This window comes from Nonomuraea aurantiaca, assembly GCF_020215705.1.
Taxonomy (GTDB): domain Bacteria; phylum Actinomycetota; class Actinomycetes; order Streptosporangiales; family Streptosporangiaceae; genus Nonomuraea; species Nonomuraea aurantiaca.
On record NZ_JAIWNB010000019.1, the window covers coordinates 1 to 55734 of the forward strand.

Annotated in this window: 57 protein-coding genes (1 of these 57 only partly in view); 24 read left to right on the forward strand and 33 right to left on the reverse strand. The window is 70.7% G+C overall.

Going from position 1 to position 55734, the window contains the following annotated elements; translation table 11 throughout:
- Positions 1 to 91: 91 nt before the first annotated feature.
- Together LDL49_RS35645 and LDL49_RS35650 are read right to left on the reverse strand one after the other, a co-directional pair.
- Positions 92 to 481 carry a hypothetical protein gene (locus tag LDL49_RS35645; RefSeq protein ID WP_225297909.1) on the reverse strand — a complete coding sequence of 130 codons (390 nt, stop codon included), beginning with the start codon at positions 479 to 481 and terminating at the stop codon, positions 92 to 94.
- A 118-nt stretch (positions 482 to 599) separates the two neighbouring features.
- Complete coding sequence (locus LDL49_RS35650) at positions 600 to 1325, reverse strand: helix-turn-helix transcriptional regulator (protein WP_225297911.1); 726 nt, start codon at positions 1323 to 1325, stop codon at positions 600 to 602.
- Between the two features lie 62 nt (positions 1326 to 1387).
- Between LDL49_RS35650 and LDL49_RS35655 the strand changes: the two genes are divergently transcribed.
- Together LDL49_RS35655 and LDL49_RS35660 are read left to right on the forward strand one after the other, a co-directional pair.
- Positions 1388 to 2284: an NAD(P)H-binding protein gene (locus LDL49_RS35655; RefSeq protein WP_225297913.1), complete on the forward strand. Its 897-nt coding sequence runs from the start codon at positions 1388 to 1390 to the stop codon at positions 2282 to 2284.
- A gap of 152 nt (positions 2285 to 2436) precedes the next feature.
- Positions 2437 to 3903, forward strand: a complete 1467-nt coding sequence (locus tag LDL49_RS35660; protein WP_225297915.1) for a sialidase family protein — start codon at positions 2437 to 2439, stop codon at positions 3901 to 3903.
- 113 nt (positions 3904 to 4016) lie between these two features.
- Here the strand turns inward: LDL49_RS35660 and LDL49_RS35665 are convergent, their stop codons facing one another.
- The gene (locus LDL49_RS35665; protein WP_225297917.1) at positions 4017 to 4712 is read right to left on the reverse strand and encodes a FadR/GntR family transcriptional regulator; all 696 of its coding nucleotides are present in this window, start codon (positions 4710 to 4712) and stop codon (positions 4017 to 4019) included.
- A gap of 207 nt (positions 4713 to 4919) precedes the next feature.
- On the opposite strand from LDL49_RS35665, the gene leuA reads away from it, so the two are divergent.
- Positions 4920 to 6596, forward strand: a complete 1677-nt coding sequence (gene leuA, locus LDL49_RS35670) for a 2-isopropylmalate synthase (protein ID WP_225298290.1) — start codon at positions 4920 to 4922, stop codon at positions 6594 to 6596.
- Here the strand turns inward: leuA and LDL49_RS35675 are convergent.
- The 3 genes from LDL49_RS35675 to pyrF all read right to left on the reverse strand — a co-directional run bounded on the left by LDL49_RS35675 (position 6593) and on the right by pyrF (position 8318).
- Entirely contained in the window at positions 6593 to 6991 is a 399-nt protein-coding gene (locus LDL49_RS35675; RefSeq protein WP_225297919.1) for a hypothetical protein, read from the reverse strand. The two genes, leuA and LDL49_RS35675, sit on opposite strands and share 4 nt — an antisense overlap.
- Positions 6992 to 6998: 7 nt before the next feature.
- A complete protein-coding gene (locus tag LDL49_RS35680) occupies positions 6999 to 7178 on the reverse strand; it encodes a hypothetical protein (protein WP_225297921.1) in 180 nt (59 codons plus the stop codon).
- Between the two features lie 333 nt (positions 7179 to 7511).
- On the reverse strand, positions 7512 to 8318 hold the full coding sequence (pyrF, locus tag LDL49_RS35685; RefSeq protein WP_225297923.1) for an orotidine-5'-phosphate decarboxylase: 807 nt from the start codon (positions 8316 to 8318) through the stop codon (positions 7512 to 7514).
- 136 nt (positions 8319 to 8454) lie between these two features.
- Here pyrF and LDL49_RS35690 point away from each other — a divergent pair, with 136 nt between their 5' ends.
- Entirely contained in the window at positions 8455 to 8931 is a 477-nt protein-coding gene (locus tag LDL49_RS35690) for a DUF2283 domain-containing protein (protein ID WP_225297925.1), read from the forward strand.
- On the opposite strand, the gene LDL49_RS35695 is transcribed toward LDL49_RS35690, so the two are convergent.
- On the reverse strand, positions 8914 to 9948 hold the full coding sequence (locus LDL49_RS35695; RefSeq protein ID WP_225297927.1) for a LacI family DNA-binding transcriptional regulator: 1035 nt from the start codon (positions 9946 to 9948) through the stop codon (positions 8914 to 8916). The genes LDL49_RS35690 and LDL49_RS35695 overlap by 18 nt on opposite strands.
- Before the next feature lie 67 nt (positions 9949 to 10015).
- Here LDL49_RS35695 and LDL49_RS35700 point away from each other — a divergent pair, with 67 nt between their 5' ends.
- Together LDL49_RS35700 and LDL49_RS35705 are read left to right on the forward strand one after the other, a co-directional pair.
- Positions 10016 to 10810, forward strand: a complete 795-nt coding sequence (locus tag LDL49_RS35700; protein WP_225297929.1) for an HAD-IIB family hydrolase — start codon at positions 10016 to 10018, stop codon at positions 10808 to 10810.
- A gap of 195 nt (positions 10811 to 11005) precedes the next feature.
- A complete protein-coding gene (locus LDL49_RS35705) occupies positions 11006 to 11377 on the forward strand; it encodes a hypothetical protein (protein WP_225297930.1) in 372 nt (123 codons plus the stop codon).
- Between the two features lie 81 nt (positions 11378 to 11458).
- On the opposite strand, the gene LDL49_RS35710 is transcribed toward LDL49_RS35705, so the two are convergent.
- Positions 11459 to 12157: an endonuclease V gene (locus LDL49_RS35710; protein ID WP_225297933.1), complete on the reverse strand. Its 699-nt coding sequence runs from the start codon at positions 12155 to 12157 to the stop codon at positions 11459 to 11461.
- 12 nt (positions 12158 to 12169) lie between these two features.
- On the opposite strand from LDL49_RS35710, the gene LDL49_RS57430 reads away from it, so the two are divergent.
- Positions 12170 to 12295 carry a hypothetical protein gene (locus LDL49_RS57430; protein ID WP_263655930.1) on the forward strand — a complete coding sequence of 42 codons (126 nt, stop codon included), beginning with the start codon at positions 12170 to 12172 and terminating at the stop codon, positions 12293 to 12295.
- 124 nt (positions 12296 to 12419) lie between these two features.
- Here the strand turns inward: LDL49_RS57430 and map are convergent, their stop codons facing one another.
- On the reverse strand, positions 12420 to 13199 hold the full coding sequence (gene map / locus LDL49_RS35715; protein WP_225297935.1) for a type I methionyl aminopeptidase: 780 nt from the start codon (positions 13197 to 13199) through the stop codon (positions 12420 to 12422).
- Positions 13200 to 13286: 87 nt separating this feature from the next.
- Here map and LDL49_RS35720 point away from each other — a divergent pair, with 87 nt between their 5' ends.
- Together LDL49_RS35720 and LDL49_RS35725 are read left to right on the forward strand one after the other, a co-directional pair.
- Positions 13287 to 13556 carry a helix-turn-helix domain-containing protein gene (locus LDL49_RS35720; RefSeq protein WP_225297937.1) on the forward strand — a complete coding sequence of 90 codons (270 nt, stop codon included), beginning with the start codon at positions 13287 to 13289 and terminating at the stop codon, positions 13554 to 13556.
- Positions 13557 to 13748: 192 nt separating this feature from the next.
- A complete protein-coding gene (locus LDL49_RS35725; protein ID WP_225297939.1) occupies positions 13749 to 14834 on the forward strand; it encodes an alpha/beta hydrolase in 1086 nt (361 codons plus the stop codon).
- Between the two features lie 8 nt (positions 14835 to 14842).
- Here the strand turns inward: LDL49_RS35725 and LDL49_RS35730 are convergent, their stop codons facing one another.
- Positions 14843 to 15049 (reverse strand): hypothetical protein, encoded by a 207-nt coding sequence (locus tag LDL49_RS35730; RefSeq protein WP_225297941.1) that lies wholly within the window; start codon positions 15047 to 15049, stop codon positions 14843 to 14845.
- Positions 15050 to 15495: 446 nt separating this feature from the next.
- Between LDL49_RS35730 and LDL49_RS35735 the strand changes: the two genes are divergently transcribed.
- Both LDL49_RS35735 and LDL49_RS35740 read left to right on the forward strand, forming a co-directional pair.
- Positions 15496 to 17103 carry an AMP-binding protein gene (locus LDL49_RS35735; RefSeq protein WP_225298292.1) on the forward strand — a complete coding sequence of 536 codons (1608 nt, stop codon included), beginning with the start codon at positions 15496 to 15498 and terminating at the stop codon, positions 17101 to 17103.
- A gap of 57 nt (positions 17104 to 17160) precedes the next feature.
- Positions 17161 to 17901 (forward strand): sulfite exporter TauE/SafE family protein, encoded by a 741-nt coding sequence (locus tag LDL49_RS35740; RefSeq protein WP_225297943.1) that lies wholly within the window; start codon positions 17161 to 17163, stop codon positions 17899 to 17901.
- Positions 17902 to 17950: 49 nt separating this feature from the next.
- Here LDL49_RS35740 and LDL49_RS35745 read toward each other — a convergent pair whose 3' ends face one another.
- The 17 genes from LDL49_RS35745 to LDL49_RS35825 form a co-directional block, all read right to left on the reverse strand.
- Entirely contained in the window at positions 17951 to 19438 is a 1488-nt protein-coding gene (locus LDL49_RS35745; RefSeq protein WP_225297945.1) for an ATP-binding protein, read from the reverse strand.
- Between the two features lie 423 nt (positions 19439 to 19861).
- A complete protein-coding gene (locus LDL49_RS35750; RefSeq protein WP_225297947.1) occupies positions 19862 to 20158 on the reverse strand; it encodes a hypothetical protein in 297 nt (98 codons plus the stop codon).
- Positions 20159 to 20203: 45 nt separating this feature from the next.
- On the reverse strand, positions 20204 to 20506 hold the full coding sequence (locus LDL49_RS35755) for a cupin domain-containing protein (RefSeq protein ID WP_225297948.1): 303 nt from the start codon (positions 20504 to 20506) through the stop codon (positions 20204 to 20206).
- Positions 20507 to 20524: 18 nt separating this feature from the next.
- The gene (locus tag LDL49_RS35760) at positions 20525 to 23263 is read right to left on the reverse strand and encodes an AfsR/SARP family transcriptional regulator (protein ID WP_225297950.1); all 2739 of its coding nucleotides are present in this window, start codon (positions 23261 to 23263) and stop codon (positions 20525 to 20527) included.
- An 86-nt stretch (positions 23264 to 23349) separates the two neighbouring features.
- Positions 23350 to 24864, reverse strand: a complete 1515-nt coding sequence (locus LDL49_RS35765; protein ID WP_225297952.1) for a M4 family metallopeptidase — start codon at positions 24862 to 24864, stop codon at positions 23350 to 23352.
- Positions 24842 to 26887, reverse strand: coding sequence for a lycopene cyclase family protein (locus LDL49_RS35770; protein WP_225297954.1), 2046 nt, complete (start codon positions 26885 to 26887; stop codon positions 24842 to 24844). Before LDL49_RS35770 ends, LDL49_RS35765 begins: the two co-directional genes overlap by 23 nt.
- The gene (locus tag LDL49_RS35775) at positions 26881 to 27849 is read right to left on the reverse strand and encodes a polyprenyl synthetase family protein (RefSeq protein ID WP_225297956.1); all 969 of its coding nucleotides are present in this window, start codon (positions 27847 to 27849) and stop codon (positions 26881 to 26883) included. Before LDL49_RS35775 ends, LDL49_RS35770 begins: the two co-directional genes overlap by 7 nt.
- Complete coding sequence (locus LDL49_RS35780) at positions 27842 to 29419, reverse strand: hypothetical protein (RefSeq protein WP_225297958.1); 1578 nt, start codon at positions 29417 to 29419, stop codon at positions 27842 to 27844. Before LDL49_RS35780 ends, LDL49_RS35775 begins: the two co-directional genes overlap by 8 nt.
- Positions 29416 to 29904, reverse strand: a complete 489-nt coding sequence (locus LDL49_RS35785; RefSeq protein ID WP_225297963.1) for a hypothetical protein — start codon at positions 29902 to 29904, stop codon at positions 29416 to 29418. Before LDL49_RS35785 ends, LDL49_RS35780 begins: the two co-directional genes overlap by 4 nt.
- The gene (locus tag LDL49_RS35790; protein WP_225297965.1) at positions 29901 to 30800 is read right to left on the reverse strand and encodes a cutinase family protein; all 900 of its coding nucleotides are present in this window, start codon (positions 30798 to 30800) and stop codon (positions 29901 to 29903) included. Before LDL49_RS35790 ends, LDL49_RS35785 begins: the two co-directional genes overlap by 4 nt.
- A 952-nt stretch (positions 30801 to 31752) precedes the next feature.
- Positions 31753 to 32283, reverse strand: a complete 531-nt coding sequence (locus tag LDL49_RS35795; RefSeq protein ID WP_225297967.1) for a 2'-5' RNA ligase family protein — start codon at positions 32281 to 32283, stop codon at positions 31753 to 31755.
- Positions 32284 to 32361: 78 nt separating this feature from the next.
- Positions 32362 to 33039 carry a type 1 glutamine amidotransferase gene (locus LDL49_RS35800; protein ID WP_225297969.1) on the reverse strand — a complete coding sequence of 226 codons (678 nt, stop codon included), beginning with the start codon at positions 33037 to 33039 and terminating at the stop codon, positions 32362 to 32364.
- A gap of 63 nt (positions 33040 to 33102) precedes the next feature.
- Positions 33103 to 33930 carry a bifunctional 5,10-methylenetetrahydrofolate dehydrogenase/5,10-methenyltetrahydrofolate cyclohydrolase gene (locus LDL49_RS35805; protein WP_225297971.1) on the reverse strand — a complete coding sequence of 276 codons (828 nt, stop codon included), beginning with the start codon at positions 33928 to 33930 and terminating at the stop codon, positions 33103 to 33105.
- Between the two features lie 95 nt (positions 33931 to 34025).
- Positions 34026 to 34634 carry a cyclodeaminase/cyclohydrolase family protein gene (locus LDL49_RS35810; RefSeq protein WP_225297973.1) on the reverse strand — a complete coding sequence of 203 codons (609 nt, stop codon included), beginning with the start codon at positions 34632 to 34634 and terminating at the stop codon, positions 34026 to 34028.
- A gap of 34 nt (positions 34635 to 34668) precedes the next feature.
- Positions 34669 to 35163, reverse strand: coding sequence for a hypothetical protein (locus LDL49_RS35815; protein ID WP_225297974.1), 495 nt, complete (start codon positions 35161 to 35163; stop codon positions 34669 to 34671).
- A 32-nt stretch (positions 35164 to 35195) separates the two neighbouring features.
- Positions 35196 to 36200 (reverse strand): LacI family DNA-binding transcriptional regulator, encoded by a 1005-nt coding sequence (locus LDL49_RS35820; RefSeq protein ID WP_225297976.1) that lies wholly within the window; start codon positions 36198 to 36200, stop codon positions 35196 to 35198.
- Between the two features lie 45 nt (positions 36201 to 36245).
- Positions 36246 to 37547 (reverse strand): rhamnulokinase, encoded by a 1302-nt coding sequence (locus LDL49_RS35825; RefSeq protein WP_372470510.1) that lies wholly within the window; start codon positions 37545 to 37547, stop codon positions 36246 to 36248.
- Positions 37548 to 37715: 168 nt separating this feature from the next.
- Here LDL49_RS35825 and LDL49_RS35830 point away from each other — a divergent pair, with 168 nt between their 5' ends.
- The 9 genes from LDL49_RS35830 to LDL49_RS35870 all read left to right on the forward strand — a co-directional run bounded on the left by LDL49_RS35830 (position 37716) and on the right by LDL49_RS35870 (position 48523).
- Entirely contained in the window at positions 37716 to 39212 is a 1497-nt protein-coding gene (locus tag LDL49_RS35830) for a sugar ABC transporter ATP-binding protein (protein WP_225297980.1), read from the forward strand.
- Complete coding sequence (locus tag LDL49_RS35835; protein ID WP_225297981.1) at positions 39209 to 40240, forward strand: ABC transporter permease; 1032 nt, start codon at positions 39209 to 39211, stop codon at positions 40238 to 40240. Before LDL49_RS35830 ends, LDL49_RS35835 begins: the two co-directional genes overlap by 4 nt.
- Positions 40233 to 41189 (forward strand): ABC transporter permease, encoded by a 957-nt coding sequence (locus tag LDL49_RS35840; protein WP_225297983.1) that lies wholly within the window; start codon positions 40233 to 40235, stop codon positions 41187 to 41189. The genes LDL49_RS35835 and LDL49_RS35840 overlap by 8 nt, the downstream gene beginning before the upstream one ends.
- Entirely contained in the window at positions 41186 to 42259 is a 1074-nt protein-coding gene (gene rhaS / locus LDL49_RS35845) for a rhamnose ABC transporter substrate-binding protein (protein WP_225297986.1), read from the forward strand. The genes LDL49_RS35840 and rhaS overlap by 4 nt, the downstream gene beginning before the upstream one ends.
- 97 nt (positions 42260 to 42356) lie before the next feature.
- Positions 42357 to 42668, forward strand: coding sequence for an L-rhamnose mutarotase (locus LDL49_RS35850; RefSeq protein ID WP_225297987.1), 312 nt, complete (start codon positions 42357 to 42359; stop codon positions 42666 to 42668).
- A 27-nt stretch (positions 42669 to 42695) separates the two neighbouring features.
- Positions 42696 to 43841, forward strand: a complete 1146-nt coding sequence (rhaI, locus tag LDL49_RS35855; protein WP_225297989.1) for an L-rhamnose isomerase — start codon at positions 42696 to 42698, stop codon at positions 43839 to 43841.
- On the forward strand, positions 43841 to 45883 hold the full coding sequence (locus tag LDL49_RS35860) for a bifunctional aldolase/short-chain dehydrogenase (RefSeq protein ID WP_225297991.1): 2043 nt from the start codon (positions 43841 to 43843) through the stop codon (positions 45881 to 45883). Before rhaI ends, LDL49_RS35860 begins: the two co-directional genes overlap by 1 nt.
- A gap of 122 nt (positions 45884 to 46005) precedes the next feature.
- Entirely contained in the window at positions 46006 to 47421 is a 1416-nt protein-coding gene (locus LDL49_RS35865) for an L-fucose/L-arabinose isomerase family protein (RefSeq protein ID WP_225297993.1), read from the forward strand.
- Between the two features lie 85 nt (positions 47422 to 47506).
- A complete protein-coding gene (locus LDL49_RS35870; RefSeq protein WP_225297994.1) occupies positions 47507 to 48523 on the forward strand; it encodes an SMP-30/gluconolactonase/LRE family protein in 1017 nt (338 codons plus the stop codon).
- A gap of 108 nt (positions 48524 to 48631) precedes the next feature.
- On the opposite strand, the gene LDL49_RS35875 is transcribed toward LDL49_RS35870, so the two are convergent.
- From LDL49_RS35875 to LDL49_RS35890, 4 genes are all read right to left on the reverse strand, one after another.
- Positions 48632 to 49351, reverse strand: a complete 720-nt coding sequence (locus LDL49_RS35875; RefSeq protein ID WP_225298294.1) for an SDR family NAD(P)-dependent oxidoreductase — start codon at positions 49349 to 49351, stop codon at positions 48632 to 48634.
- 5 nt (positions 49352 to 49356) lie between these two features.
- Entirely contained in the window at positions 49357 to 50034 is a 678-nt protein-coding gene (locus LDL49_RS35880) for a VC0807 family protein (RefSeq protein ID WP_225297995.1), read from the reverse strand.
- Positions 50031 to 50657: a TetR/AcrR family transcriptional regulator gene (locus LDL49_RS35885; protein WP_225297996.1), complete on the reverse strand. Its 627-nt coding sequence runs from the start codon at positions 50655 to 50657 to the stop codon at positions 50031 to 50033. The genes LDL49_RS35880 and LDL49_RS35885 overlap by 4 nt, the downstream gene beginning before the upstream one ends.
- Before the next feature lie 100 nt (positions 50658 to 50757).
- On the reverse strand, positions 50758 to 51267 hold the full coding sequence (locus LDL49_RS35890) for a TetR/AcrR family transcriptional regulator (RefSeq protein ID WP_225297997.1): 510 nt from the start codon (positions 51265 to 51267) through the stop codon (positions 50758 to 50760).
- Between the two features lie 77 nt (positions 51268 to 51344).
- Here LDL49_RS35890 and LDL49_RS35895 point away from each other — a divergent pair, with 77 nt between their 5' ends.
- Complete coding sequence (locus LDL49_RS35895; protein ID WP_225297998.1) at positions 51345 to 52142, forward strand: NAD(P)H-binding protein; 798 nt, start codon at positions 51345 to 51347, stop codon at positions 52140 to 52142.
- Between the two features lie 77 nt (positions 52143 to 52219).
- Here LDL49_RS35895 and LDL49_RS35900 read toward each other — a convergent pair whose 3' ends face one another.
- A complete protein-coding gene (locus tag LDL49_RS35900) occupies positions 52220 to 52795 on the reverse strand; it encodes a DoxX family protein (protein ID WP_225297999.1) in 576 nt (191 codons plus the stop codon).
- 238 nt (positions 52796 to 53033) lie between these two features.
- Here LDL49_RS35900 and LDL49_RS35905 point away from each other — a divergent pair, with 238 nt between their 5' ends.
- Both LDL49_RS35905 and LDL49_RS35910 read left to right on the forward strand, forming a co-directional pair.
- Positions 53034 to 53654, forward strand: coding sequence for a TetR/AcrR family transcriptional regulator (locus tag LDL49_RS35905; RefSeq protein ID WP_225298000.1), 621 nt, complete (start codon positions 53034 to 53036; stop codon positions 53652 to 53654).
- A 14-nt stretch (positions 53655 to 53668) separates the two neighbouring features.
- Positions 53669 to 54490, forward strand: a complete 822-nt coding sequence (locus LDL49_RS35910; RefSeq protein ID WP_225298001.1) for an NAD(P)H-binding protein — start codon at positions 53669 to 53671, stop codon at positions 54488 to 54490.
- A gap of 113 nt (positions 54491 to 54603) precedes the next feature.
- On the opposite strand, the gene LDL49_RS35915 is transcribed toward LDL49_RS35910, so the two are convergent.
- Positions 54604 to 55329 carry an alpha/beta fold hydrolase gene (locus tag LDL49_RS35915; protein ID WP_225298003.1) on the reverse strand — a complete coding sequence of 242 codons (726 nt, stop codon included), beginning with the start codon at positions 55327 to 55329 and terminating at the stop codon, positions 54604 to 54606.
- A 160-nt stretch (positions 55330 to 55489) separates the two neighbouring features.
- Here LDL49_RS35915 and LDL49_RS35920 point away from each other — a divergent pair, with 160 nt between their 5' ends.
- Positions 55490 to 55734 carry the start of a helix-turn-helix domain-containing protein gene (locus LDL49_RS35920; protein ID WP_225298006.1) on the forward strand. Its footprint extends 577 nt past the window's final position, so only the first 245 of its 822 coding nucleotides appear in the window; its start codon is at positions 55490 to 55492; its stop codon lies beyond the right edge, outside the window.

Consider the following 55734-nt stretch of genomic DNA (forward strand, 5'->3'; position numbering starts at 1 on the left):
CTGGAAACGGAGCAACGAACCTGGCCACGGTCACTGGGGTGGCACAACCGACCGGGAAACCGGCGGAACATGAAGGCCCCAGGCCCTACCGTCAGGAGACGCCACCGCGCCAGCCCCCGACCCTACACGGGTTTGGGTGGCTTCGCCCAGCGTGACGGCCGAGTGATTTGTTGATCGCGGGGCCGAATTCCGGGATGGGGAACGTGCGCCGCTTGTCCGCGCCCACCTGCCCGTTGGGGCCGCGGTCGGTGACCATCCAGTAGTCCCCGCGCCGCTCGGCCGGGAACAGTCCGCTGCCGATCCCGCCCAGCTTGACCCCGCGATCATCGGCGATGGACCGCTGCAGGTCCTTGAGGGGTACGGGCGGGATGCTCACGTCCTTGACCACCACGGGCCGGGGCGCGGCCTCGGCCAAGGAGGGGGCGGCGGTGACCGCCGGGCCCACGACGAGCGCCAGACCCACGAGTACGGGACGGAACATGGCACGGCCTTCCACACCCGGCGAATACGAACGTCCTGGCCCTAATGACGTCTAACGTCCAATCGTTGAAGCGCCGATGAACAGGCCCACCCGAAAGCCGCCGCGACCGCCTGAGCTCTCAGCCCTGGGGTCGACGGCCGAAGTCCGTGGCGAGCCAGGTCGCGAGGTCGTCGGCCGGCTGGCCGCGGTCGCCGGACCCTGGTTCGCCCGCCTCCGGCTCCCGCACGCGGTCGAGGCGGAACACCCGCCAGTCACCGGCGTCGAGGTCGTGGGCGAGAACGTACCAGCGTCCGCGGGTGTAGATGCACCGCACCGCCTCCACCCGCCGCCGGCTGGCGGTCCCGTGCCGGTCGCGGTAGCCGAACCGCAGCACGAGGTCCTGATCGGCCGCGCGGAGCAGCGCCGCCAGGGTCGAGGGTTCCACGCCCCCGCGCTCGCCCTCGATGTTCTCGCTGCCCGCCGCGGCGGTGTCCAGGAGGGTGCGCAGCCGCCACGGGAGCACCTGCGACAGCTTGGCCAGCGCCCGGTGCGCGGCGTCCCCGGCGAGGATCCCCTCGACCATGCGCAGGGCCGCCACCAGAGCCACGACCTCGTCGTCCTGGAAGACCAGCGGCGGCATCCGGTGCCCTGGCCGCAGCGCGTAGTGGCCGCCCGGCCCGGGCCGGCTCTCGACGGTGTAGCCGAGCCGCTGCAGGCGGGCCACGTCGCGACGCACGGTGCGGGTGCTGACCTCGAGCCGCCCGGCCAGATCGGCAGCCGACCAGCTCGGCCGGGCGGCCAGCAACTCCAGCAGCAGGAGGGTCCGTCCGGCGGGATCGCCGTCGGCAGGGTCGAACTCGGTCATGGCTCCAGTGTCACCACAATCGCGGACAGGATCCGGCCACATCTACTCGTACGGTGGACGTCATGGAGATCGCTATCACAGCACCGTCCGGCAACGTCGGCCGCTTCCTGGTCGGTCACCTGGTCCGCGCCGGCGTCCGTCCGCGGCTGCTGAGCCGCCACCCCGAGCAGCCCCGCGCGACCTGGGGCGACCTCGTCGACGCCCGCGAGGTCGACCTGCGGGACGCCGCGGCCGTCACCGAGGCGACCCGCGGCGTCGACGCGCTGTTCCTGGTCGTGCCGCCCGGCGAGGCCGACGACCCCGTCGCGGCGTACGCCGAGGTCGGCGAGATCGTCGCCGCCGCGGTCGCCGAGAACCACATCTCCCGCACCGTCCTACAGAGCAGCGTCGGAGCGGAGCTCCGCGAGGGCGCCGGTGAGATCGACGGGCTGGCTCGCGCCGAGGAGGCGCTGGACCGGGTCGTCGCCAAGCACGCCGGACTCGCTGTCACCCACCTGCGGTGCGGCTACTTCTTCAGCAACCTGCTGTTCGAGCTCGACAGCATCCGTTCGGGATCCGTGGCCGTGCTCCTGCCCACCGGCGCGCCGTTCTCCTGGGTCGCTCCGGCCGACATCGCCGCGGTGGCCGCGTCCCTGCTGCTGCGCGCCGACTGGTCGGGACGCCGGGTGCAGGCCGTGCACGGACCGCAGGACCTGTCCTGGGACGATGCCCTGACCGTGGTCGGCGACGTCCTGGGCCGCAAGGTCACCGCCCACCGCGTCGCCGACGACGAAATGCGCGCCACGCTGGCCGGTGCCGGCATGTCCCCGGCGCAGGTCGAGGCCATCATGGGCATGTCGACCGGACTGCGCGACGGATTCGTTCCGGAGCAGCCGAGGACCCCCGTGACCACGACCGACACGACGCTCGGAGCATGGGCCTGGGCCGAACTCCGGCCTGCCCTCGACGCGACCGGGTGACAGGGGGCTCGAGGCTTGGCGATCATTCGGCAGACGAAACTGATCTTGTGCCGGTAACCTTCCCTGCGTCGTTCGCCGCCCGCCGGGGAAATGCACATTCCCCCGGCGGGCCGGTGACGTCTTCATCAACACAACGAAGATGAGGAATGCTCGTGATCCGACGCTTCAGGGTTCTGTTACCCGCAGCGGCCATCCTGCTGGCCGGCACCGTCGCGCAGCCCGCTGCCGCGGACGGCGCCGCGACCGGCGGGCCCGCCATCATCCGGCCGGTCTCGGGTACCAGCCCGCTGCCCGCAGGCTGCGGACTTCCCCCGGCTGACGGCTACACCCTGAACCCCAACACCGAAGTCCTGCCCATGCTGGCGCGGGACCCGAACCGTCCGCAACACCTCGTCACGGTGTACCAGCAGGATCGCTGGAACCGGTACGGCAGCAACGGCGCGGTCACCGCCGTGTCGGACGACTACGGCCTGACCTGGCAGAAGTCGCAGAACCTGCCCGCCTTCTCCCAGTGCAACGGCGGCACGAGTGCCAACGGCGGAGACTACGCCGTCACGACGGACAACTGGGTCACCGTCACGCCATCGGGTGCCGCGGTGGCCGCGTCGTTGTCGATGTCGCGCGCCGGCGACGTGACCGCCATCCTGGTGGCCCGCTCCGGCGACGGCGGCCGGACCTGGGACAAGCCCGTCACCCTGCAGCGGGACGACAATCCGCAGTTCTTCAACGACCGCCCGTCGGTGACCGCGGACCCGTATCACCCGGGCGTGGTCTACGCGGTGTGGGACCGCATCGACGACCAGTCGACCAGCACCACGCCGAACTGGGTACAGCCGATCTACCTGGCCAAGTCGACCGATGACGGACGCACCTGGACCAGCAGCAAGGTGTACGACGTGCCCACCAACAGCGGCGTCATCGGCACCCAGCTGGTGCCGCTGCCGGACGGGACGCTGCTGATCGGCATGCACCACGAGACGATCACCGACGGCTCCACCCAGGTCATCCGCTCGACCGACGGCGGCAAGACCTGGTCGGCGCCGACGCTGAACGTCCCGGCCCCGCTCGCGGTGGGCCCCCGCATCCCGGACCCCGACAACTCGGGTGACCCGGTACGCAACGCCGCCCTGCCGCAGCTGGCCGCCCAGCCGGGCACCCAGGTGGTCAACGCCGTCTGGCAGAGCCAGGAGGCCGACGGCACCTTCCACGTGGCCTACTCGCGCTCGGCGGACGGCGGGAAGACGTGGTCCGCCCCGGCCCACCTGGACAAGACGCCCACCGGTTCCGCCGCCGTACCGATGGTCGCCGTGTCCAAGTCGGGCACCGTGGCGGTCACGTACTACGACTTCCGCAACAACACGTCCGACCCGGCCACCCTGCCCACTGACCTGTGGGCTGTGACCTGCTCGAGCGGCTGCGCGAAGCCGGGAGCGTGGCGTGAGCAGCACATCGAGGGGCCGTTCGACGCGCGGAAGGTCCCCTTGACGAGCGTGGGACGACTGCTCGGTGACTACACCGGCCTCGTCTCGGTCGGCAACGCCTTCACGGCCGTGTACGGCGTCTCCACCGGCGATGCCGCCAACCCGGTGGACCTGCACAGCGCGATCTTCACCGGCTGAGCGGTCGTACGCCGCCGGCGGGGTCCGGGCAGACCGGGCCCCGCCGGCGGGACGCGGGGGCGGGCGCCCCGGATCGGCGTAGTCCACGGTCGATCCCCGGCCGGGCGCTTACGTCAGGCCTCGTCGCGATGGAGCAAGGCCAGCGTCTGTTCCAGCTCCGTCTGCAGGATGCGGCTCGCCGCCTCCCCGTCCCCCCGCCTGATGGCCTCCACCAGCGCGGCGTGCGTGTCGTCGCCGGGGTTGGGGTCGGCGTGCCGCAGGCCCAGCAGCTCCACCACGTCCACCAGCCGTCCCCGCAGCCTGGGGGCGAACTCGGCGAACAGGTCGTCGAGCACCGGGTTGCGCGCCGCCGCCACGACCGCCGCGTGCAGCGCGATGTCCGCGTCCACGAAACCCCCGTCGTCGCCCCCGGCCGCCGCCCGGCGCGCCTGCAGGGCTGCCTCCATTGAGGCGAGGTCCTCGTCGGTACGGCGGGTCGCGGCCAGGCGGGCGGCCTGGGTCTCGACCATCATCCGCACCTCGTAGACGTCGGTGATCGCGGCCCGGCGGAGGCGGGTGGGCCAGTCGGCGGCCGGTTCGGTGGCGATGACGAACACGCCGCTGCCCTGGCGGGCCTGCACCAGCCCGGCGCCCGCCAGCGCGCGCAGCGCCTCGCGCACGGTGGAGCGGCCGACGCCGAGGGTCTTGGCCAGAGCGTTCTCGCCGGGGAGCCGGGTGCCGACCGGCCAGTGCCCGCCGGTGATCTGCTCGCGCAGGTGCTCGGTGGCCTGTTCGACCAGCGGACTGGGACGGAGGGTGCCGAGCGGCATCGCGGGTTTACCTCTCAGGTTGTCTGAGGACCTGTGTTGTGGTTAGTGTACCCGGCATGACGTCACGTGGTCTCCTTCTCGGCCGCCGCGGCGGGGCCTGAACGACCGGCACCCCGCCGCGGTGGCTCCGCAGTGCCGGTCGAACCTCAGAAGAACGACCGGGAAGGAAACCCCGTGCACGACTGGAACCCGCAACGCCCCAGCGCCATGCCGTACCACCGCTACCAGCCCGCCCACCGGCGCGTCGAGGTGCCGCTGACCGAGCGCGGCTGGCCCGCGCGGCGCATCGAGCGGGCCCCGCTGTGGGTGCCCGTGGACCTGCGCGACGGCAACCAGGCGCTGGCCGAGCCGATGGACCCGGCGCGCAAGCGGCGGATGTTCGAGCTGCTGGTGGCCATGGGCTTCAAGGAGATCGAGGTCGGCTACCCGTCGGCCAGCCAGACGGACTTCGACTTCGTCCGCGACCTGGCAGCGCCGGGGGCGGTGCCGGAGGACGTGACGATCGTCGTGTTCACGGCCGCCAGGCGCGACCTGATCGAGCGGACCTTCGCCTCCGTCGAGGGACTGCCGCGTGTCGTCGTCCACCTCTACACGGCGACCGCTCCCGTCTGGCGTGACGTCGTGCTCGGTCATGACCGGGAGGCGTTGCGCGCCCTCATCAAGGACGCGGCCGCGCACGTCGCCCGCCTGGCCGACGCCCGTCCGGGGCCGCCGATCAGGTACGAGTTCTCGCCCGAGGTGTTCAACCTCACCGAGCCCGACTACGTGCTGGAGGTGTGCGACGACCTGACGGCCCTGTGGGAGGCGAGCCCGGACCGCCCGGTCATCCACAACCTGCCCGCCACGGTCGAGACCGCCACCCCGAACGTCTACGCCGACCAGATCGAGTACATGCACCGCCACCTGGCCCGCCGCGACTCGGTGATCCTCTCGGTGCACCCGCACAACGACCGCGGTACCGGCGTCGCCTGCGCGGAGCTGGCGCTGCTGGCCGGGGCGCAGCGGGTCGAAGGCTGCCTGTTCGGCAACGGCGAGCGCACCGGCAACGTCGACCTGGTCACGCTCGCGCTCAACCTGCACTCGCAGGGCGTCGACCCGATGCTGGACCTCTCCGACATCGACGCCATCCGCCGTACGGTCGAGCACTGCAACCGGCTGCCCGTCCCCGACCGCCACCCGTACGCCGGTGACCTGGTCTACACCGCCTTCTCCGGCACCCACCAGGACGCCATCGGCAAGGGCCTGGCCCACCACGCCAAGCGGGCCGCCGAGCTGGGCGTTCCGGTGGAGCAGGCGCCCTGGGAGGTGCCGTACCTGCCGATCGACCCCGCCGACGTCGGCCGCGATTACCAGGCCGTGATCCGCGTCAACAGCCAGCCGGGCAAGGGCGGCATCGCCTACCTGCTCAGTACCCACCAGGGGCTCGACCTGCCGCGACGGCTCCAGATCGACTTCTCGGCGGTCGTCCAGCGGGCCACGGACGGCAGCGGCGCGGAGATGACGGCCGAGGAGCTGTGGCGGCTCTTCCAGGCCGCCTACCTGGATCCGGCGGACGACGGGCCGTACGCGCTCGCCGGCTGGAGCACCGCCGAGAGCGAACCGGGGGTCCACGCGTTCGCCGGCACCCGGCGCGATGACGGCGGTGAGCTGCGGGGGACCGGCAACGGTCCGCTGTCGGCGCTGGCCGGCGCGCTGGGCGGGGTCGACATCCTCCACTACGCGCAGCACGCCACCGGGCCGGGTCAGGACAGCCAGGCCGTCGCCTACGTGGAGGCACGCGTGGGCGAGACGGTCCGGTGGGGAGCGGGCCGCGACACCTCCGTACTGACCGCCTCCGTCCGCGCCCTGCTCGCCGCCGTCAATCGAGCGGCACGACCTGCTTAAGCCACGCGGCGCGGCTTGGGGACCAGGTTCAAAGTCGGGGAGAACCGTCCCTCACAGCCCGGCACCGCGGTCACGTGCGCCGAGACCTCGGTCTCGCTCTGGACCCTGATGCTGGCGATGTAGAACGGCGTGAGCAGCGGCTGCGGCCGCCGGCGACCGAGGCTCAGGTAACCGAAACGGAACCACTGCGGCGTCAGCCGGGTGTCCTCCATGCCGGCGAAGGACTCCGCCACCCGGGCCGCGACCTCCCGCGCCGCCTGGGCCGGCGTCCGTACCTCGGGCTCGGCGACCGTCGCGCCGCCCCCGTCACCGGCGAAGCGGCGGGTCGACACGCTCAGCGACGTCACGCCGCCGCTCGCGCCCAGCTCCACGGTGGACGACGCCCTGCCGTACACCGGAAGATCACATACGTAATGCCGGAACGAGCCGAGCGCCCGGCAGCTCCGCGTCGCCGGGGTCGTTCTCGAAGAGGTCCTCGGACGGCGGCAGGTCGAGATGCACGGTCATCGAGCCCGACGCGTGGAACCCCACGGCCCGCAACCGGCCCGGCAGCCACACCGTGGTCCGATCCTGGTGGGTCACCGTCTCCAGGGAGGGGGGCGGCGCCGTCGCGCAGACCGGCGACGGCCAGGACGAGCTCCTCCAGGCGGCGCTGGACCGTGCGCGGCTCGGGTACGGCGAGCCCCAGCACGCTCACCGTGGCGGGCACCTCCCCGGCCATCGAGGCCAGCTCTTCGGCGAGATCGTCGGCGTACGGGAAAGCGGGCATGAGGGCTCCTCGACTCCGGCTGTTCTGATCAGCCCGGGACCGGCTGGGCTGAGGCCACCGCGTCAGAACCTCAATGATCAGTACGCCGGGGCACGAACCGCGTCAGGACGGAACCTAGGGATGTCCCTAGTCCGGGAGCGAGCCCGTCAGGAGGACAGGTGGTGGGCGCAGTCGTCGCGGTAGCGCAGCACCAGCTCGCGGATCCGCTCCGGATCGGCGAGCACGGCCCGCGACACCGACGGGACGACCGCCTGGCGTACAGGACCGAACAGCCGGGCCAGGTCGGCCGGAGCGGCGCCCTGCGCGCCCAGGCCCGGCGCCAGGATCGGGCCGTTGAGCTGCTCCAGCGGATGCTCCAGCGACGGGAGGGTGGCGCCGATCACGACGCCGACCGGACCCAGCGGGGCCCGGCCCGCGTTCGCCGCCGCGGCGCCCGCGAAGATCTCGCCCGCGACCGCCGTCTGCAGCGCGACGGCCTCCGGGTTGGAGGTGCGCGCCAGGACGAAGACGCCCGCGTCGTTGGCGATCGCCGACGTGATCGCGCCCTCCAGCGAACCGAACCCGAGGTAGGGGCTGAGCGTCACGGCGTCGACCGCCAGCGGGCTGCCCCGGTCGAGGTACGCCTCGGCGTAGGCGGCCATCGTGCTGCCGATGTCGCCCCGCTTGACGTCGAGGATCACCACCGTGCCCGCCTCACGCAGGTCGGCGATGACGCTCTCCAGCACCGCGATGCCCCGGCTGCCCCAGCGCTCGTAGAAGGCGGACTGCGGCTTGACCACCGCCGCCACGTCACCGATCGCGTCGACCACGGTACGGCTGAACCGCTCCAGCCCGGCCGGGGAGTCGTCGAGCCCCCACGCGTCGAGCAGCGCCGGGCTGGGGTCGATGCCTACGCAGAGTGGGCCGTACTTGTCGAGCCTGGACCGCAACCGTGTCCCGAACGACTCATTCACCACTGGACTCCCCTCGCGACGTACGCAGACTAACGGCGCCGGTCCGAGGCGGGAAAGCTTTTCGACCATGGCGATATGGGCCGCCTCTTCTCGCCTCCAGTCTTCCAGAGTTCGCCTCCGGGGTAGATCAGCTGACATGTACGAGATCGCCCACCGCACACTGACGCTGCGCACCGAGCCGCTACGCGAGGCCGTCGTCACGATCGGGCTGCCGATCGAGGAGCCGACGGGGGAGTGGTCGTGCCCCTACCGGATCGACGGGCTCGCCGGGTGGGAGCACGATCGCAAGGTCAGCGGCGTCGACTCGCTCCAGGCGCTCGAACTCGCCATGACCATGGTGCGGGCCGCGCTCGCCGGCTCGCACGAGGCCAAGGAAGGGCTGCTGAGCTGGGACGAGGAGCCTGCCGACGGACGCGAGCACACGGTGTACGTCCGGTGGGAGAAGGAACACGACGTCGCCTATATCGCGATGAAGCACGAAATAGTGCCAGGAGAGGCGGTGCGGCAGACCCTCTCGGAGGATGTCGTGCTCGACTACGCGGAGTCGGGAGAGCTGCTCGGCGTGGAACTCCTCAACGCGACCACGACGATGCCGTCAGAGATGCGCCTCTGAGAGGTCGGCGGCGCGGGTGGAGCCGCGTACGACGAGTTCGGTGGCGAGTTCGACATGGCGGGAGTCGATTTTCTCGCCCGCGGCCAGGCGCAAGGCGGTGCGCAGGGCGACGGCGCCCATCTCGCGCAGCGGCTGGCGTACGGTGGTCAGCTGCGGCGAGGTCATGGTCGCGAGCTCGGTGTCGTCGAAGCCGACGACGCTGAGGTCTTCGGGGACGCGCAGGCCACGGGCCCTGGCGGCCTGGATGGCGCCGAGGGCGCTCTCGTCGCCGGCGGCGAAGACGGCGGTCGGCGTGGGGTCCAGGTCCAGCACGGCGGCCCCTTCCTGCAGCCCGTGGGGATAGCAGAAGCCCCCCGTGCGCACATATTCGGGAGGTACGGGCACGCCCGCGGCTTCCATGGCGGCGCGGAAGCCCTGCATGCGTGCCTGGTTGACGGCCGTGGTCGCGGGTCCCCCGAGGTAGGCGATGCGGCGGTGGCCGAGGTCCAGCAGATGCTGCGTGGCGGACAGACCACCGGCGAAGTTGGTGCAGCCGACGCTGCTCACGGGGGCGTCCGGCAGGTTCAGCGGGTCGATGACGACCACCGGTAAGCGGACGCGCGACAGCGCGGCGAGCTGGGCCGCGGTCGGCCCGTTGGTAAGGGTGATCACCGCCCGCCGCCCGGCGGCGACCAGGTCGCGAGCCCAGGATGCGCCGCCGCCGGCCAGGTCTTTCGTGCCGGTGACGACGACCGCCACACCCGACTCGGCACCGGCCTCGATCGTGCCCTTGACGACCTCGGTGGAGTAGGCGCACATGTCGTCCAGCCACATCTCGACCGTGGCCGACCCGTCCGCCCGGTCCGGGTGCGACGAGCGCGGGACGTAGCCGTGTTCCACCAGCAGGGACTGCACCAGCGTACGAGTGTCAGGCGCGACTTCGCGGCGGCCGTTGAGCACCTTGGACACGGTGGCCACGGACACGCCGGCCGAAGCGGCGACGGTGGCCAGCGTGGTACGCCTGGGATGGCTCGGCATGAATTCCTCCCTAACGCCCGACATATACCCCAAAGAGGCGCGGAGCCGCACCGGATTTAATGGTGAAGTGATCCCACCCCGCATCGTGGCAACAGACCTTGACGGCACTCTCCTCGACTCCACCGGCTCCGTGTCCCCGCGTACCCGCCGCGCCCTGGGGCGCGCCCGCGACGCCGGAGCGGACATCGTGTTCGTCACCGCCCGGCCGCCACGCGGCGTGGACCCGATCGCCGCGATGGCGGACGTCACGGGCACCGCGGTCTGCAGCAACGGCGGCATCGTCTACGACCTGGACACCCGCGAGATCACCAGCATGTACGCACTCGACCTCGCCGCCGCGAGGAAGCTGATGGAGACGCTCCGCGAGGCCCTGCCCGGCGTCGCCTTCGCGGTGGAGACGGGTCGGCAGGTCCTGGTCGAGCCCGCCTACACCAGGCGCATCCTCCCGGACCTGCCCTTCACCCGCGAGGTCACGGACGCCTGCGAGGAGGGTGAGCCGGTCGTCAAGCTGCTGGCCTGGTCGGCGACGCACGCGGTGGACGAGATGTTCACCGCCGCCGTGGTGGCCGTCGAGGGCCAGGCCGAGGTGACGCACTCGGGCGGCAGCGGGCTGCTGGAGATCAGCGCTCCCGGGGTGACGAAGGCCGGCACGCTGGCCCGGCTGTGCGAGGTGCGGGGGGTGGACGCGGCCGAGGTGGTGGCGTTCGGCGACATGCCCAACGACCTCGCGGTCCTCACCTTCGCCGGGGCGGGGTACGCGATGGCCAACGCGCACCACATGGTGATGGCGGCCGTCGAGCGGCGCACTTTGTCCAACGACGACCACGGGGTGGCCGCGGTCCTGGAACGCCTGTACGCCTGACGACGCTTGTGATCCGGTTGTTTCGCCAGAGCATGCATCCGCATGGGCTGGGTGTGCCTGCCTACGGGAGATCAGCGAAGGTACGGGCCTCGCCGTGTACGCCTCCTGGCGTACAGAGGATGACGACGGGCGTCGGATGCCGCGGTGTCGTGACGGCAAGATCCTTGAGACCTCACGAGGTCAAAGGAGAAGCGAGTGGTAACTCAGGCCGCCAAGGGGACCGGATATCTGACCGGGTTCAAGATCATTACCGCACTGAACACGCTGGCGGTGCTCTTCCAGGCCGTGACGGCGGGCCAGCTGCTCAGCGGGGCGTCGGCGGGGGCGCACGACATGGGGGCCGGGGCCGTACACGTGCTGGGGCTGGCGCAGCTCGTCGCGGCCATGCTGGTGTGGCGGCCGGGGCGTGGGGCGGGATGGCCCGTGCTGGTCGGGCTGGCGATCCTGCTGCTCGGGTTCGTGCAGTCGGCGGTGGGTGGGGCGGGTGTGCTGACCGTGCACGTGCCGCTCGGGATGGCGGTCTTCGGACTGAGTGTGTGGCTGCTGGTCTGGGCTTGGCGCCGCTGACTGGGATGCCGTTGCCCGGATCGCCGGTGAAAGGTGATGGTCGGTCACGGGTGATCGCCGGTTACCGGTCGTTGCCGCCGGCTACAGGTCGCCGTGTCTGGCCAGGTGATCGGCCTTGCGGATGGGCTCCGGCAGGCGGTGGTACGGCGAGAGCCGCAGGACCTCGGCGCAGGCCGTGTCGAGGGTGATGCGGTGGCCCTGCGACACGTACACCGGCTTGACGTTCGGCTGCGTACGCAGGGCTCGGCCCACGGTCGAGCCGTCCAGCTCGATCGGCGTCCATGCGCCCCGAGCGGGGTCCGGGGCGTCGTGGGTGCCGACGAAGTGGGTCTTGCCCACGCCGATCGCGGGCAGCCCGGTGAGCACGCCCAGGTGGCAGGCCAGGCCGAACCCGCGCGGATGCGCCAGGCCGTACCCGTCGCAGACCAGCAGGTCAGGGGTGACGGTGAGCCGTTCGAGCGCCTCGACCAGCGCGGGCAGCTCACGAAAGGCGAAGAGCCCCGGCACGTACGGAAACCGCGCCTTGCCACGAACCACCACTCGCTCGACCACCACGAGATCGCCCGCCACGTCCTGTGTGTGGTCGTCCGTGGCGGCGGTTGCGGAGAGCACCACCACGGCGGCGGCTACCTCGTCCTCACCGTGGTAGTGCACGTCAAGTCCCGCCACCAACGTGAACGAGGTCGGGCCGGTCAGCTCGACGTGAAGCCGGAGGCGCTCCTGGATCGCCTCCGCCTCCGCGGTACTCGTCGGCCAGGGGTGAAGCTGGTTTACCCGCACATGGTCCAACCTATGCCCGTCGGTTCCCAGGGTGTCACCGTCACTGGCAACGGCGTGGAACTACGCCTCGGCGAGGAGCCGATCATCGTTCCTACGGCTTTCGGGGACCTGCTCGAAGAGCTTCTCAACCACGGTTAGACGTCGTCCTGATGGATGAGCCTCCCCGAAGCGAATAGCGCATTCTGTGGCCTCCACCCCTGGCGGTAGTTCGGGTCGTCGGCGAACTGCAGCGTCAGGGACCGAACATGCGGGCACGGCACGTCTACCCGCACTCAGCCATGCGGCGGGTGAGCACCAAGGGGGCGTCCTCGGTGATGGCTACCGTGTGCTCGGAGTGGGCCGTGCGCGAGCCGTCCGCCGACCGAATGGTCCAGCCGTCGGCGTCGTAGACGATCCGGTCGGTCGTGCGGGCGAACCAGGGTTCGAGCGCGAGGGTCAGGCCCGGCCGGAGCGTAAGGCCGCGCCCTGCTCGGCCCCTGTTCGAAACGTGGGGCCCCTCGTGCATGGTGCGGCCAATGCCGTGGCCACCGAACTCGGTGTTGACCGGGTAGCCGTAGTCGTGGGCTACCGCCCAGATGGCCGCCGAGATGTCACCCAGGCGATTGCCCGGACGCGCCACCTCGATCGCCGCCTCCAACGCTTCCTCGGTGGCGCGGATAATGCGTAGGTCCTCCTCGGCGGCGGTCCCGACGACGACCGTGCGCGCCGAGTCGGCCACCCAGCCGTCGACGCTGACCGCGAGGTCCGCGCTGAGTACGTCGCCGTCACGCAGTGTGTAGTCGTGGGGTATTCCGTGCAGGACGGCGTCGTTGACCGACAGGCAGATGACATTGCGGAACGGGCCGTGTCCGAAGGACGGCGCGTAGTCCCAGTAGCACGACTCCGCCCCGGACCGTTTGATCATGCCGCGCACGTGGTGCTCCAGGTCCAGGAGATTGACGCCCACGTCGGCGAGCCGGCCGACCTCGGAGAGCACCTCGGCGACGAAGCGCCCTGCCACGTGCATGCGTTGGATCTCCGCAGGCGTCTTCAGTTCAATCATGATTACCTCGCTTCACAGGATGCTGGTATTACTATACCGGCACCCTGATGCTTGCAGGTATAGTAATACCAGCCCTATTCTGGGGGCATGGTCCGCCAGCCGCTCACACCTGATCAGATCGAAGCCGGCAGGCGTCTCGGCGCCCTGCTGCGTCACGCGCGAGCGGGACGCGACCTGGCGGAAGTCGCGCACGCGGCCGGCATCTCGCCGGAGACCCTGCGCAAGATCGAGACCGGACGACTGCCCTCTCCCGGATTCGGCACGATCGTCTGCCTCGGCGAGGCGCTCAACGTGCCGATTCAGGCGTTGGCAGCTATCTGGCGCGGCAACGACCTACCGCTGGAAGTCGTCTCGTAGCCGCTGTCGCGCCCGCCCACGGAGTCCCGGTGGACGCCGGCCGGTGGGTTACCGGCACCGAGGCTCCCGATGCTGGGTGCCGTTGTCGATGGCCTCCGCCTGGAATCGGGACGTATCGCCCGGCATCCTCATCCTAACGAGGCGAGGTCGAATAGCGGACCAGTGGCGGCAGGTTCTGTAGTGTCGGGAATCGTGAGGGATGTCCTGGTGGTCGCCGGCCCAGGGCTGGTCGCCGACGCCGCGCTGCTCAGCGAGACCGCCGAACGCGCGTTCGCCGCCCTCGGCGTCTCCGGTGCGCTCGTGCACGCTCGTGACGCGGCCGAAGTCATGGCGTGTACGGCGGGCGGCGACGGTGAGTTGTCCGCCGCGGCCGTCGTGGTGGTTCCGGGGCCGGTGGATGAGGTGCGGCGGCTCATGAAGCAGTGCCTCGGGCCGCTCGTGTGGCTGGATCTCGCCCGAGTGGACGGGGCTGAGGTGGGGGAGGGGGCCACGCACGTTCACGGGCGTGGCGTCGAGGGGTTGATCTGGGCGATTCGGCATGCCGTACACCGTCTGCGCCATCCGCGGACGCGGATCGCGTACGGGACGCATCGTGATCAGTGGGGTGAGCTGTACCTTCCCGAGGGGGTGGGGGACAGGCCGGCTGTCGTGGTGCTCGTTCATGGCGGGAACTGGCGGTCGAACTGGGCGGCCGATCTCATGGACGCGCTCTGCCTCGACCTCGTCGGCCGCGGGCACGCCGTGTGGAACCTCGAATACCGGCGTCCCGACCTGCACGGGTGGTGGGCGACCACCGCGGATGTGGCCGCTGGGCTGGCCGCGCTGGCGACCGTGGACGCGCCGATCGACCTCGACCGGGTCGCCGTCGTCGGTCACTCGGCGGGGGCGCAGCTAGCCCTCTGCGCGGTGGCCGACGGGGCGCGGGTTTCGCTGGTCGTGTCGCTGGCGGGGATGCTCGACCTCGTCGAGGGCGACAGGCGCTGGCTCGGCTCCGGCGCGGTCGCCGCCGCCCTCGGCACAGCCTCCCGTACCGGTCTCGAGGTCGGTACGGCGAGTCCGCTGCTCAGGTTGCCGTTGCGGGTCCGCCAGCTGATCGTCCAAGGGTCCGGCGACGAGCTGGACCTGGTGGACTTCGCGCGCCGCTACGCCAGGGCTGCCCGGGAAGCCGGAGATGACGTGACATATCTGGAAATGTCTGGCGACCACTTCGCGGTGATCGACCCGCGTGCCCCGATCTGGCGCACCACCGCCCTCGCCATCACCGATGCCCTCCGATAACCCGAACTTCACTCGACTCGCCAATCCTCCTCGCGCGGTGGATAGGTGAAGGTCTGGGTGTCAGCCCAGCCCTCCGCGACGATGTGGTAATCGTGCGCGCCTTGGCTGGCGGTGTGGTCAGGGCCGATGTCGACCCTGTCGGCGGTCGACCAGGCTCCGTTGATCTTCTGTTCGATGACGTAGAGGAACTCGTTGAAGCCCAAGGAAGAGGACACGAACGTGTTGACGATGGTGAGAGAGCGGCGACCGCCGTCAGGGTGGGCGGGATCTCGATGATCTGCTCCCGCCATTTGTAGGTGATGTCGCCGGGCAGTTGCCGCCACGACCCGCCGGATTCCCGTTGACGGTGATGGTGGCGTATTGCCGGGCGACGCCCGCATCCAGGCGGCGGATCAGCCGCACACCGCTGTTGGCGGGATCGACGGTCGCGGTGAACCGGCTCGACCCGCCGGCGCTGAACGCACGGGTACGTGCCGGCCTCCGTGGTGCACACACCGAGCGCCTTCGACGCCGACTCCGGCAAATACGGCCTGCGCCGGTGCTGAACCCGCGCCATCTGAACCGGTGAGCCCCGCACCACCACGGCGACGACGTGACCGCCGCCGTGGTGGTGCGCAGGAGGGTCTGGTGCGTACGGCAGGACGAGGCCGACACTGTGGACATGCAGTCGTACTCCAGCGCCACCGCGCCGACCCCCCTCCTGGGCGAGACGATCGGCGAGAACCTCGAACGGACCGTCGCGGCCTTCGGCGACCGGGAGGCCCTGGTCGACGTCCCCACCGGACGCCGATGGACCTACGCCGACCTCGACGCCGACGTGAACCGCCTCGCGCTCGCCCTGCTGGCCAAGGGCATCGCGAAGGGCGACCGGGTGGGCATCTGGGCGCCCAACCGCGCCGAGTGGGTGCTCGTGCAGTACGCCACGGCGAAGATCGGCGCGATCCTGGTCAACGTCAACCCGGCCTACCGGAGCCATGAGCTGGAGTACGTCGTCAAGCAGTCGGGCATGCGGCTGCTGATCAGCGCCCAGACGCACAAGACCAGCGACTATCGCGCGATGGTCGAGGAGATCGGCTTCGCGGACACCGTCTACCTGGACGATCCGGGCTGGGACGCGCTCCTGGCCGAGACCGTCGCGGAGGACCGGCTGCGGGCCCGCATGTCGGAGTTGTCGTGCGACGACCCGATCAACATCCAGTACACCTCCGGCACCACCGGCTTCCCCAAGGGCGCGACCCTGTCGCACCACAACATCCTCAACAACGGCTATTTCGTCGGCGAGCTGATCCACTACACCGAGGCCGACCGGGTCTGCCTGCCGGTGCCGTTCTACCACTGCTTCGGCATGGTCATGGGCAACCTCGGCGCCACCTCGCACGGGGCCTGCGTGGTGATCCCCGCGCCGAGCTTCGAGCCGGAGGCGACGCTGCGGGCCGTACAGGACGAGAGATGCACGTCGCTGTACGGCGTGCCGACCATGTTCATCGCCGAGCTGGGGGTGGCGAGGGGGTACGGCCTGAGCACGCTCCGGACCGGCATCATGGCCGGGTCGCCCTGCCCGGTCGAGGTGATGAAGCGCGTCGTCAGCGAGATGAACATGCGCGAGGTCGCCATCTGCTACGGCATGACCGAGACGTCCCCGGTGTCCACGATGACCAGGTCCGACGACGACCTGGCCCGCAGGACCGAGACCGTCGGCCGGGTGCTGCCGCACGTCGAGGTGAAGATCGTGCAGCCGGAGACGGGGCTGACCGTGGCGCGCGGCGAGCCCGGTGAGCTGTGTACGCGCGGGTATTCGGTCATGCTCGGATACTGGGACGAGCCGGACAAGACCGCCGAGGCCATCGACGCCGCCCGCTGGATGCACACCGGTGACCTGGCCACCATGGACGACGACGGCTACGTCAACGTGGTCGGGCGGATCAAGGACATGGTCATCCGCGGCGGGGAGAACGTCTACCCGCGAGAGGTCGAGGAGTTCCTGTACCGGCATCCGGACGTCGCGGACGTGCAGGTGATCGGGGTGCCGGACGAGAAGTACGGAGAGGAGCTGATGGCCTGGGTCATCATGCGGGAGGGCGCCGAGCCGCTGACGGCCGAGGCGGTCAGGGAGTTCTGCGCGGGACGGCTGTCGCACTTCAAGATCCCGCGGTACGTCCACGTCGCGGACGCCTTCCCGATGACCGTCACCGGGAAGATCCGCAAGGTGGAGATGCGCAAGCAGTCGGTCGACCTGCTCGGGCTGGGCGACGGCGAAACGGCGTCCTGACGGCCCCGCGCCTACCCGGCTCGTCATGACAAAACGGACACGGCCTAGCATGGTCGGGTGATCATCGGTGATGTGCTCGGCCTGCTCGGGATAGGTGTAGCCGCCGGCGTGATCAGTACGGTGGTGAGCCTGGCGTCGATCGTCTCCTACCCGGCGCTGCTGGCGTTCGGCCTGCCGCCTCTGACGGCGAACGTCACCAACACCGTCGCGCTGATGTTCACCAGTGTGGGCGCGGCGATCGGGTCACGGCCGGAGCTCGCGGGGCAGGGCGGCCGGGTGCTGCGGCTGGGCTGGGTGACCGCGCTCGGCGGGGCGACGGGCGCGTTGCTGCTGCTGGTGACTCCGGCGCGGACGTTCGAGCTGATCGCTCCGTGGTTGATCGCGGGAGCCTCACTGCTGCTGGTCCGGCGGCCGACCGTCAAGCCGGGCGGTGAGCACGGGGTGTTGCTGCGGGTGGCGCTGTTCGTCGTGTCGATCTATGTCGGGTACTTCGGGGCGGCGGGCGGGATCCTGATGTTCGCGGTGCTGGCGGGCTTTCTCGACCAGTCACCGGCCCGGCTGAACGCGGCGAAGAACATGCTGTCCGGGCTGGCGAACGCGGTGGCCGGGCTGGGGTTCGCGCTGTTCGGGCCGGTGGACTGGGGGGCGGCGGCGCCGCTGGCGGCCGGGTTCCTGCTGGGCGGGTGGCTCGGGCCGAAGATCGTCCGCCGGATGCCCGGCCAGAGCCTGCGCTATGTGGCGGCGGCGTGCGGGGTGGCGGTCGCGATCAAACTCGGCTACGACTCGTACGTGGGCTGACGATCGCGAGCACGCGGCATGCTGCTGGCCCAGCAGAACCAAGGCAGTATTAGACACGCAGAAGGGTGATCTGGCGGCCGGACGGTGTGGTCGCCTGGTCGAAGCCGCCGCGTTCCTTCCAAGATGGGGCTTCGGGGCGGCGGTCGAAGATGACCAGGACGCCGCTGGTGAGGGTGAGTCGGTCGAGGTAGCGGTCGAGCTGGGCCAGACCCTCGGATTTGGGGTCGTCTGCGCCGGGTCGCCACACCTTCAGTTCCATGGCCTCGCGTTGCATCAGCCATTCGCCGTCGGGGCCCCTGTACGGCCAGCGAACGAAGACGTCGAGGCGTTTGGTTCCGGCGGCGTATTCGCGGTCGAGGTAGCCGCCGCCGTTGACGAGGCGGTGCAGGAAGGCCATGAGGATGATCTGGCAGGCGGCCTCGTGGTATCCCTCCTGCTGGATGAGGACTTCGCCGTGTTCGCGCCAGAACACGACGAACTCCTCCAGCAGGCGGGGCAGGTCGAACCGGCCGTCGGGGAGCACGAAGCTGTGCGGGTCGGCGCGCACGTACTGTTCCGACACGTCGCCGAGCACGCGCAGGATGACTTCCCGGTAGATCGGGTTGGCCACCTCCATCGGAGGCTTCTGCTTGATCAGGCCCAGATCGCGGACGTAGGACAGGTCGTCGGAGAAGGTGAGCTCGGCATGGGGGAAGTCTCCGCTCACGATCGGTTCCATCACCCGTTTGACCCGGGGCTCGTGCAGCCGGGCCGCCAGGGAGTCCAGGTGGGTGGCGCGGGCCCGGATCAGCCGCTCCTTGGCGTCCTCCACCTGCCCGTCACTGATTGTCCCGGCCACCCCCATTTCGGTGATGATCTCATCAGCGAGGGCATTGACCAGCCAGGGTTGTCCCTGGGTCAGTTCGAAGACGCGGTCCACCGCGTCCTTGGTGAACTCCTGGCCGGTCGCCTGGGTGTGCTGGTCGTAGAGTTCGGCGATCTGATCGGTGGTGAAGTCGCCCAGACGCAGCGATTTGCGGATGATGTTGAACGGGCTGGCCGCGTTGTACCGGTCGGGGGCGCCGCCGGAGGCCACCTTGTAGTCACGCAGGTCGCGCAACCCGCACAGCACCACTGACGCGGGGAACGGATAGCCATCCGGCCGTATGTTGTGACCGTCGCGAAGCTGGCTGAGGACGCTGACCAGGCTCTCGCCCTGCAGGGCGTCGATCTCGTCGAGGAACAGCACCACCCGGCGCGGGCAGCGGCGACACCACGCGCTCAGCGCCTTACCGAACCGGGTGCCCACCTGCTCCTCCGGCCAGGAGTCCGGCGGCAGCAGTCCGTCGGGCCATCCCGACAAGTCGGCGGCCCTGCGGAGCGAGTCCAGCAGGATCGTCTCCGTGGCGGCGACGTCGTCGCTGAAGATCTTGGCGCGCTCGCAGGAGAACGACAGGGCGGCGATGTCGCCCTCGGCGGCTAGGTCGGAGGCCAGGGTACGCAGCATGGTCGTCTTGCCGGTCTGCCGGGGGGCGTGCAGCACGAAGTAGCGGTCCATCTCGATGAGCGTCCGCGCTTCTGGGAGCCTCGGTACGGGGGGCAGCATGTAGTGGCGTCGTGGATCGCACGGGCCAGTGGTGTTGAAGAATTTCGCTCGGGGTGGTCGCACGATCACAGTCTGCCATCGTCTTGGTTCGGGCGTCTGCGTGAAGGCCATCCCGGATCTCGTGTGGGAAGCGGAGCGCGGGACACCTGCAACTGGGCCGCACCTCAGAGGAGTTCGCCGGCCCGGCGCAGACGGCGCTCGCGCAGAGCCGACAGCGGCGACAGACCTAGCTGCACGACTGGTACGCGGTCACGGCGAGCGCCTCCCAGGCCCCCGCCGAGCCGATCGCGCTGCCACCGAGCCGCACATGGTCTTGAGTTGTCCTCATCGATGGGTGCCGGCCGTCGAACGCCACACTGCGCGGCCTTGGCCTTGTCAGCAGTAGGCGACCCCCGGACCGAGGAAGGAGAGGTTGTGGTAGGGGGTGTACTCCGAGCGCTGCCCGGGGTACACGCAGGGGCCGTACTCAGGCCAGGAGCCGGTCGGGGGGTTGATGACGTAGATGCTCACGCGGTATTGGCCGTAGCCGCCGCTGCAGTAAACCCAGACGGTCTTGCCGTCCCGGCCGGTGGTGCAGTCGGTGGGCGCGGCGTGAGCGGGGGTGGCGATGCCGACGAGGGCGGCGGTGAGGAGGGCTGTGGCGGCCAGAGCCGCAGGCTTTCTCGTGCGCATTCGCTGTCCTCCAGCAGGTGGGCAGTGCACTTTTAGGAAAGCTTCTTACAGAAAGATGCCTGGCCTTCCCCGCGTCGTCAAGACCGCGAACGGGCCCGATGGGCGAAACGCGAGCGTGCCGTCAAGAGTGGATCTTCTTGAGGTAATTCGTATTAGCATCTTGACGCAGCATTCCGCGGGGTTGGCCGGCGCGGCCCAGGTGCCGCGCTCGGCCGTGGTCGTGAAGGCGCCACGGGCCGCGTACACCCGCTGGCCCTGGGGGTGAGCGTGGACGTCGATGATGTGGAAGCCGTACGCGAGCCGCCCCGCGCCCTGAAGCGGCGGGCTGAGCTGGCGGGTTTCCGGCATCAGCCCGCATTTACGGCACTAGAGAGTCTCCAGGATCGTCGCGACCTCGCCCACGCGCGGGTCGTCCATGGCCTTCAGCTCGGCCAGCGCCGACAGCAGGACGCCTCTGGCCGGTTCGCGGCGCCCGGCGTCGGCCAGGGCCCGGCCCAGGTCGATCAGGCACATGGCCAGCCAGCGACGGTTGCCCTTGCCCTGGTACAGGGCCACCGCCTCGCGGAAGCAGCGCAGCGCCCTGCGCCAGTCCCGAAGGGCCACGTACGCGCGCCCGAGGTTGCGCCAGATGTCGCCGTGCAGATCGGTGTTGCCGTTGGAGGCGGTGGCCGTGAGGGCCCGGCGGTAGTACTCGACCGCGAGCTCATGGTCGCCCGCCAGATGGCTGACGATGCCCAGATTGTCGAGAAGGTGGGCGATCCCGTACTGGCCGCCGAGGCTCTCGTACAGCGTCAGCGCGCGTTCCAGGCAGCGCCTGCCCTCGGCGGTGTCGCCGAGCTCGCCGTGGACCAGGCCGAGGTTGCCCAGCAGCATCGCCTCGCCCCTGGCATGTCCGGCCTGCCGGAAGCGGGACAGCGACTGCTTGAAGCAGGACAGGGCGATTTCATGCTCACCCATGTCGAAGTGGACGCAGCCGAGGGAGTTGAGCGTGAAGCCCTGCCCGGCGGGCTCCGCGGCGATCTCGGCCGCCCGCAGCGCCGACCGGGTGAACTCCAGGCCGTCGTGCCAGGGGATGTACCGGTCGAAGAAGGTGGTCATGCCGATCGAGATACGCCACGCGTGCCCGGCCCGGCCGTTGGCCGCAGCCCAGGCGATGACCGAGCGCAGGCAGTGGTACTCCCGCTCCAGCCAGTTGCGCGCCTGCCGGTGATCGTCGAACGTCAGTGGCAAGATCTGGCTGGTGCAGGGCTCGACGAAGTCCCGTACGCGGTGCGGCAGCATCTGCCTGTCGGCCTCCACGACGGTGTAGAGGTACCAGTCCAGCAGCCGGTCCACCGCGGCGTCGCGCTCACCGGCCGTCTCCTCCTCCACGGCACGGCCGGTGGCGTACAGGTGCACCAGGTCGTGCAGCTCGAAGCGGTCCGGCTGGACCTGCTTGACGAGATGGGCCGCGACGAGATGGTCGAGCAGCGCGCCGGCCTCCCGCGGCGCCACGTCGGCCAGCGCGGCCGCAGCCTCCAGCGAGAGATCTCCGGCCGAGTGCAGGCCGAGCAGGCGGAACATCCTGGCCACCGGCGCCGTCAGCGCCCGGTACGACCACAGCAGCGCGGTGTTGAGGTCGGCCATGGGGTCGTCCTCGCCGATCCCGAACTGCTCCAGCCTGGCCTTCTCGTCCTCCAGCGCGCTGACGATCCTGGCCAGGCCGCCGCCGCGGTGGGCCCGCTCGGCGATGACCGACAGCGCCAGCGGCAGGCCGTCGCACAGCTTCACCAGGCGTACGGCCGCGTCGCGCTCGTTGGCGACCTGCCGCGCGCCGATCACCTTCTCCAGCAGTTCGAGGGATTCGGGCGGGGTGAGCGGGTCGAGGCTGAGCCGGCGGGCGCCGTCCCTGGCGGCCAGCCCGCGTAGCTGGTTACGGCTCGTCACCAGCACCAGCGAGTTGGCCCCCGGCAGCAGAGGACGTACCTGCGCGCTGTCACGGGCGTTGTCCAGGAGCAGCAGCATGCGCCGGCCCGCCAGCGTGCTGCGCAGCATCGCCGCGCGCGCGTCCAGGTCGGCCGACAGGCTCGTGGCGGACACGCCCATCGCGCGCAGCAGCGTCTCGATCGCCACTTTCGGGTCCATGGGCGCGCCGGGGCCGAACCCGCGCAGGTTCAGGTATAACTGCCCGCCCGGGAAGCGGTCGATCACCTGATGCGCCCAGTGGACCGCCAGCGCGGACTTGCCCGCGCCGCCCGGGCCGCCGATCACCACGATCTCGCTGCGTCCCGGCGGGTCGGCCACCAGCCGGTCCAGCCGGGCCAGCTCGGCCAGGCGCCCGGTGAAGTGCGCGATGCCGGACGGTAGCTGCTGCGGCGTCATCGGCGCGTCGGCCACCTCGCCCTCGTCGGCTACCAGGATCGAACGGTGGGCCCGGCGCAGCGGCTCCCCGGGTCCGACGCCCAGGTCCTCGAGGAACCGGTGGGTGACGCTCTGGTAGGTCTCCATGGCCTCCGCCTGCCGCCCCGAGCGCTGCAGCGCGAGGATCAGGTTGGCCCACAGACGCTCCCTGTAGGGATGCCTGGCGATGGCGGAGCGCAGCACGGCGATTCCCTGCTCCGGTCTGCCCCATTCGAGGTGCAGTTCCGACCATCGTTCCAGGGTGCGCAACTGCTCCTCGACGAGGAGAGAGACCTCCTCGCGATGCAGCGTCTCCGAGGGGACGTTGGTCAGCAGCGGCTCGCCGCACAGCGCCATCGCCTCGGTCAGCGCGGCCAGTTCCTCGGCCGGCCCGCTCCTCTGGGAGCGTCTGATGATCTCGCGGTACCGCAGCAGGTCGAGGCTGTCGGCGGTGACGCTGATGGTGTAGCCGCCGTCGAAGGTCTGGATGAGGCCGGGATCGCCCAGGGCACGGCGCAGGCGGGTCAGATGCGTCTGCAGGGCCGCGCGCGCGTTCGGCGACTCGTCGCCGTCCCACATCCGGGCGATCAGCCGGTCGGCGGAGACGCGCTCGTTGGTGTGCAGCAGCAACGTCGCGAGCGCGATGCGCTGCTTGGGCCCGGACAACGAGATCTCCGCCGCGGCGCTCCTCACCCGCAGCGGGCCCAGGACGCTGAAGTGGATCAAGTACCCCGCCTTATGCCCCTGTGCGTTCGGCTGAGCCTAAGGGCCGCAGACACCTGGTTTCAAAAATTTCAAAGAACCTGCGTCTTTCAGCAATAGGGCTCGCGAGGGTGAGCGGGGACGCTGACGGCGTTCCACGCGTCGCGTACGGCTCGCAGTCCTTCACAGCCGAACAGTTGCAGCCCCGCCTCCATCGAGGCGCGGCGGGCCTCCTCGTGGCTCCAGTCGGACAGCTTGCGGTTGAGGGTCTCCATGTAGATCATGGCCGCGTTCTGGACGCCGATGCCGTGCACGACCGAGCCGTTGCAGGTGGGGCTGCCCGGCCGGGCGGCGTCGACGGGGGCAGATCCCTCGGCCAGCAGGTAGAACCAGTGGTTCTGCACACCGGCGGCGGCATGCACCTCCATGATCCGGACGCTCTCATTGAAGCACGGAGGGTCGCCGACCCGTGACGGGTCGTACATGTTCCGGATGGGCCCCGCGCCGACCAGGTCGACCTGCTCGCCTATCAGGTAGTCCGGCGGGTCGGCCTGCTCGTTCAGGTACCACTCGGTCACCGTCCCGAAGATGTCGCCGGTCGACTCGTTGAGGCCGCCCTTCTCGCGCGTGCCCCGCGGGCCGCCGGGCGTGAAGTCGAAGATGGCGTGCCCGAGCTCGTGCATGACGACATCGGTCGACGTCGCCTGCCGCGTTCTGCTGCTGTTGCGGCCGAAAACCGTCTTGAACTGGTCGTAGTACGCGTTCGCGTCGTCGTACCCGACACGCATCGGGAAGCTGCGGCCGTAGCCGTCGAACCCGCCGGGCTTGCTCAGCCACTGCTCCAGCATGTCCCAGCCCCCCTGCGCCGCGTGCATGGCGTCCACGCAGGCGGTGACCAGGTCGGTGCCGGTGCCGTTGCCCCAGTCGTCGTCGGGGTCGGTGTAGGTGCGGCCGTCCATGCCGCCGCAGCGCACTCCCGACCGTACGGGATCGGACATCCCGTACAGGGTGGCCGATCGGGTCGTGTCGAAGGAGACCTGGCCGTGGTAGAAGCTGTTCCCCACGCCGTCGAGCACCTCGTCCCAGGAGTCGATCACCTTGCCGGTGCGGGCGTCGACGAGGACGCGCATCCGGCTCGGGCGCGTGCCCTTGACGCCGGTGATCACTGTCTCGTACGCCAGCACGCCGCCGCCGCGCGCCAGGACCGTCAGCGTGGGCGGCGTCATGTCGCTTCCCGTGCCTACCTCGCGGCGGGCCGCCGCGCCAGCGTCTTGCGCGGACACCTCCGGCCGGGTTTCCACCGACAAGGCCTGCTCCTGGTTGACCGAGGTGCTGAGGACGCGTCCTTCCGCGTCGGTGACCACGACGAAGTCACCGCCGCGTACGGGCAGGCCCGCGTACGTACGCTCGTACGGGACATAGCGCAGTCCGTGAGCCCCGGACACCACGCGGCCCCGCACGACCTCGTCCTGGCCGGAGCGGTGGATCAGCTCCAGCCGGTCGGCGACGAGGCGGTCGGCGGCGGAGGCGGCCAGGGCCGAGGGGTCGGGCGGCGCTGCGGCGATATAGGGCGGAACGGTCAGTACCGCCGCCATCGCCACCTTAAGGACAGTCGCACGTCTCATCGGGGGTGATCCTTTCCATGACGTCCGCGGACGGGGCATCGATCGAGGCGCTGATCGTCAGAACGTGCGCGCGCAAGATACGCGCCGCGCGCGCGACCGGGACGCGGCTGGCGGCGCGCAGGGCGAGGTCGATCTCGGCGCGGCAGGCCCGCGACGCCGCGGCCAGCGCGGTCGCCCGCCCGTGCGGCTCGTTCGCGCCGGTGAGGCCGGGCATGCCCAGGAGCTGGGGGATCATCGAGGTCCGCGCCGCGAGCATCGCCCGGGTGGTGGTGGCCAGGCGGGTCGGCCCCCCGCGCAGCGCGAGAACGTCCTCGGCCAGCAGGAACGCCCGTCCGCAGTGCCCGCCGAACTCCCTGAGCGCCTCCATGACCGCCGTGCCGGCGCCGCCGAGCTGCGCCCCGATCCGTACGGGGAACTCAAAGAGCGCGGCGAACAGGTCGCCGGCGTCGGTCGTGCCCGGGTCGGCGATCCTTTCGGCCCTGATCCTGGTGAGCTCGGCCAGCCAGTCGGCGAACGCCCAGGACGCCTCCGGAGCCGACTCCGCGACCAGGCGGGCGGCCTGCGACAGCAGGAAGTCGCAGGCCAGCACGGTGACGGCGGACTCCCAGTCGACCCCGCGCGCCCGCCCCCGCATCGTCGCGCCCGCGTCCGGTGCCCCCCCTTCCGGCGCGCCGATCAGGGACAGGGCGCCGAGCGCGGCCAGGTCCATCGCCGCGCCGGCCCCCGCCAGCTCGGCCCGGGGGTGCGCTCCGGCCGCGACGACCCCGGCCAGCAGCAGCGACGCCGGGCGAAGCCCCGACCCTGTGGTGAGCAGCCGCGCGATGAAGGGCCACTCCTCGCGTACGGCGGACACGGCCGTCTCGGCGCAGGCGGCCAGGAACGGGCCCAGGTACAGCCGGTCGTCCGGGTTCAGCTCGACCGGCTCGGCCGCCTCCCCGGCCGACAGCACCCCTCGCCGGGCGAGGGCGAAGATCGGCTGGTCGCTGTGCGCGGTGGCGGCCAGGACGCGCCAGGCCAGATGGTAGCGGCGGGCCGCGTGGCGGGCGGTCTCGAAGTGGCCTACGTACGCACGGGCCAGCCGCCGTACGTACGCCTCGCGCGCGGCGCCGGGATCGTCCGGATGTGCGGCGATGGCGTCGGCCGCCAGCAGTGCGCTCTGCACCGCGTAGCCGAGCCCTTCGCCGGTGAACGGGTTGACCAGCCCGGCGGCGTCCCCGACCAGCAGCCGGCCCTCGTACCCGGCGAGCGCGGGGGCGAATCCGGTGCTGACCGGCCCGGACACGAGCTCACCGAGGGGCTGGGCCGTCGCGAACGCGGGGTCGGCCCCGGCGAGCCGCTCGATCGCCGAGGCCAGCAGATCGGCCGCGCTCTCCTGGCGGTCTCCGATGCGGACGGCGCCGACGGTGCACCTTCCCGGTCCCGCGGGCAGGATCCAGATCCCGGCGGGGCGCTCGTGCGGATCGGCAGGGGCGGGGGGCGTCAGATGGAGCAGCATCCGGGAATCCCGCTCCGGCAGAGCGAACCGCTGGACGACGGCCATGCCCTCGCCGTGCGGCCGCCTGCCGGGCAGCGAGCCCGTCGCGAGGACGACATGCCGGGCCAGGACCGCCACCTCGCCGGCGCCTCCGGCGATCATCGCCCGGTGCCCGTCGGGGTGCGGTTCGCAGCGGGTCATGCGCCCCGGCAGCAGGGCCGCGCCGAGATCGGTGGCGAGCCCGCGCAACCGCGTACGAAGCCACTCACGGTCGCAGACGGCGGCGCCGACGCCGGGGAGCGGACGGGCCGGGCCGTCGCCGAACCGGACATCGACCCCCTCCACCGGCCATACCCCGTCGAAGGCCGCGATTCCAAGGGTGCGCAGGGCGTCCATGGCGGAGGCGCTGAGCGCGACGTCGTGGGTCGCGCCCGGTTCGCCGCCGTCCACCAGCAGGGTGCGCAGCCCGTGCCGGGCCAGCGCCGCGGCCGTCGCGCCGCCCGCCGGTCCCGCCCCGACCACCAGCACGTCCGCGCAGCGGGTCAGCACGGGGCCTCCCGCCACAGCGAGGTGGCGACGCTGAGCAGCGCCTGGCGGCCCGCGCCGCCGTCGCCGAGGCCACCGAGGGGGGCGAGGGCGGCGAGCGACTCGTCGTAGGCGGCGCGGGCCAGATCGTGGGCGGCGCTCATGCCGCCGTAGGCGATGACGAGCGTACGTACGCGCGGCAGGTCCGCGGCGGTGAGGGCCGGGTCGAGCAGGAGCGCGGCCAGCTCGCCCGACGGCGCGTCACGCAGCGCGCACAGCGTCGGGGCGCCGAAGAGCCCGAGCAGATGATCGGTTCCGGCGGGTTTGCCGGAATCGGTGGCCGGTCCGGCCAGGTCGAGGCAGTCGTCCAGGATCTGGAAGGCGACCCCCAGCTGGCGGCCGAAGGCGGCCAGCGCCTCGGCCCGGGGCGGTCCCAGCCGCGCCTCCGCCGCCCCGAGCACGCAGCACAGCCGGAACAGCGCGCCGGTCTTGCGCTCGACGAGCTCGTCGTAGTCCGCGAGTGTGTACGTGGTGTCGAAGGCGCGTTCCACGTCCAGCAGCTCGCCCTGAGCCAGGTGGGCGACGGCCGCGCTGATCAGCCGGTTCGGGCCGGTGCCCAGGTCGGCGGCCTCCGTACCGGCCAGGGCCAGGCAGGACAGCCCGGCCAGCACCGCCAGCTCCGGCCCCGCGACCAGGTGCGCGGCAGGGGCGCCGCGGCGGGTCGGCGCCCGGTCGATCACATCGTCGTGCACCAGAGAGGCCAGGTGCAGCAGCTCCACCACGGCGCCGAGCCGCACGACCCGTTCCCTGTCGTGCGGGCCGCACCGCGCGGCGGCGCCGAGCAGCGTCGAGCGCAGGCGCTTGCCCGGCCGGTCGACGAACCCGGTCACCAGGTCGCGGGCCGGCCGGGGGAGCCCGGCCACCAGCCCGCGCAGCCTGTCCTGGACCTGAGCCGAGTAGGCCGTGGCGGCCGTGGCCTCAGGCATCCGCCCCGACCGGGCCAAGGTACTGGACGGTCGGCACCCGGCTGAGGATGGTGTGCATCTTCTGGTAGAGGTCGTCGCCGTTCATCATCGTGAGGAGCTGCTGCCGGTTCATGCCCACGGTCTGGGCGAAGAGCGCGTGGATCTGCTTGGCGGCGTTGTACTCCTGGGCCGACAGTCGCGGGCGCAGGCCGTCCACCACCTTGCCGGCGTCGCTCACATGCTGTGAGGTGATCACCCGGTCAGGGGTGTCGGGCGTGGTCAGGACGGTCTCCAGAACCGATCGGTACGTTTCGTACAGATGCTTGGCGTAGTCCTTCTCCAGGGCGCTGGCCTCCTTGCCCTTCACGCGGTCGACGAGCGCCTGGAAGTTGACGTAGAACAGGCGGACCAGCATCCGGCCCACCCGGCTGCGCAGCAGGAAGTCGTCGCGGAACCGGTCGGCGAGCTTCTCGTCCCCCACCAGCGGCAGGTCGTACATCTCGCCGGCCCCTTCCAGGAAGGAGCAGTTCACCTGGGTCCAGTCGATCCGGGTTCTGCCGTCACCGCCCAGGCACACGGCCGCGCCGGCGTCGCCGTCGTGCAGGCAGAACCCGGTGTCGACCTGCACCATGTCGTCGAACATGTAGAAGTCGTGGTTCGCGAAGAAACCGAGGTCCACCGGGGTCACGCCGAGGCCGACGACGATGCTGGAGGTGTACCAGCTACCGGCGCCCGCCTTGTCCACCTTCATGTCGAAGTCGATCACGTCGCAGGTGACGGGGAAGTCGGGGTCGCCCAGATCCTGGTACGGCCGGACGTTCATCTCGGCCAGGATGGGCCCGATCCGTGTGCACAGCCCCGAGTAGTCGGAGGCCATGCCGACGAGCATGCCGATCAGCGGATGGCGGACGCCTATACGTGGCATCTCCTTGTTCTCGCTGGTGGTGAACTCGTCGAAGTTGTCCAGGTCGGTGATCTTGACGACCGCCGCGTCGACCAGGTTGCGGCCGTCCTTGCGCAGCCTGGTGAACCGGGTCAGTTCCCCGATGGCGGGGCCGGTTCCTCCCGCCCAGCCCCCCTGCACGATGACATCGCCCGGGACGGCGCCGTGCGTCGAGCCGACCGCGTGCCCGGCGGTCAGGATGGACGGGGCTCCGCCGTTGGACAGATCGCGGACGAGGCAGCCGAACGTGCCCCAGTCATCTGTCCTCTCGTTGCCGATCCCGACGCCCTGGTTCGCGGTTTTCCGCAGCGTGGCGTCCTGGGCCGCCGGGTCCCGCCGGCCGCCCGTAGGTCCGCCAGCGCGTCCGCCCGTGCGTCCGAACGAGTACGGGCCGGCCTGGATGACGTCCACACCCCATTTGCGGCCGTCCACCTCGACCGTTCTGGGCAGCAGGCGGCTGCGCGCCACGTACCCCTGCGGGCGCTTCTTGGCCACCGACGCGATGACCACGGGCTCGTCGGTCAGCTCTCCACCGCGCCGACGGAACCCGTAGCCGAACGCGGTGGTGCCGGGGACGGCGGCGAACGCCCCGAGCACGGCCTCCTTCCCGCGCCTCAGCGCCTCCTCATGCTCAGGAAGAAGTCTCATGAACGTCGGTCCCCCTTCAGCCGGAGATGGCGTTGCCGCAGCCCACCGAGCCAGAACACAGCCGCGGTGTCGTCGTTGGGGCTGAAGTCCGTGGACACCGTCGCCACGGCCAGCGCTGTCAGCGCCGTCAGCGCATCGCCGCCGTTGTCGGCGGCCTTATGGGCCAGGCCGTCGAGCAGTCGGTCGCGGGAGGCGCCGGTCAGACCGGCCGCCGCGAGGTCGCGTACCGCGTCCCGTACGAGCTGGAAGCGTGTGGGGGCGAGCTCAGGCAGGCGGCCCCGCAGGCGCTCGGCGGTGGCCCGCGACACCCCGTGCTCGTCGGGGAACGGCACGGGATAGACCGCGCCTAATCGCGCGACCTGGAGGACCATCTCGATCTCCTGGCCGGTCAGCGTCTGTTTCGGGAAAGTCGCGGCCCCGGTCACCCCCGCCAGGATCGTCACGCCGGCGGCGCGCAGGACGTAGCGGCGCGTGAGGTGGTTCACGCCTGGGCCTCCTTGACGTCGGGAGCGGGCCGGCCACCGCAGCCGGCCAGGGCTGTGGGCGTGCCCGCCTTACGTACGCCGGACTGCAGCGACGGGCAGAATCCCTCGGGCAGCGGCGGCATCGGCTTGAGTACGGGCGGGGAGGAGGGCGACTGGAGCAGCCGCCTGGCGAAGGCGACCGCCATCGCCCTGTAGACGAGCAGTTCCTGGCAGCAGACCGGATAGTCCTGGGTGTGGATCTGCCACAGGAACAGACCCGCCGTGACGGCCCAGTCGGGGGTCTTCTCCTCCGGCGCGTCGCAGATCGGATCGCCGACGATGCAGAAGTCGGTGGTCCTGTCCTGGATGTCGGCGGGCAGGACCTTCCTGCCCAGGATGCCGCCGCCCACGCGTGTGTTGGGCAGGCCGTTGTCGGCCCCGATGGTCGCGTCGTAGGAGGTGTCCCCGCCGCTCTGGGGGTCGGAGATCATCAGCACCGCCCGGATGGCCTTGCGCTCCTCGGCGTCCAGCATGGGGAGTGCCTGGTTGATCACCATCGCGCCCTGCGAGAATCCGATCAGGCCGATGTTCATTCCCGGGCACATGCGTACCAACCGGCGTACGGCGATCGTCAGGATCCACTTCCCATCGTTCATCGACGGCAGGAACGCCTTCAGGCTGACCTGGCCCGCGGGGTAGGGCAGGGAGTACGTCTTGGTCTGGTCCGCCGGCAGGACAGTCAGCGCTTCCTGGGCGTACACCCCCGTCACCCCGGACATGCCCAGCGGATCGTTCATGGCCTGCGCGGAGCCGCGCAGCCCGATGATGAAGTACGAGGCGCACTGCAGCCCGGACCGCGCGCCCTTGGTGGCCACCGCGTTCGGCGCCGGGACCAGCGCCAAGATCAGCAAAGTCACTATCGGCAGGATCCGACGCATATGGGTCCTCCTCGTGTCTATGTTCAGGACAATGACAGAACGCGCTGACTTATCGCTGTCATCGGACAGGCGTCGCCCTCCACCGATGTCAGCGCGATGAAGTCGGGTCCTGTGGGGCTCAAGAACTCGAATCGCTTCCAGGGCAGAGGCAGGGGTGCCGAGTGGCTGGGTCCGGGTTGCTTGGGATCATGTCGCGTGATCTTGTCTACGGTGTACGCCGTCACCCGTCGTCTGCTGTCTTTGCCCGCGCTGCTGCTCCGCAGGAGTGTTTCCAAGGAGGCGGAACCGCTGGTCCTGCGTCATCAGAACGCGGTCCTACGCCGACAGATCCCGCGGGTGCGCTACGAAGGGGCCGACCGTCTGTGGTTGGCGGCGCTTGCGCGTCTGATCCCTCGCCATTGCTGGGCGGAGATCTTCTTGATAACCTCGGCCACCCTGCTGGCCTGGCACCGCAGTCTCGAGGCGAATAAGTGGGGCCACAGCAATCGTCGCCGTCCCGGACGGCCACCCACCGCAGCCGCGGTCAAGACCTCATCTTGCGCATGGCCGCGGAGAACCCGAGGCGGGGCCACCGGCGCGTTCACGGTGAACTGACCCTGTACGTGCCGAAAACCTCATCCGTGCAGCTCAGGCGGCGCGTTGGTACTCGTGGAGGATGCCGCCGAGTCGATCGCGCCGGCGGACGTCGAGGCCGTTCAGCTGTTCCGGTGCGATGATCGGTTGGGAAAGCGGCGCAAGGGAGCCGCGGCGCGGAGAGTCCGGTGGAACCGGTGTTCGTTGTAGAAGGATTCGTATCTTGACGATGGCGTATTGGTGAGTAGGGCGGGTGGGACTTGAACCCACGACCCACGGATTATGAGTTCGTAGGTCGTGGGTCTGGGGAGTGCGAGCACGTACGTGAGATGCGCGGTGTCGATCGTCCGACGTGTGCCTAGGCCGGCGAGTCCGCCGCTGCCAACGGGAAGTCCGCGATTGTCCGCCAGACCGCACCGTCGTAGGCCACCAGTTGGACTACCCCCACCCGCGCCGTGACCGGCAGCCCGCGCTCGATCGCCGTCCCCGCCTCGTCGAGGGCGGCGCCGTCGCTCTCGTACCCGACCGAAAGGTGCGGCATTACCGTTTCGTACTTGCCCCCATACGGTCGGGCCTCGGGCCAGCGTGCGGTCACCGCGTGTGTGAGCCGGACGAACGGCTCACCGGGCACCGGCTCCAGATACAACAACCCGGGTAGCCGCGCACACCTGGCGAACACCACGTCGAAGGCCGCGTACCCGGCGAAGAGCTCAGCCAGCGCCGCCCGATCGACGGCGTCGAGCGGCTGGAACGGATACATCACCGTCACGTGCGCCGGTACCCCGTACGCCGCGGACGGGTCGAGCACGGTCCGCCAGCGGCCCACGACCGGCTCGGTCTCCGGGATGGGCACCACGAGCGCCGTAAGCCCGGCGGGGTAGCGACTCATCAAGACTCCCTGAACGTGGAATCCCGCGCCCTCGGTTCGCGAGGAGAGGTCGCGAGGAGAGGTCGCGAGGAGAGGAGGTCATTCGAGCTTGGCGAAGCGGGTGGCCACCTCGCGCCAGATCGGCGTCGACACCGGCTCGTCGGCCACCGCCCGCGCGTAGACCTCGTCAGGGTCGAAGCCGTCGACCCGCCACTCGCGGATGCGCGCCGGCAGCACCTCCGGATGGAACTGCACCCCCCACGCCTGCTCCCCGACCCGGAAGGCCTGGTACGGGCAGGCCGTGGTCTGCGCCAGCCAGACCGCCTCCGGCGGCAGGGCGGTGACCGCGTCGACGTGGTGCTCGATGGCGGGCACCACCTCGGGCAGGCTGTGGAAGAGCGTGTCGTCGTCGGCTTCGGGCCGCAGCGTCACGGGGAGGCTGCCGTTCTCCGGGGCGCCCGCGTCAGGGGTCACCTCGCCGCCCGCGACCTCGGCCAGCATCTGACCGCCCAGGCAGATGCCGAACATCGGCACGCCCTCGTCCAGCGTCTGCGCCATCAGGCTCCTGGCCGTGGCCAGCCATGGCGCGCGGTCGTCGTCGCTCGGCAGGAAGCCGCCGCCCAGCATGATCATGGCGTCGTGCGACAGCCTGGCAGGGAGTGGGGCGCCGTCGTAGGCGGGTACGACGTCCAGCCGCAGCCCAGCCTCCTCCAGCCAGCCGCCGAGGCGGCCGGGGCCGCCGCTCCTGCTGTTCTGCACGATCAGCACGTCACGCATCGACACCCTCCAGCGTCGCCATCTTCCTTGCCCTTCACGCGTCGACTCCGGTCGTCCGCGTGCTCACATCAGGCCCGCCGACTGCGCGGTGTGCCGCAGCAGGAGTGCGGTCGTCACCGGGCCCACGCCGCCCGGGACCGGAGTCAGCGCCCCGGCTCGGTCCGCGACCGCGGCGGAGGCCACGTCGCCGGCCAGCCCGCCGTCGTCGGTCGGGTTGGTGCCGACGTCGATGACGACCGCGCCGGGCGCCACGTGCTCCGCCCCGATCAGCCCGGCCCGGCCCACGGCCGCGACCAGCACCTCGGCCGTGGACGTGACGGCCGGCAGGTCGCGGGTGCGCGAGTGGCAGACGGTCACCGTCGCGTTCCGGTCGAGCAGCAGGTGCGCCAGGGGCTTGCCGACCACCGTCGAACGGCCGACGACCACGGCCCGGCGGCCCGCCAGCTCGACTCCGTAGTGGTCGAGGAGGGCCAGCACGGCGGCCGCGGTGGCCGGGGCGAACGCGGGCAGCCCGGCGGCCAGCCGGCCCAGGGACAGCGGGTTGGCGCCGTCCACGTCCTTGGCCGGGTCGATGGCGGCGGCCAGCTCCTGCGCCGACACGCCCGGGGGGAGCGGGGTCTGCAGCATGACGCCGTGCACGTCGGGGTCGGCGCTGAGCCGTTCGAGCGTCTCACGGATGCCGGTGGCCGTGGCTTCGGGGCCGAGGTCGGCCAGCTCGAAGGCGATGCCCACACCTGCGGCGGCCTTGGCGATCGAGCGTACGTACCAGAGGCTCGCCTCGTCGGCGGTCGCGACGACGACGGCCAGCTTCGGCTGCGGCCCGGCCGCCACCCGCGCCGCCGCCTCCGCCCTGATGGCGGCGGCCAGTTCCTTACCCGTGAGCGTCTTCACCCATAGATCCTCTCGTACGGCCCGCCGACCACATGACCATCCCCCGCCACAGCTCCCCCAAGGGGACGCGATGTGCGGCAGGGAGCCGGGTAGCGTCACGTGGCGGTGAGGCCCTCGCGGACCCTGGCCGTCACCCACTCCGCCCTGGCGACCGTGGCGTCCACATCGGCCAGCCGGGCCCGGAGCCGGTGGAGGGCCTTCTCGTCCTTGATGCCGCCCAAGTTGACCTCGACGTTCACCCGCGCGGTCGTGAGCGCGGCGCGGGCCGCCTCGGCCGCCGCCGCCACGTCCGTGACCACGTTGGGGTTGCCGATCGGCAGGAGTTGCTCGCAGAGCTCGACCAGTCGCGTGGCCGTCTCGACCACCCTGGCGGGCGGCTCGGCCGCGCCGACGAGGGCCGCGGCGATCGCCGCGCTGCGCTCCGGGCCCTTCGGCAGCCGGTAGGCGTCCGTCACCGCGGTGAAGGCCGCCGCGTCCTCCTCCAGCAGGCGCAGCGCCCGCGCGCGCATCGTGTCGGTCTCGGCGATCACCGCGACGATGGTCTCGGCGTGGCCGGTGTACTTCTCCCCTGTGGTGTAGCGGGCGACCATGCCGAGCAGCGCGGCGGCCTGCGCGGCGTGCAGGGCCGCCGTGGCGCCGCCTCCCGGCGCGGGCACGTGTGCGGCGAGCTGGGCGAGGAAGTCGGTGATCCTGGAGTCGCGCATGGCGGCATTCTGCCAGGCCACGACCCCGTACCGCTTACTCGCGGTGGATCGGCCGGGTCGCGTCCTCCGGTCCCCGGTACGGCGGGATCAGGCCGTACGTGGGCCCGGCCGGAAGGGGCTGCGGCGTCGAGCGCCAGCGCGACGGGAAGGCCGAGCCCACCAGCAGCAGCACGCCCAACATCAGCAGCACCCCGGAGTAGGTCAGGGTCAGGAACCCGCCCCAGAAGACCTCGGAGAAGATCCGTTCGGGCATCAGATGGAGGCCGCTGACGTCCAGAATCGGCAGCAGCCCGAAGGCGGTGAACTCCAGCCCGCCCACCAGCGAGGCGACGGGCGACAGCCGCGAGGAGAGCAGCGGCGCGAGCAGGATCCCCGAGACAACGACCGCGCCGATCCCGGCCCAGGAGATGACGAACTGCTGGAAGCTGCGGCTGAACTCACCGACGCCGTAGAAGAGTCCGACGGCGATCAGCGGAGGGAGGAGCAGTCCCGCGACCACCCCGAGCACATGACGGGCACCATTTGACATGATCAACCCCGTTTGTCGGTTTCCGCCACAACCTACCGCGTGGACTCCCTGACGACGAGGTCCGGTTGGAACATGATCTGCTGGTGCGCGTGCGTCCCCGGGTTGTCGCACTCGTCGAGCAGCAGCTCGGTGGCCACCCGGCCGAGCTGGTACGTGGGCTGCCGGACGGAGGTCAGCGACACCGTGGAGGCCGAGGCGAAGTCGATGTCGTCATAGCCGATCAGCGACACGTCCTGAGGCACCCGTACGCCCGCCTGGAGCAGGCCGCGCAGCATGCCGAGCGCGAGCAGGTCGTTGGCGCAGAACAGCGCGTCCGGAAGCGTCCCCTCGGCGATCAGCATCTCGGCCGCCTGCTGGCCCGCCTTCGCCGTCATCGCGGGCATCGCGACCTCGAGCAGCTCGCGCGGCTCGCGGCCGGCGGCGGCCATCGCCTGCTCGGCGCCGCGCTTGCGGTCCTGGCACTGGCGGATCACGGGGGGTCCGGTGACGTAGCCGAGGCTGCCCGCGCCGCCCTCCAGCAGGTGGGCGACGGCCATCGAGCCGCCGGTCACGTCGTTCACGGCGACCGCGCACTGGTCGGAGCGCTCGGCCGGATGGTCGACGAGCACCACGCAGATGCCGCGTCCCCGCAGCTGGTCGAGCCGGCCCGGATCCTCGTCCGACGGCGTGATGAGCACCCCGCGCACCCGCTGCTCGGCGAACACCAGCAGGTTGCGCTCCTCCTTCATCCGGCTGCCCGAGGAGTTGCCGAGGATGACGGCGTAGCCGCGCTCGCTGGCCACGTCCTCCACCCCGGCGGCCACGTCGGTGAAGAACGGGTTGCCGATGTCGATCACGGACAGGCCGACCGTGCGGCTGTGGCCGGCCCGCAGCGTCGAGGCGGAGCCGTGCCTGACGAAGCCGAGCTCCCTGATGGTCGACTCGACCCGGATCCGGGTGGAGTCGGCCACCTTCTCAGGACGGTTGAGCACGTTGGACACCGTGCCGGGCGACACGCCCGCCCGGGCCGCGACGTCCTTGATGCTCACCGTGGTCACGAGCCCTCCTCCGTCCGTCTCATGAGATGACCTCGGCAAGCTCGGTCATGGGTGCCCCCGTGGCTCGTAGGTGCGCAGGCTCTCGCTTCGTCGTACCAGAGCCCGCATGCCGGCCAGGTCGCCGACCAGGCCGCGCGCCCGCGCCTGGACCAGCGCGTTCCCCAGGGCGGCCGCCTCGACGGGGCCCGCGACGACCGGCAGGCCGGTGGCGTCGGCGGTGAGCTGGCACAGCAACGCGTTGCGCGATCCGCCGCCCACCAGGTGGACGACCTCGACCGGCCGTCCGCTCAGCCGGACGGCGTCGGCGACGGCCCGCTGGTAGGCGAGGGCGAGGCTCTGCAGGATGCATCGTACGGCCTGCGCCCGATCCTCCGGCGCCGCCTGCCCCGTACGCGCGCAGTAGTCCGCGATCCGGGCGGGCATGTCGCCCGGCGGCAGGAACGACGGATCGTCCGGATCGATGACCGCCTCGGTCCTGGCCTCGGCGGCGGCGGCGAGCAGCGGCTCCAGCGCGGGGTCGCCCCACACCCGCAGGCACTCTTGCAGGATCCACAGGCCCATGACGTTGCGCAGGTAGCGGGTGGTGCCGTCGATGCCGGCCTCGTTGGTGAAGTTGGCCAGACGGCTCTCCTCCGTGAGCACCGGGGCGGGCAGCTCCACGCCGACCAGGGACCAGGTGCCGCAGGAGATGTAGGCGAAGCGGTCACCGGTGGCGGGCACGCCGACCACGGCCGAGGCGGTGTCGTGCGAGCCCACCCGGGCCAGGGAGGTGGTGTAGCCGATCTCGGCGGCCACGTCGGGCCGCAGCTCCGCGACGCCGCCATCCGAAATTTCGGGAAAAATCCGGCTTGGGAGGCCGAGGCGGTCGATCAGGTCCCAGGCCCAGTCCCGCTTGGTGACGTCGTACAGGCCGGTCGTCGAGGCGTTGGTGCGCTCGGCGCCGCGTTCGCCGGTCAGCCAGTAGCCCAGGAGGTCGGGGATGAGCAGCATCGTCTCGGCCCGGTCCAGCCGGTCGCAGGCGAGTTGGTTGATCGTGTTGAACCGGAGGAACTGCAGCCCGGTCACCTCGTACGGATCGATCCGCTCGGTCACCTTCTCGGTACGCCCGTCGCGGTAGTGCACCGGGTTGCCGATCAGCGCTCCGTCACGGTCGAGCAGGCCGTAGTCGATGGCCCACGCGTCGATGCCGACCGACTCGGCGGGCCCGGCCCTGCGCAGCCCGTCGAGCACCCCCTGGTAGAGGGAGAGGATGTCCCAGTGCAGCGTCCCGGCCACGCGTACGGGCCGGTTGACGAAACGGTGTTCCTCTACGAGCCGCACGCTGTCGGCCGACACGTCGGCACTCATGACCCGCCCGCTGGAGGCGCCAAGGTCCACTGCAGTGAATCGCACCCCCCGATTAAAACGTAACAATCACAAAGACGCCAGAAGACAGGTGAAGGCATTGACGCCTGCTGGTCCAGCGCTTAGATTCCGGGTTCGTCGCGATTAAAACGTTTGTTGTCCGGAGGATGCATGAGCGGTGCCCCCACCCTCGCGCTCGCGAACGTCAGCAAGTCGTTCGGGGCCGTACGAGCGCTGCGCGACGTCTCACTCGAACTGTTCGCCGGCGAGGCGCACGCGCTCGCGGGGGAGAACGGCGCGGGCAAGTCCACCCTGGTCAAGACGCTCGCGGGCGTCCACCGGCCCGACACCGGCCAGGTCCTGCTGAACGGCGAGCCGGTCGTCTTCACCGGACCGGCCGACGCCCAGCAGGCCGGCGTGGCGGTCATCTACCAGGAGCCCACGCTCTTCCCCGACCTGTCCGTGGCCGAGAACATCTTCATGGGCCGCCAGCCCCGCCGCACCCTGGGCCGCATCGACCGCAAGGAGATGCACGGCCAGGCGCGGCGGCTGTTCGAGCGGCTCGGCGTCGCACTCGACCCCGAGCAGCCCTCGCGCGGCCTGTCCATCGCCGACCAGCAGCTCGTCGAGATCGCCAAGGCCCTCTCCCGCGAGGCCCGCGTCCTGGTCATGGACGAGCCGACGGCCGCGCTGTCGGGCAACGAGGTGGCGCGGCTGTTCTCGGTGGTCGAGGCGCTGCGCGAGCACGGCTGCGCGATCCTGTTCATCTCGCACCGGCTGGATGAGATCTTCTCGCTCTGCCAGCGGGTCACGACGCTGCGCGACGGCGCGTGGATCGCCAGCGAGCCGGTCGCCGGTCTCACCCACGACGACCTGGTCCGGCGCATGGTGGGCCGCGAGCTCGGCACGCTCTACCCCAAGGAGGCGGCCGAGCTCGGCGAGGTCGCCCTCCAGGTGGACCGGCTGACCCGCGAAGGCGTCTTCACCGACGTCTCCTTCCAGGTCCGGCGGGGCGAGATCGTCGCGCTCGCCGGTCTGGTGGGCGCCGGGCGCAGCGAGGTGGCCAGGGCGGTGTTCGGGGTGGACCGCTGGGACGCGGGCTCCGTCTCGGTGGCCGGCCGGCCGCTGCCCGCCGGGAGTCCCACGGCGGCGATGGGCGCGGGCCTGGCCCTGGTGCCGGAGGACCGCCGCCAGCAGGGGCTGGTCATGGAGCTGTCGATCGAGCGCAACATCGGCCTGACCGGGCTGGGCTCGCTGCGCAGGGGAGTGACGATCTCCCGTACGGCCGAGCGCGACCGGGCCAAGGACTGGGCGGTGCGGCTGCAACTGAAGTTCGCCCGGCTCAGCGACGGGGTGGGCGTGCTGTCCGGCGGCAACCAGCAGAAGGTCGTGCTGGCCAAGTGGCTGGCCACGAAGCCGTCCGTACTGATCGTGGACGAGCCGACCCGCGGCATCGACGTCGGCACCAAGGCGGAGGTGCACCGGCTGCTGTCGGAGCTGGCCGGGCAGGGCATCGCGGTGCTCATGATCTCCTCCGACCTGCCGGAGGTGCTGGGCATGGCCGACCGCGTGCTGGTCATGCACGAGGGGCGGCTGACCGCCGAGCTCTCCCGCGCCGACGCGACAGAAGAGAGCGTGATGAACGCCGCCACCGGGAGGGCCGCATGACGACGGCCACCGCGCCACCCGAGCAGACGACGCCCGCGCGCAGCGCCCGCGGCCTCGTCGACCTGGTGTTCCGCGCCCGCGAGCTGAGCCTGGTCATCGCGCTGGCCGCACTCGTCGGCGTCACGGCCAGCGTCAACGGCAACTTCCTGTCCGGGCAGGGCATCGAGGACATCCTGCTCAACACCGCCACCCTCGCGCTGCTGGCCGTCGGCCAGTCCATGGTGGTGATCACCCGCAACCTCGACCTGTCCGTCGGCTCGGTGGTGGGGCTGGTCGCCTTCGTGACCGGCGACCAGCTGGCCAGCGGCTGGGGCATCCTGCCCGCCGTCCTGCTCGGGGTGGCGATCGGCGCGGCCTGCGGGCTGATCAACGGCCTGCTGGTCAGCTTCTGCCGGGTCCCCGCCCTGGTGGTGACGCTCGGCACCCTCTACGTGATCCAGGGGATCGACCACTACATCGCCCACGGGCGGCAGATCAACGCGGTCAACCTGCCGCCGGGACTGCTGTCGCTGGGCAACGGCTCGGTGCTCGGGGTGCCGTACCTGCCGCTCATCACGCTGGTGATCATGGTGGCGATCGGCTACTACCTGCGGTCCTACCCGAGTGGCCGGGAGTTCTACGCGATCGGCTCCAGCCCGGAGGCCGCCCGGCTCGCCGGCGTGCCCGTCAGACGGCGGATCCTGCTCGCCTACCTGGTCAGCGGCTGCCTCGCGGGGCTGGCGGGGGTGCTCTGGCTGGCCAGGTTCGGCACGGTCATCGCCGACTCCGCGCACGGCTGGGAGCTGCTCGTGGTCAGCGCGGTCGTGGTGGGCGGCGTCGCGATCACCGGCGGCGTCGGCAGCGTGTACGGCGCGGCGCTCGGCGCGCTCCTGCTCACCACGATCGGCAGCGCGCTGGTCGTGCTCCGGGTCAACCCGTTCTGGCAGCAGGCCATCACCGGCGCGCTGCTCCTGCTGGCGATCAGCGTGGACCGGGTGCTCGCTCTCAGACTGGCCCGCCTGCTCAGGAACAGGAGCCGTCATGGCTAAGGTCTTGCGCTGGGACGTGCTGGTCGGCGCCCTGCTGATCGCGGTGTTCGCGGCCGGCTCGCTCACCTCGCCCGGCTTCGCGACCGTCGACAACCTGTCGTTCGCGCTCGGGGACCTGGGCGAGATCGCGCTCATCGCGCTGGCCATGACCATGCTGGTGGTGGCCGCCGAGGTGGACCTGTCGGTCGCCTCCGTGCTCGGGCTCTCCAGCGCGCTGGTCGGCTCGCTCTGGGACGGCGGCATGGCCATCGAGGCGATCATCCCGATCGCCGTACTGACCGGCGCCGTGTGCGGCCTGGTCAACGGCCTGCTGGTGACCCGGCTCGGGCTGCCCTCGCTGGCCGTCACGATCGGCACGCTCGCCCTCTACCGCGGCCTCGCCTACGTCGTGCTCGGTGACCGGGCGGTCGCCCAGTTCCCGCCGGACTACACCGCGCTCGCCGTGAACGACGTGCCCGGGACGCCCATCCCCTACCCGATAGCGGTGTTCGTCCTGCTGGCCGCCGCCGTGGGCGTGGTCCTGCACGCCACCGGCTTCGGCCGGGCGCTGTACGCGATCGGCGCGCAGGAGCAGGCCGCGTTCTTCGCCGGGATCCGGGTCAAGCGCATCAAGCTGCTGCTCTTCGTGATCTCCGGCACCGTCGCCGCCTTCGCCGGCGTCGTCTTCACGCTCAGGTACGGCTCCGCCCGCGCCGACAACGGCGTGGGCATCGAACTCGCCGTCATCGCCGCCGTGCTCCTGGGCGGCGTCGACTTCGACGGCGGCAAGGGCACGCTCGGCGGCGTCATCGCCGGTGTGCTGCTCATCGGGCTGCTGCGCAACCTGCTCATGCTCGGCGACGTCTCGACCGAGATCCAGTCGATCGTCACTGGACTGCTCCTCATCGTCTCGGTGCTCACCCCCCGTCTCGTCTCGCTCGTCAGGCCAGCTCTGAAAGGATCCCCATGACCCCGATGCGCCTGACCGCTGTGACCGCGCTGCTTGCTCTCGGCGTGGCGGCCTGCAGCGGTACGACCAAGTCGACCGTGACCTCGGCGCCCGCGCCGGCGCCCGCCTCCTCCTCTTCCGCCGCCAAGGCCGACCCGAACGCCCCGATCAAGCAGGGACTGAAGCTGGCCTTCCTGCCCAAGGCGATCAACAACCCCTACGAGACGATCGTCGACAACGCGGGCATCGAGGCGGCCAAGGAGTATCAGGGCGAGGCCAAGGAGGTCGGCCCGTCCGACGCGTCGGCCTCCTCGCAGATCTCCTACATCAACACGCTCACCCAGCAGGGCCACGACGCGATCCTCATCGCCGCCAACGACGCCAACGCCGTCTGCGGGCCGCTCCAGCAGGCCCGCGCCAAGGGCATCAAGATCGTCGCGTACGACTCGGACGCCGCCCCGGAGTGCCGTGACCTGTTCATCAACCAGGCCAGCTCGGAGGAGGTCGGCCGCAGCCAGGTCAAGCTGCTCGCCGGGATGATCGGCAACAAGGGCGACATCGCCATCCTGTCGGCCACCGCGAACGCCACGAACCAGAACACCTGGATCAAGTTCATGAAGGACGAGCTCGGCAAGCCCGAGTACAAGGACATGAAGCTGGTCAAGGTGGCCTACGGCGACGACGACGACCAGAAGTCGTTCACCCAGACGCAGGGCCTGCTGCAGGCGTACCCGAACCTGAAGGGGATCATCTCCCCGACCACGGTCGGCATCTCGGCGGCGGCCCGGTACATCTCCGGCTCCAAGTACAAGGGCAAGGTCGTGCTCACGGGGCTCGGGACGCCGAACCAGATGCGGCAGTTCGTCAAGGACAAGACCGTGGAGAAGTTCGCGCTGTGGAACCCGAAGGACCTCGGCTACCTGGCCTCCTACGCCGCCGCGGCGCTGGTGTCGGGGCAGATCACCGGGGCCGAGGGGGAGACGTTCAAGGCGGGCAAGCTGGGCGAGCGCACGATCGGCAAGCAGGGCGAGGTCATCCTGGGCCCGCCGTTCACGTTCGACGCGGCGAACATCGACCAGTTCGACTACTGACGGTTTTTGATTCCCAGCCGGCCCGGCGCCGTTGTGGGCGCCGGGCCCCCCGGCGCCGCGAGGGTCCGTGCGGGGTGGACATGAGAGGAGGTTGGTTATGGAGCGGGTGTGTTTTGTGTTGAAAGTGCGGCCCGAGCGGCTCGACGAATACGCGGAGCGGCACCAGGCCGTCTGGCCGGAGATGCTCGAAGCGCTGACGAAGGCCGGGTGGCGTAACTACTCGTTGTTCCTGAGCGACGACGGACTGCTGGTGGGCTACCTGGAGACCGACGACTTCAAGGCGGCTCAGCAGGCGATGGCCGAGACCGGTGTCAACGCGCGCTGGCAGGCGGAGATGGCTCCCTTCTTCGAGGCCGGACGGCCCGACGAGGGGCTGCTCACGCTGGCCGAAGTTTTCCACCTGGCTTGAAATCTTGCTCGAAATCTGGGGAAAAAGATGATCAAGGATCAGCTGCGGCAGCAGCGTATAGAGACGCCGTCCTGGGCGTACGGCAACTCCGGCACGAGGTTCAAGGTGTTCGCCCAGCAGGGCGTGCCGCGCGACCCGTACGAGAAGCTGGCCGACGCGGCGCAGGTGCACCGCTACACGGGCATCGCGCCCACCGTGGCGCTGCACATCCCGTGGGACAAGGTCGACGACTACGCTGACCTCGCGCGGCACGCGACCGAGCAGGGGGTGACCATCGGGGCCATCAACTCCAACGTCTTCCAGGACGACGACTACAAGCTCGGCAGCGTCACCCATCCCGATCCCGAGGTGCGGCGCAAGGCGCTGCGGCACCTGCTCGACTGCGTCGACATCATGGACGCCACCGGCTCCGACACGCTCAAGCTGTGGTTCTCCGACGGCACCAACTACCCGGGCCAGGACGACATCAGGGCCCGGCAGGACCGGCTCGCCGAGGCACTCGCCGCGGTCTACGAGCGGCTCGGGGATGAGCAGCGGTTCCTGCTGGAGTACAAGCTGTTCGAGCCCGCCTTCTACATGACCGACCTGCCCGACTGGGGCACCGCCTACGCGCACTGCCTCAAGCTGGGTGACAAGGCGCAGGTCGTGGTCGACACCGGGCACCACGCGCCCGGCACCAACATCGAGTTCATCGTGGCGTTCCTGCTGCGTGAGGGCAAGCTCGGCGGCTTCGACTTCAACTCGCGCTTCTACGCCGACGACGACCTGATGGTGGGCGCGGCAGACCCGTTCCAGCTGTTCCGCATCATGTTCGAGGTCATCGGCGGCGGTGGTTACACCTCCGAGACCGCCTTCATGCTCGACCAGTGCCACAACATCGAGCCCAAGATCCCCGGCCAGATCCGCTCGGTGATGAACGTCCAGGAGGCCACCGCCAAGGCGCTGCTCGTCGACCGCGACGCGCTGGCCGCCGCCCAGCGGGAAGGTGATGTGCTGGGCGCCAACGCCGTGCTCATGGACGCGTACAACACCGATGTCCGCCCGCTGCTCGGTGAGCTGCGGGAGGAGATGGGGCTCGCGCCCGACCCGATGGCCGCCTACGCCAAGTCCGGATACTTCGAGAAGATCGCCGCCGACCGTGTCGGCGGCAACCAGGCAGGCTGGGGGGCCTGATGTCTGACGCCATGAACGAACTGCTCGAAAGAGCGCACACGCTCGGCTCCGATCCGCGCAACACCAACTTCGCCGGCGGCAACGCCTCCGCCAAGGGCACCGCGAACGACCCGGTGACGGGCCAGGACGTGGAGCTGCTCTGGGTGAAGGGCTCCGGCGGCGACCTGGGCACGCTCACCGCCGGCGGCCTGGCCGTCCTGCGCCTGGACCGGTTCAGGGCGCTGACCGGCGTCTACCCGGGCGAGGAGCGCGAGGACGAGATGGTGGCGGCGTTCGACTTCTGCCTGCACGGCAAGGGCGGCGCCGCACCGTCGATCGACACCGCCATGCACGCCCTGGTCGACTCCGCTCATGTCGACCACCTTCACCCCGACTCCGGCATCGCGATCGCCACCGCCGCCGATGGCCCAGAGCTGACCGCGCGGGTCTTCGGCGACCGGGTCGTCTGGGTGCCGTGGCGGCGGCCCGGCTTCCAGCTCGGCCTCGACATCTCCGCGATCAAGGCCGCCAACCCGCAGGCCATCGGCTGCATCCTGGGCGGCCACGGCATCACCGCCTGGGGCGAGACGAGCGCCGAGTGCCAGGCGAACTCCCTGGAGATCATCCGTACCGCCGAGCAGTACATCGCCGACCACGGCCGCCCGGACCCGTTCGGCGCCGTCGTCCACGAACCCCTGCCGGAGGAGGCCAGGCACCGGCGCGCGGCCGAGCTGTTCCCCGCGATCCGCGGCCTGGCGAGCACCGACGCCCGCCAGGTCGGTCACTACACCGACTCGCCCGAGGTGCTCGACTTCCTGGCCCGCGCCGAGCACCCGCGGCTCGCCGCGCTCGGCACCTCCTGCCCCGACCACTTCCTGCGCACCAAGGTCGCCCCCCTCGTCGTGGACCTGCCGCCGGACGCGCCGATCGCGGACGTCCTGACCCGGCTCGGCGAGCTGCACACCCAGTACCGGGAGGACTACGCCGCCTACTACCAGCGGCACGCGGCCCCTGACTCGCCCCCGATGCGCGGCGCCGACCCGGCGATCGTGCTGGTGCCCGGGGTCGGCATGTTCAGCTTCGGCAAGGACAAGCAGACCGCCCGGGTCGCCGGGGAGTTCTACGTCAACGCGATCAACGTGATGCGCGGCGCCGAGGCGCTGTCCAGCTACCGGCCGATCGAGGAGTCGGAGAAGTTCCGCATCGAGTACTGGGAGCTGGAGGAGGCCAAGCTGCGCCGCCTGCCCGCGCCCAAGCCGCTGGCCGGGCGCGTCGCGTTCGTGACCGGCGGCGGCTCCGGCATCGGCGCCGCCACCGCCAGGCGGCTGGCGGCCGAGGGCGCGTGCGTGGTGGTCGCCGACCGCGACCTGGGCGCCGCGGACAAGGTGGCCGCGGAACTCGGCGGTGCCGCCTACCGGCCGCAGGACGTCGCGATCGCCGTGGGCGTGGACGTGACGTCCGAGGAGCAGATCGGCGAGGCGGTACGCCAGGCGGTCCTCGCCTTCGGCGGCGTCGACCTGGTGGTCAACAACGCGGGCCTGTCCCTGTCGCGCTCGCTGCTGGAGACCACCCTCGACGACTGGAACCTGCAGCACGACGTGATGGCCCGCGGCTCGTTCCTGGTCTCCAGGGAAGCCGCGCGGGTCCTGCTGAGCCAGGGCATGGGCGGCGACATCGTCTACATCTCCTCCAAGAACGCCGTCTTCGCCGGGCCGAACAACGTCGCCTACGGCGCGGCCAAGGCCGACCAGGCCCACCAGGTACGCCTCCTCGCGGCCGAGCTGGGCCCGCACGGCATCCGGGTCAACGGCGTCAACCCCGACGGCGTCGTACGCGGCTCGGGGATCTTCGCCTCCGGCTGGGGCGCCAACCGGGCGGCCGTCTACGGGGTCGAGGAGGAGCGCCTGGGCGAGTTCTACGCGCAGCGCACGCTGCTCAAGCAGGAGGTGCTGCCGGAGCACGTGGCCGCGGCGGTGTTCGCGCTCACGGGCGGGGAACTGTCGCTGACGACCGGGCTGCACATCCCGGTCGACGCGGGAGTGGCCGCCGCCTTCCTGCGCTGACGCTCGTACGCCGGGGAACGCGCCCCCTCCGCTCTGGGGGCGCGTTCTCGCCGAAGCCCCGACCTGTCACGGCGGCATACCCCGCCCACGACCGAAAGACCGGAAGAGGAGACCAAGAAGACATGACGCTCGAACGGATCCCCGCGCGGCCCACCAAGGTCGGGCTCGTGGCGGGCGGGCTCGGCGCGTACTGGCCGCAGTTCCCCGACCTGCTGCCGCAACTGGAGCGCTCGTCCGCGCGCGTCTCCGAACGCATGGGCACGCTCGGCTGCGAAGTGGTCGACGTCGGCTTCATCTCCGACGCCCAGCAGGGCGCGGCCGCGGCGGAACGGCTGCGGGAGGCGGGCTGCGACCTGATCGTCGGCTTCCTCACCACCTACATGACCGCCACCATGCTGCTGCCGATCGCGCAGCGCAGCGGCGCGCCGGTGCTGCTGATCAACCTGCAGCCGTCGGAGTCGATGGACCACGAGACGTTCGACACCGGGCAGTGGCTGGCCTACTGCGGCGCGTGCCCGCTGCCGGAGATGGCCAACACCTTCACCAGGGCCGGGATCCCGTTCCGTTCGGTGTCCGGCTACCTGGAGGACGAGCGGGCCTGGGCGCGGATCGAGCGGTGGGTGAAGGCGGCGGGCGTACGGGCCACGCTGCGCGACGGGCGGCACGGGCTGATGGGCCACCTCTACCCGGGCATGCTCGACGTCGCCACCGACCTGACGCTGGTGCCGGTCAATCTGGGCGGGCACGTGGAGGTGCTGGAGTTCGACGACCTGCGGGTACGCGTCGAGAAGGTCACCGACACCCAGGTCAAGGAGCGGATGGAGCTCGCGCGGGAGGTGTTCGAGCTGGCCGACACGGTCGTGCCCGAGGACTTCGAGTGGGCGGCCCGCGTGTCGGCCGGGCTGGACCAGCTGGTGGCCGACTTCGAGCTGGACAGCCTCGCCTACTATCACCGCGGGCTCGACGGCGAGATCCACGAACGGCTCGGCGCGGGCATGATCCTCGGCTCGTCACTGCTCACCGCGCGGGGCGTCCCGGCGGCGGGGGAGTACGAGCTGCGGACCTCGCTGGCCATGCTGATCATGGATCGGCTGGGCGGCGGCGGCTCGTTCACCGAGCTGCAGGCGCTCGACTTCCTGCGCGGTCACGTCGAGATGGGCCACGACGGGCCGGCCCACCTGGCGATCAGCTCGCGCAAGCCGCTGCTGCGCGGACTGGGCGTCTTCCACGGCAAGCGCGGGTGGGGGGTGTCGGTCGAGTTCGACGTGGCGCACGGGCCGGTGACGGCGTTCGGGCTGCTCCAGCGGCGTGACGGCCGGTTCGGCTTCGCCGTGTCGGAGGGCGAGACCGTGGACGGCCCGCACCTCAAGATCGGCAACACCACGTCCCGCGTCGACTTCGGCCGCGATCCGGGGGAGTGGACGGACGACTGGAGCGCCACCGGCATCTCCCACCACTGGTCCCTCGGCACCGGCCACCGCGCCGCCGAGCTGCGCGCTCTGGCCGACCTCATGGGCGTAGAAGTAGTCGAAGTCTGACATTTCGCATTATTTCCTCAGAAATAGCTGTGAACCGGCTCTTTGGGCCTTTGCCGGGCTGGGGGGCAGGGGCATCGTGGGCCGCATGAGATCAGCGATCCTCACGACCGCGCTCTGCGCCCTGCTCGCCACCTTGCCCGGCGCGCCCGCGTCGGCGGCCACGTTGCCTGACACGTTCGCGCAGGCGGCGACGCTGCCCGGTACGTCGGCGCGGACGGCCACGCTGTCCGGCACGATGACGCTGCCTGACGCTATGACGCTGCCTGGCACGATCGCGCTCCCCAACGGCTTCCGGCCGGAGGGGATCGCTATCGGCAGCCGGCCCGTGGCCTACGTGGGCTCCCTGGCCAACGGCGACATCTACCGCGCCGACCTGCGCACCGGCCAGGGCGCCGTCGTCAGCAAGGGCCCCGGCACCCCTTCGGTGGGGCTCAAGCTCGACTCGCGCGACCGCCTGTTCGTCTCCGGCGGCACCGCCGGGAACGCCCGGGTGATCGACGTCCGTACCGGGGCGGTGCTCAAGTCGTACCCGCTGGCCACCGGGGCGTCGTTCGTCAACGACGTCGTGCTCACGCGGGAGGCGGCCTGGTTCACCGACTCCACCAACCCCGTCCTGTACAAGGTGCCGCTCGGTCGCCGCGGCGCGCTGCCCGACCAGGCCGTGCCGGTGCCGCTCACGGGCGCCATCCAGTACACGACCGGCAACAACGCCAACGGCATCGCCCAGACCCCCGACCGCAAGAGCCTGCTCATCGTCCAGTCCAACGTCGGCAAGCTGTTCAAGACCGACCCCGCCACCGGCGTCACCACGGAGGTGAACCTGGGCGGCGAGTCCCTGGTCAACGGCGACGGCCTGCTGCTGGACGGCCGGACACTGTACGTGGTGCAGAACCGGCTCAACACGGTCACCGTCATCCGCCTGACCGCCGACGGCTCCTCTGGGCAGGTCGTGAACCGGCTGACGGACCCGCGCTTCGACGTCCCCAGCACCGTGGCGTCGTTCGGCCACCGGCTCTACCTGCCCAACGCCCGCTTCACCACGACTCCCGCCCCCGACACCGCGTACTCGGTGAACGCGATCACGGCACCACGCGACCACTGATCCGACCGGGCCGCAGCCTGCGCGATAACGCGGCCCAGCTCCGCGCCTCCACCGCCGAACTCGGTCACGTCCACGCGCAGGTACGGCATCGCCTCACCGGCGATGACCTCAGTGACATCCGTCCGGCGCGCCGGTCGTCACGTCGGGGAATCGCGCCGGGTAGGCGGGTCGCCCGTTCAGGACGACCCAGGCCTGTCCGGTCCGTCCGTCGGCCAGGATGGCCTCCACCGCATCGGCCGCCTCGTCAGGGCTGGCGAAGGTGTGTCCCGCCTCGGTGAGCAGCTCGCGGAACGGGGCGAGCAGCGGGGTGTCGACCAGGCCCGGGCAGAGCGCGTTGACCTTGACGCCGTCGCCGGCCAGGAGGGTGGCCGTGGACCGGACGAGGCCGATCAGGGCGTGCTTGCTCGCGGCATAGAACGGATCGGGAGCCTCCTTGAGGCCGGCCAGGCTGGAGGTGACGATGATCGAGCCGCCGCCGCGCAGGTGCGGTAGGCAGGCGTGGATTCCGTAGACGATGCCGTCCAGGTTGGTGGCGATGGTTGCGCGGTAGGCGGCGGGGGTGAAGTTGTGCCAGCCGCACTGGCCAGGGATGCCGGCGTTGAGCACGGCCACGTCGAGCGTGCCGTAGGCCGAGATCGCCTCGGCCACCGCCGCCTCGTTGTCCTCCGGGCGGCAGACATCGGCCGGCACGAACCGGGCGCCGATCTCGGCGGCGACCTCCTCGCCACGTGAGCGTTCCTTGTCGGCGATGATCACTTTGCTCCCCTTGCGGGCCATGCGCCGTGCTATGGCAGCACCGATGCCGCCCGCGCCGCCGGTGATCAGCATCACGGTCAACGCGACTCCCCGGGCAGGCCAGGCGCTTCGACTGGTATGCGAACCAGCTCGACACCCCTGAGCCGCAGACCGTGACGGCGCAGGTAGGCGCGGCCGTACAGGCGCTGGAAGGCGAGCAGGGCGGCGAGGGTGATGATGAGCAGGACGTCGTCCAGCAGCGGCACCACGTCGATGGGCAGCGTGGCGGCCATGACGACGCGCAGGGCCGCGTCGGCCAGCAGCGCGGCCCCCCACACCGCCGTGGTGACCCGGAGCACTTGGCGGAACGGCGGATGGTCGCTCCAGTTCGCCGCCCACTGCTGCTGTTTGTCGCGATCGGAGATCACGCGCATGGCCTCGTACAGGAACGGGCGCCGGCCGCAGAGCGTGATCAACGCCCACAGGCCCAGCGCGCAGGTGCCCCACGCGTTGCGGATCAGCAGCACGCGCGGGCTGCCGGCGACGAACGACATGGCGACGGTGAGCATCATCGCGCCGAGCACGAACACGGTGATCCCGCTGACGCGCCGCTCGACCACCAGGTCGTGGACGGCTCGGGCCGCCGATAACGCGCCGGCGGCCAGCAGGGCGATCCACTGGCTCACCCCGGCCGCCCTGAGCCCGTAGAAGATCGCGAGCGGTCCGGCGAGCTCCAGGGCCACGACGCTCAACAGGCCGCGGTGCACCCCGCTCACCGCTCCACCGCAGCCCGCCGCGTGGCCTGGACGAATGTGGCGACAGCGGTCTCGCGGTAGGCGTCGAAGTCGAACGGGTGCTCGCCGCGCATCCGGGGGGCCGCCGCGTCGATGACCGCGCGGATCATGACGGCCATCGATCGGGCGTCGAAGTCGCCGAACTCGCCGTCGCGCTGTCCCTCCTCCAGCAGCATGACGAGTCCTTGGACGCCCGGCTCCTGGTAACCGGTGGTGGAGTACGGCTCACCGGCCTGGTCCCGCAGATGGGGGCCGATCTCGGTCACAGCGGCCAGGTCGATCGGATGTTCTCGGAGGAACTCCAGGTTGGCCTCCAGGTAGGCCCGCAGCCGTCCTGAGGCGGTGGTCTGCGCCTTGATCCGCTCCAGGATGAAGGCGGCTCCCGCGTGGTAGACGTCTTCGACGATCTGCCGGATGAGATCCTGCTTGCCCGCGAAGTGGTACGAGATCAGACGGGGGCTGCTGAGGCCGGCGCGTTCAGTGATGGTCGCGAAGGTGGCCTTGTCGTAGCCGAGCTCGGCGATGGTTTCGACGGCCGCCCGGACGATCTGCGTCCGGCGTGCGGCGTTGGTGACGCTGTCTCTCGACTGCTTTTTTATCTGCATAGATAAAAAATGGTACAGCTAGATAAATAGGTTGTCGAGCGTGCTGCCGCCGGTCCCGGGCCGCCATCGTCCGGGACCGATCACCTGCCGCGCGGCAGGGCTAACGCCGGTCGAGGCCGTCGAGCATGAGGGGGAGGAAGCGCTTCGGGATGACGTCCGGGTGGCAGGCGAACACGTTGAGCAGCTCCATGAGGTCGTCGGTGCCGACGTCTGGCCGCATCGCGCCGTCCGCCTGCGCCAGCCGTACCAGCTCGTCCAGTCGACGCACCAGCGCCTGCCTCGCCTGCGGCGCGGAGGTCCCGGCCAGCGCGGCCGCGATGGCGCCGCGGCCCTTGTCCACGCTGTAGACGACGAAGGCGCGAATGGCCGACCACGCGTCAGGCTCGGCCGCCACGGCGTGGTCGAGGGCGTCCATGAGCTCGTGAACATACTGCTCCGCCAGCGCGGCGAGCAGCGTGTCGCGGTCGGGGAAGCGGCGGTAGAGCGTGCCGACGCCGACTCCGGCCCGGCGGGCGATCAGCTCCATCGGCGCGTCCGCGCCGCGCTCGGCCACGGCGTCGCGTGCCGCTTCCAGGATCCTGTCCCGATTGCGGCGGGCATCGGCGCGCATTGATCTCCCCTTGAAGTGGACGACAAGCTTCCGCTTATCATATAACCGGAAGCCGACATTCCGCTTAGGAGGTTGCGATGATCGTGGTGACGGGTGCGACGGGCACGATCGGGCGCGCGCTGGTCGAGGAACTCGGCGGTGCGGTGCGAGCCGTGGTGCGGCGCGCGGAACAGGGGGAGGGGCTGGGATGCGACTACGTGGTCGGCGACCTGGAGCGGCCGGAGAGCATCCCGCTCGATCCGGGTGACAGGCTCTTTCTCAACAGCGCGCTGTGGCCGGGTTTCGTGGCAGCGCACAAGGCGGTCATCGATCACGCGGCGGCCGCGGGCGTGGCGCAGGTGGTGACCGTGTCCGTGCGTGGCGTGACGTCGGGCAGCCTGCTCGGGTTCGGCATGCACGGGGAGGTCGACGAGCATCTGAAGGCGTCGGGGGTGCCGTGGTCGATCCTGGCGCCGGTCGGCTTCATGCAGAATCTCGCGGGCGACGTGGATGAGGAGGGGCGGATCTTCGGCGCGTACGGCAGAGGCAGGGTCGGCTACATCGACGCGCGGGACATCGCGGCGGTGGCGGCCGTGTTGCTCACGCGTCCCGTCGGCGCCGACGCCACGTACGAGCTCACCGGGCCGGTGGCGCCCACACACGACGAGATCGCCGCCGAGCTCACCCGAGCACTCGGCCGGACCGTACGTTACGTGGACCAGTCGGTCGAGGAAGCCGCCGTTCACCTGGAGAAGCGCGGCATGCCCGCCCAAGCGGCCCGTGACCTGGCCGAACTCATGGCCCAGACAGGGGATGGACGCTGGGCGGGCACGACCACGACCGTGGCCGACATCCTGGGTCGCGAACCGCGTTCGCTGCGGGAGTTCCTTGGGTGAAGGTGGGCTCCACGGTGACCCTCGCACGGCCCGGCCGGGCGAGGTGGCCGGGGCGGCCGGCGTGCGGAACGGAGTGATCAGAATGCGGCGTGGGTCATCGTGTACCACGTCGGCGCGAATCCCAGCAGGGCCAGTGCGCCGAGGACCGCGAGCGACTTGAGTACGCCTGAGGTGGTGATGGTCGCGGGCGCGACGGGCCTCAGCTTCCACCGGCCGACCGCGATGTACGCCGAGACGCCTCCCAGCAGGATATTCGCGGGCACCAGCGCGTATTCGCCGCGCATGATGTGAAAGCCGGCCGCGAGGATCATCGTCAGCGTCAGGCCGGCTGCGGCGAGCGGCGTCAGCTTCGGTTTGACGCCGGTCATCGCCGGCAGGATCAGGCCGACGCCGCCAAGTACCTCACAGACCCCGATGAAGACGATCAGCGGCTGCGGCACCGCGGCGTACCAAGCCACGGCCCGGGGCGCTGCCGCATACAGGGCTCCGTCGTACAACAGCACTTTGCCGAAACCGCTGCCGGCGAAGAAGAAGCCGAACAACCCTTGAAGTGCCCACAGTGCGCCGTTGAGCGTGAACCTCGCTCCGCGCCTCTGGGGCTGCCGCTCGATGTTCTCAGCGCCGAGCAGATTCTCGTTGACGTGCTGGCTCATGACCTTTCACTGCCTTTCTCATCGGGTTGACCGGGTGTGGTGATCGGTACGTGGTGACGGGACTCATCTGACCACCGCGGCCAGGTCGCACGCGGCGTCCGTGGGACAGGATGGGACACTTGACACGCGGTCTAGCTGCGAAAACAAGAATTTGTGCCGTGGCCGTGGGCTGGGACGGCTCCCGTGGTGCCGACGGGCCGGTTATTCATTCAATTGATTGGTTGATACAGTGTTCCGCATGGCTTCATCGAAGGAGGCGCGGCCGGACGAGCGCGGGCAGGCGGCGGAGGGGACGCGGGAGCGCATTCTCGCCGCCGCAGTCGCCGAGTTCGGGGCCAAGGGATACTCCGGGGCCCGGACGGCGGGCATCGCCGCGCGGGCCGGCGTCAACCAGCAGCTCATCTCCTACTACTTCGGCGGCAAGCAAGGGCTGCTCGACGAGCTCCGGCGCCGGTGGCGGGACTCCCAGGCGACGATCGTCCCGGCCGGGGCCTCGTTCGCCGAGTCCCTCGGCGCGCACCTCGACGCCACGCTCGACCAGCCCGACTGGGCCAGGCTCGTGGTCTGGCAGGCGCTGGGCGACTGCCCGTTCGCCGACGCCGAGGAAGGCAGGCGGCAGGCGGAGCGGCAGCGGGAGGCGATGGCGGCGGCGGTGGCCAAGACCGGTCGGCACCAGGAGGACGGCGAGATCCGCGCCGGGCTCGACCCCGCCTTCGCCCTGCTGGCCGCCTACGCGATCATCTTCGCGCCCATCACGATGCCGCAGTTCGTCCGGGACATCCTCGGCGGCGATCCGCTGTCACCCGAGACCCGGACGGTCCTGCGCACCCAGCTCGTCAAACTGCTCACCGAGGAATAAGGGAGTCCCTGCATATGGTCACGGTTGTCTTCGGCGCCCGGGGTAACGTCGGCCGCCATGTCGCCGCAGGTCTGACCGCTTCGAGGGTGCCGGTCCGGCTGACGAGCAGAACGCCGGACGCCTCCCACGTGGCGGCGGATCTGGATGTGCCGGAAACGTTGCCCGCCGCGCTGGAGGGCGCGCAGCAGGTGTTTCTCTACGCCAAACCCGCGGGCATCGAGGCGTTCGTGGCGGCCGCGCGTTCGGCCGGGGTGCGGCAGGTGGTGCTGCTCTCGTCCGCGTCGGTCGTCCAGCCTGGCGCCGACCGCAATCCGATCGCGCGCGACCATCGGGTCGTGGAGTCGGCCCTGGAGGAGTCCGGGCTGTCCTGGACCTTCATCCGGCCCGGGATGTTCGCGACCAACACCCGCTGGTGGTGGACGAGGGCCATCAAGGCAGGGGAGGCCGTGCGGTTGCCGTACCCGGACGCTCTGACGGCTCCCGTCAGCGAGCTGGACATGGCCGCGATGGCGGTGATGGCGCTGACCGAGCCGGGGCACGGGCGGCAGGCGTACACGTTGTACGGACCGCAGGCGCTCACCCTGCGCGAGCAGGTCGGGCACATCGGGGCGGCCATCGGCAAGGAGATTCCGATCGAGGTGGTGACGCCCGAGCAGGCGCGGGCCGACCTGGGCAGGACCATGCCCGCGATGGGGGTGCAGGCGATCATGGGCGCGTGGGAGGCGGGCGCCAAGGCCGCCCCCGAGATCTCCGTCATCGTCGAAAGGCTCACCGGGCGGCCCGCCCAGACCTTCGCGGAATGGGCGCGAGACCACGCCGACGACTTCCGTCCTTGACCAAGCACGCGGACCTCACAGGCAGGTCTTCCCTGCCATCGCTCATCCGTTCGGTGGCCCGCCACCGAGCCGCGGGGGCGCCGGAAGCGGCCCGCGCGGCTCGGGTGGGCGGGTCAGCCGAGCTTGAGCAGCAGATCGGTGAGCTCGGCCGGCATGGTGATCATGCAGTCGTGGCCCGTCTCCAGTTCCCATACCTGTGCCGGGCTGCCGTTGGGCTGTACCGCTGGGACGGGCCGCCGTTCGATGCCCTCCGGTACGTCGGCGACGCAGTGGATGTGCGTCCGCGCAATCGTGCGCACGGCTGGGTTGTCCAGGTGGACCGGTTGCCGGAAGCAGAGCACCGGCTGATCCGACAACATCGTCCGCAGCCACGCCACGTCCGCCGGGTCGGTGACCCCGAACAGGCCCAGGGGCGGCGGCAACTCGGGCATCGGCGGGATCCGCCAGCCGGCCTCGGACTCCGCGGCGCGGTCGATGAGGGCCCGGGTCATGGGATGCACATCCATCGCGCTCTCGCCGTCCTCCGGGACCATCGCGTCGAGATAGACCAGATGGGCGATCCGATCCGGGATCCGGTTGGCGGCGGACGAGATGACCAGCCCGGCGTAGCTGTGGCCCACCAGGATCACGTTGGTGAGGTCCTCCTCGGTGATCAGCCTGACGATGTCGTCGACGTGCGTGTCCAGCCCTACCTCGGGGCCGCGCAGATGTACCTTGTCGCCGAGGCCGGTCAGCGACGGCGCGAGCACCCGATGCCCGGCCGATGCCAGCAACGGGACCACCCGCTCCCAGCATTGACCGCTGTGCCAGGCCCCGTGTACCAGCAAATATGTTGACATGGTGTAGCTCCTTGCTCGCGGAAGGGACAACCGGCCGATGTCACCGGTGTTCGTACCGGAAGCGAGGTTTCCGCCCACCCGCCGACGGGGCCAGAGCCCCCGCGATCCTGGGGGTGACAGGACCAGGCACGTACGAGGGCGCGCGAACTACCGTGGGGACATGAGCGATGAATTCCACCTTCTGGGCGATTACGTACGCGCCCGCCGGGAGCTCGTCACTCCTGAACAGGCCGGCATCCCCTCTGTGGGCGTCCGGCGCGTGCCGGGCCTGCGCCGGGAGGAGGTCGCGATGCTCGCCGGCATCAGTGCCGACTACTACCTGCGCCTGGAGCAGGGCCGCGACCGCAACCCCTCGGCGCAGGTCCTCGAGTCCCTCGCCCGCGCGCTGCTGCTCGACGACGACGC

Coding starts and splice junctions, on each gene's coding strand:
- LDL49_RS35890 (WP_225297997.1), bottom strand. CDS start 51,267: ATGCGCGCCGATGCCCGCCGCAATCGGGACAGGATCCTGGAAGCGGCA.
- LDL49_RS35795 (WP_225297967.1), bottom strand. CDS start 32,283: ATGAGTCGCTACCCCGCCGGGCTTACGGCGCTCGTGGTGCCCATCCCG.
- LDL49_RS35695 (WP_225297927.1), bottom strand. CDS start 9,948: ATGCCGAGCCATCCCAGGCGTACCACGCTGGCCACCGTCGCCGCTTCG.
- LDL49_RS35910 (WP_225298001.1), top strand. CDS start 53,669: ATGGTCACGGTTGTCTTCGGCGCCCGGGGTAACGTCGGCCGCCATGTC.
- leuA (WP_225298290.1), top strand. CDS start 4,920: ATGCCGTACCACCGCTACCAGCCCGCCCACCGGCGCGTCGAGGTGCCG.
- LDL49_RS35830 (WP_225297980.1), top strand. CDS start 37,716: ATGAGCGGTGCCCCCACCCTCGCGCTCGCGAACGTCAGCAAGTCGTTC.
- LDL49_RS35735 (WP_225298292.1), top strand. CDS start 15,496: ATGCAGTCGTACTCCAGCGCCACCGCGCCGACCCCCCTCCTGGGCGAG.
- LDL49_RS35750 (WP_225297947.1), bottom strand. CDS start 20,158: ATGCGCACGAGAAAGCCTGCGGCTCTGGCCGCCACAGCCCTCCTCACC.
- LDL49_RS35645 (WP_225297909.1), bottom strand. CDS start 481: ATGTTCCGTCCCGTACTCGTGGGTCTGGCGCTCGTCGTGGGCCCGGCG.
- LDL49_RS35900 (WP_225297999.1), bottom strand. CDS start 52,795: ATGAGCCAGCACGTCAACGAGAATCTGCTCGGCGCTGAGAACATCGAG.
- LDL49_RS35870 (WP_225297994.1), top strand. CDS start 47,507: ATGAGATCAGCGATCCTCACGACCGCGCTCTGCGCCCTGCTCGCCACC.
- LDL49_RS35650 (WP_225297911.1), bottom strand. CDS start 1,325: ATGACCGAGTTCGACCCTGCCGACGGCGATCCCGCCGGACGGACCCTC.
- LDL49_RS35915 (WP_225298003.1), bottom strand. CDS start 55,329: ATGTCAACATATTTGCTGGTACACGGGGCCTGGCACAGCGGTCAATGC.
- map (WP_225297935.1), bottom strand. CDS start 13,199: ATGATTGAACTGAAGACGCCTGCGGAGATCCAACGCATGCACGTGGCA.
- LDL49_RS35895 (WP_225297998.1), top strand. CDS start 51,345: ATGATCGTGGTGACGGGTGCGACGGGCACGATCGGGCGCGCGCTGGTC.
- LDL49_RS35885 (WP_225297996.1), bottom strand. CDS start 50,657: ATGCAGATAAAAAAGCAGTCGAGAGACAGCGTCACCAACGCCGCACGC.
- LDL49_RS35720 (WP_225297937.1), top strand. CDS start 13,287: ATGGTCCGCCAGCCGCTCACACCTGATCAGATCGAAGCCGGCAGGCGT.
- LDL49_RS35690 (WP_225297925.1), top strand. CDS start 8,455: ATGTACGAGATCGCCCACCGCACACTGACGCTGCGCACCGAGCCGCTA.
- LDL49_RS35815 (WP_225297974.1), bottom strand. CDS start 35,163: ATGTCAAATGGTGCCCGTCATGTGCTCGGGGTGGTCGCGGGACTGCTC.
- LDL49_RS35780 (WP_225297958.1), bottom strand. CDS start 29,419: ATGAGACTTCTTCCTGAGCATGAGGAGGCGCTGAGGCGCGGGAAGGAG.
- LDL49_RS35745 (WP_225297945.1), bottom strand. CDS start 19,438: ATGGACCGCTACTTCGTGCTGCACGCCCCCCGGCAGACCGGCAAGACG.
- LDL49_RS35765 (WP_225297952.1), bottom strand. CDS start 24,864: ATGAGACGTGCGACTGTCCTTAAGGTGGCGATGGCGGCGGTACTGACC.
- LDL49_RS35850 (WP_225297987.1), top strand. CDS start 42,357: ATGGAGCGGGTGTGTTTTGTGTTGAAAGTGCGGCCCGAGCGGCTCGAC.
- LDL49_RS35905 (WP_225298000.1), top strand. CDS start 53,034: ATGGCTTCATCGAAGGAGGCGCGGCCGGACGAGCGCGGGCAGGCGGCG.
- LDL49_RS35840 (WP_225297983.1), top strand. CDS start 40,233: ATGGCTAAGGTCTTGCGCTGGGACGTGCTGGTCGGCGCCCTGCTGATC.
- LDL49_RS57430 (WP_263655930.1), top strand. CDS start 12,170: ATGCCCGTCGGTTCCCAGGGTGTCACCGTCACTGGCAACGGCGTGGAA.
- LDL49_RS35860 (WP_225297991.1), top strand. CDS start 43,841: ATGTCTGACGCCATGAACGAACTGCTCGAAAGAGCGCACACGCTCGGC.
- LDL49_RS35755 (WP_225297948.1), bottom strand. CDS start 20,506: ATGCCGGAAACCCGCCAGCTCAGCCCGCCGCTTCAGGGCGCGGGGCGG.
- LDL49_RS35810 (WP_225297973.1), bottom strand. CDS start 34,634: ATGCGCGACTCCAGGATCACCGACTTCCTCGCCCAGCTCGCCGCACAC.
- LDL49_RS35835 (WP_225297981.1), top strand. CDS start 39,209: ATGACGACGGCCACCGCGCCACCCGAGCAGACGACGCCCGCGCGCAGC.
- rhaS (WP_225297986.1), top strand. CDS start 41,186: ATGACCCCGATGCGCCTGACCGCTGTGACCGCGCTGCTTGCTCTCGGC.
- LDL49_RS35825 (WP_372470510.1), bottom strand. CDS start 37,547: ATGAGTGCCGACGTGTCGGCCGACAGCGTGCGGCTCGTAGAGGAACAC.
- LDL49_RS35775 (WP_225297956.1), bottom strand. CDS start 27,849: ATGCCTGAGGCCACGGCCGCCACGGCCTACTCGGCTCAGGTCCAGGAC.
- LDL49_RS35875 (WP_225298294.1), bottom strand. CDS start 49,351: ATGCTGATCACCGGCGGCGCGGGCGGCATCGGTGCTGCCATAGCACGG.
- rhaI (WP_225297989.1), top strand. CDS start 42,696: ATGATCAAGGATCAGCTGCGGCAGCAGCGTATAGAGACGCCGTCCTGG.
- LDL49_RS35865 (WP_225297993.1), top strand. CDS start 46,006: ATGACGCTCGAACGGATCCCCGCGCGGCCCACCAAGGTCGGGCTCGTG.
- LDL49_RS35655 (WP_225297913.1), top strand. CDS start 1,388: ATGGAGATCGCTATCACAGCACCGTCCGGCAACGTCGGCCGCTTCCTG.
- LDL49_RS35665 (WP_225297917.1), bottom strand. CDS start 4,712: ATGCCGCTCGGCACCCTCCGTCCCAGTCCGCTGGTCGAACAGGCCACC.
- LDL49_RS35800 (WP_225297969.1), bottom strand. CDS start 33,039: ATGCGTGACGTGCTGATCGTGCAGAACAGCAGGAGCGGCGGCCCCGGC.